We start from the raw sequence: 51,393 nt of genomic DNA on the forward strand, positions 1-51,393 counted from the left end.
CTTTCAGCACCGGTCCGCGCGACATCGTGCCGCCCGCGAGCAGGCCCAGCAGCATGATCGAGAACAGCTCGGCGGGCCCGAACTTGAAGGCGATGCTGACGAGCAGCGGCGACGCGAAGACCATCAGCGCGATGCCGCACGAAGCCGCGAAGAACGACGAGATCATCGCGATGCCAAGCGCCGTGCCGCCCTTGCCCTGGCGCGTGAGCGGATAGCCGTCGAGACAGGTCACCGCGTGCGGCGGGTGGCATGGCAGGTTCAGCAGAATCGCGCCGATCGCGCCGCCGTATTGCGAGCCGTAGAAGATGCCAGCCAGCATCATGATCGCCGGCACGGGGTGCATCGTGTAGGTGAGCGGCAGCAGCATCGAGATGGCGGAGAGCGGACCCATGCCGGGCAGCACGCCGATCAGGTTGCCGACTACCACGCCGAAGAACGACCACGCGAGATTGTGCAGCTCGAGCGCGACGCCAAAGCCGTACCAGAGATCGACGAGAGACTGGGTCATGGTCGTCTAGCCCCATTGAAACAGTGGAAACTGCAGCGACAGCGCCCACCAGAACACCGCCACGCATAGCGCGGTCATCGCCGCCGCGAGCAGCAACGCTCGCCACACGGTGTTCTGGCGATCGCCGAGCGCCGAGATGAACACGACCGCGAAAGTCGCCGGCAGGAGCCCGCCGTAATGGCCGAGCACGATGAACGCGACGAGGCTGCCGAGAATGAAGCACCACGCCTTGCCTTCGGGCGGCAGCTTGCGTTCGCCCTGCTGCACCGGCGTGTATTTGGCCACCACCGCAATCGCGATGCCGGTGCAGGCGAGTGCCGCGCCGACCGCGACGGGGAAGAAGCCCGGCCCCATCTGGGTCAGACTGCCGATGCTGTAGCGCACGCCGCCGTATATCGCACCGAGCCCGATCAGCAGCATCAGCATGCCGCTGTAGTAGTCCCGGCGCCGGGTGTTGACGTATTCGATTGCGCCGCCCTCTTCCGTCTGTGCTGTCTGCGAACTCATCGTGTGTTCTCCTGCTACGCCGCGCCGAGGAAGCGGCGCGTCAGCGCGTCGAACGCGGGCACGCCGGTCGCCTCTTCGAGCAAGGCTTTCGGCGCCTGATCCGGCAGCTCCAGCGACAACGCGCCGGCCCTGACCGCCTGCATGCTGTCGTGAAGTGCCTTGAGCGCCACCGAGAAAGTCTGGTGTCCGGCCGACCACGCCTTGATGCGGCGGGTGGCCAGATAAGCGGGATCGCAGAGCGGCGCGGGCGCCCCCGCCATCAACAGCGGCAGCTTCACGGCCGCGGCGATCGCGTCGATCTCTTCGCGCTTGCGCGGTCCCGGCAGGAACAGCGCGTCGACGCCGGCCGCCTCGAACGCCTTGAAGCGCGCAACCGCATCCTCGATGCCGTTGACCGTGGCCGCGCTCGTGCGACCCATCACCAGCAGGTCCGAATCGCCGCGCGCAGCCACCGCGGCCTCGATCTTCGCGACCGCCTCGTCGAACGGCGACAACTGCACCGCGCCCGAGGGGCCGAACGGGCGCGGCAACAGCGTGTCTTCGATGGTGACCGCCGCCGCGCCCGCGCGATCGAGTTCGTGCACCGTGCGCATCACCGAGAGCGCATTGCCGTAGCCGTGATCGCCGTCGACGACGAGCGGCACGTCGGACACACGCGTGCAGCGATGCACCTGCTCGGCAAGCTCGCTCAACGTGAGCAGGATCAGATCGGGCGCGCCGAGCACCGCGTACGAAGCGAGCGATCCGCCCATCAGCGCCGCCTCGTAGCCGAGCTGGCTGGCAAGACGCGCGGAGATCGGATCGAACACCGTCGCCATTGTCACGCAACGTTCACTGTCCAGAATCGCGCGCAGGCGCTGGCGTTGAGTCAGGGATCCCATCGAAAGCATTCCTCCTTGCGGTTCGGCGCGCGCTACGTTTCGCGGATTGCCTGTCGCTGATGCGGCGCGCGCGTCGGGTTAGACGAGGGTCATGCGGGCTTCGCCGAGCCCCTCGAACACGACCTTCACTTCGTTGCCCGCATGGCCCGGATAGAGCCCCGTGCAGGTGCCGCTGATCACGGTCTGGCCCGCCTGCAGCGGCTCGCGCCGGTGCGGCGCATTGGCCAGCGCGACGAGCGCGTTGAAGGGATCGCCGGCGCTGTTGCCGCCGACGAGATCGGTCACGACACGTCCGTCGATCTCGACGCGCACGCGCAGCGCCGCGAGATCGATCGCCCGCCACGCGCGCGTGCCGCTGCCGCGAATCAACGCGCCGTTGCCCATGTTGTCGGCGATCTTGTGCTCGATCGGTGCTTCCATGAAGTTGCGCAGACGCGGCGCGCCGACTTCGATCGCGGCGCACACTTCGTCGACCGCGGCCGCGATTTCTTCGTCGGAATAGCTTGTGTCGCGCACCGGCAGATCGCGGCCCAGCACGAAGGCGACCTCGCCTTCGACGGCGGGTGCTTCGGCATACGGAAGATGAACCGACGCGTCGTTCGCGAGGCACGCGTCCCGGTAGATCGGTGCATGCGTGAGGCGCACCCCGGGCGCGTAGCCGACCTTCCAGCCGCCGATAGGCGCACCAAGCTGGCGCGTCACCTCGCGTTGCACCGTGAAGGCTTCCTCGAGCGAAGCCGGCGCATAAGGCGGCGCAAGCATCGCCAGCGTGCTGCTCGTGCGCCGGGCGCCGAGCAGCGAGGCGACCGTGTGGGCGATACGGGTTGCGTCTGGAATGCTCACTCTGTCTCCCGGGTTTCCCCTGATTTTTTGTGCGTCCCGCTGCTTCTTCGTGTTTCTTGTGAAGTACCGCCCGCCGTCTCCGGTGCAGCGATGACGGGTCATTCTGATCCAGTGTGCGCAAGCGGGCGTGCCGCCGCAACGTCATTTATGTCACAACGGTCGTGCGAATTTCGAGCGCTTGCGCACTGGCCCATGACTCAACTGAGCGGACGCACCATCGACTGGCTGCGCCAGTAGTCGAACAGCGTCTCCACGCTGTTGACGCCGCCGCCCATGCCGCTCTTGTTCACGCCGGCATACGGCACGCCGAGCGGGAACAGGTTGTGCGCGTTGATCCAGCTATTGCCGGCCACCATGGCCTCGGCGACGCGCGACGCGCGGGTCAGGTCGCGGCTCCACACGCTGTTGGCGAGACCATAGTCGGTGCAGTTGGCGAGCTCGACGGCCTGCGATTCGTCCTTGAACGGCGCCAGGTAGGCGACGGGCCCGAAGATCTCGTCGCGGGCCGCCACGTTGCCGAGCGCCCCCGCGAGCAGCGCCGGCTTCAGGTAGAACCCGCCGCGGCCAGGCACGCTCGCCACGCCCCCTTCGAGGACCGTGTGCGCGCCCTCCTGCCTGCCGCGTTCGAGATAGCCGAGCACGCGCTCGCGCTGTTTCGCGCTGACGACGGGACCCATCTGCGTGCCGGCGTCGAGCTGATAACCGACCTTCGTGCGCTGCAGGGCGGCCACGCTTGCATCGACGAAGCGCTCATAGATCGATTCCTGCACGAGCCAGCGCGTCGCATCGCAGCAGACCTGCCCCGAGTGGAAGGTGATCGCGCGCGCGAGTTTGTTCGCCGTGTCCTCGATATCGACGTCGTCGAACACGACCGCCGCTCCTTTGCCGCCGAGCTCGAGCTTGCACGGCACGAGGTTGCGTCCGCACGCTTCGGCGACGAGCCGGCCGACTTCGGGCGAGCCGGTAAACGACATGCGGCGCAGTCCCGGATGGCCCGCGAGCGCCGCGCCCGCCGTTTCGCCATAGCCGGTGACGACATTGATCACGCCGTCCGGAAAGCCGATCTCGCGAGCGAGCTGGGCGAGATAGATGGCCGACAGCGGCGTGTCCTCGGCGGGCTTGATGACCACGGTATTGCCGGCCGCGAGCGCCGGCGAGATGTTCCAGCCGATCAGCACGAGCGGAAAATTCCACGGCACGATGAAGCCGCATGCGCCCCACGGCTGGCGCGTGGTCCACGCTTCGTAGCCGGACACCGGCACCGCCGAGCGGCGCTGCACGTTCTGCGAGAGGTTGTTGAAATAGCGCATCGTATCGACGAAGACCTGCACGTCGCCCTGCGCCTGCTGCTCGACCTTGCCCGCGTCGAGCGCTTCGATCTGTCCGATGATTGACTTGCGCTTCTCGACTTCGTCGGCGAGCCGGTGCAGCCATACCGCGCGTTCGTTGACGGGCATCGTGGCCCAGCCCGAACGTGCGAACGCCTCGTTGGCCGCGACAACCGCGCGGTCGACGTCCGCGGCGCTCATCGCCGTCACCGTGGCGAGCCGTTCTCCGGTGCCCGGATCGAGGGTATCGAAGCTTGCGCCGTCGGCCGCGGTGACGTCGCGGCCGCCGACCACGCCCCCTAGCAGGGCACTGTCGAGAAAGCGCGAGACCTCGGGCAGCAGTGTGGTGGTCGGGGTAGTCAGGGTTTGCATAGTGCCTCCGTTACGAGTAATGGCGCCCCGCGGCAGCCGTGACCGTCAGGCCGCGATCCTTTCGAACTTCTGCAGGCAGCGCAGCCCCGGCGGCGCGTCGATGCCGGGAAAGAGCGACGGCCACGCCGTGTAGGAGACCTCACCGACATAGATATCGCCGTGCGAATCGACCGCGAGACCATGCGGTCCGAGGAACTGGCCCGGCCCCGTTCCCGCGGCCGGTGTGGTTGTGATGCGCGCGAGCAGTTCGCCCTTGTTCGACAGGATGCTCACGCGCGGACCGAGATTCGGCGCGCCGCGATTGAACGCGTAATAGGGCCCCGTCTCGCCGACATAACACAGCGGACATTTGCCGACCGGCATGTACATGCCGCAGGGGCGATGCAGGTTGTGCCACTGCGTCTCGAAGCGGCCGTTGCCGTCGAACACCTGGATGCGATGGTTCTCGCGGTCGGCGACGTACACCCAGCCCTCTTCGTCGCAAGAAATGTTGTGCGGCAGATTGAACTGTCCTTTGCCCGAGCCGGGTTCGCCCCAGGAGCGCAGCGGTTTGCCGTCCGGCGAATACTGATGGATGCGGCCGTTGCCATAGCCGTCCGAGACATAGATGTCGCCACGCGGCGAGAGCGCCGTATGCGTGCAGCGGTTGAACGGCGTGCCGCTCATGTAGGGCGCCGGTTCTCCGGGAATGCCGATGGTCAGCAGGACCTTGCCGTCGGGCGTGCACTTGCGCACACAGTGATCGTAATCGTCGGTGAGATACACCATGTCATCCGGCCCGATATGGATGCCGTGCGCGTGAACGAACACGTCGTCGCCCCAGGCGCGCAGGAAATTTCCATCGCGATCGAACACGATCACGGGATGCTCGCCGCGATGGAACACGAACACCTGGTCCTTGCTGTCGACGCCCACCGCGGCCACGTCATGAAGCTGCCAGCCATCCGGCAATTTTGCCCAGTCGTCGACGATCCGATAGGTGAATTCTCCGCTGCCTACGACTGCGTCGACGGTGCTCATGGGGTCGATTTCCTGTCTGAACGGTGGGTCGATTCACGCGAAGGAATGCGTGTTCGCGATGCAATGTTTGCATGCGTGCGGAAGTTGCGGCTGCACCTTGCACGGCGTGCCACATTGTTTGCCACGTCCAAGAATCACACGCTGCCGGAACCCGCGGCAAGACACTTTTTGGAACAACCGCTATGAGCATTCTCGACGGAAGACCCTATCCACAACCGCGTCAATGGAAACCCTACCTTGATTATTGTGTGCGTGAGTGCGAGTCTGTTTTTGTCACATGCACGGGCGGGAGCCGCCCGCATGCATGCACAACCGCTGGCGCGCGCCGCTGATCGATGTCGCATTGCTGCTCTCTCACGCGCAAGCACCTGTCCCTGACAGCATGGTGAGGAGACCCCCAATGCCAAAACGCCGCCTACCTTCCCTCAATGCCCTGCGCGCGTTCGAATCGGCTGCGCGCAATCAGAGCATGACCCGCGCCGCCGAAGAACTTTGCGTCACGCACAGCGCCATCAGCCGGCACGTTTCGAAGCTCGAGGATTACCTGAACGCAAAGCTGTTCGAACGCGGTCATCAGCAGGTCGTGCTGACGAAGCCGGGGGCCGCCTACGCATCGCGGCTGCAGATCCTGTTCGACCAGATCCAGGAAGCGACCGCCGAGTATTTCTACGCGCAGCCGGACAACGGATCGCTGCGCATCGGTGTGCTCTCCACCTTCGCGATGCGCTTCCTGATTCCGCGCCTCGCGCGCTTCAAGAAGATGTACCCCGAGATCACGTTGCAGGTGGAGAGCGCGCATGAGCCGGTCTCGCCGAACGATGACGACATCGACGTCGCGATCTGGCTCGGCACGGGCGACTGGCCGGGGCTCGTCTGCGAGCACCTGTTCTACGAGGAGCTGATTCCGGTCGGTAGTCCGGCGCTGCTCGCGGGACACGAACTGAAGACAGCCGACGATCTCGAACCATTCCTGCTGCTGCATGCCGCCGCACGCTACGACGACTGGCAGCGCTGGCTCAAGGCGAACGGCGCGACGCGCGTGGACGGCTACAAGGGACTGCGGCTCGAATATTCGGGGCTCGCGTATCAGGGGGCCATCGACGGTCTCGGGCTCGCGATGGCGCAGACGATCTTCGTGCAGGAGGACATCGGCAACAAGCGCCTGCAGCCCGTATTCCAGCAACGCGTGAAGACGGGACGCTCGTATTACCTCGTGTACACCGAAATGAAATCGGGGCAGCCGGCGATCGTGCGCTTCTCCGACTGGCTGAAGGCGGAAGTGCGCAAGACGGTTGCGAAAGTCGAATCCGGCGAGCATGCCGAAGTCATCTAGCGGCGCGCACCGCTCGCGTCGTACCGCGCGCGCGGTCCCGCGCGCCGCGCCGCCTTGCGCGCACGACAGGCCACCTCACACGCGCTGTTCCTTAATCTCGCTTGTGACGAGCGGCCACAGGCACCTACGATGACATCGATCCTCGCCGCGGGGCCCGCGCACGCGTCGTGTGCGGGAGGTCGCGGACGGAGGACCTCATCCGTCACAAGGAACATCATGAGCCTGACCGTCGAAGCCGCCCATCCGTTCATCGCCGCGCGAATTCATGGCCTGGATCTGTCGCAACCGCTCGGCGAAGAGCGGATCACGGAGATCGAACTCGCCAGCGGCCGCTATCCCGTGCTGATTTTCCCGCGGCAGTACATCAACGATGACCAGTTGCTGGCGTTCGCCGCCAACTTCGGACCGCTGCAGGTCGCCGTGTCTTACACGACACGGCCGGAGGACCATCGTCTCGCGCCGATGATCAACGACATCTCGAACCTGGGCAAAGACAACCAGACCTTCAGGGCCGGCGACCGCCGCCGCATGAACAACCTGACGAGCCGGCGCTGGCATTCGGATGCGTCGTATCTACCGCTGCCCGCGCGCTATTCGATGCTGCTCTCGTATGTCGTGCCGGCGGTCGGCGGCCAGACGCAATTCGCCGATATGCGCGCGGCCTACGACGAACTGCCCGCGCACCTGCGCGCCGTGGTCGAAGACCTGAGCTGCCACTACGACATCATGCAGTCGCGCGCGGCGGCCGGCTTTCACGATTTCCCCGACGAAGAGCGCCGCGCGCTCGCGCCATGCATTCACAAGCTCGTGCGCACGCATCCGATTTCGGGCCGCAAATCGCTGTACCTGTCGAGCCATGCGTCGCACGTCGTAGGCTGGTCCGAACCCGAAGGACGCGACCTGCTGCGCGAACTCACCGAGTTCGCCACGCAGCCGCAGTTCGTCTATTCGCACGACTGGTCGGTGCGCGATCTGGTGATGTGGGACAACCGCGCGCTGATGCATCGCGGCCGTCCGCATATCCCCGAAACGGACGTGCGCGAGATGCATCGCGCGACGACACTCGACGAGCCCACGTGGTCGCGCAAGACGAACGCCGAGGTGGCGAGTACGGTCTGAACGCGGTCGTTTTGCGTGGGCGGACGCCGCGCGGGGCACGGTGCATCAAGCGTGCGAATACAGCGCCGCGCCATGCATCGGCACGCGCGCGCGCAGAATCTGTCCCGAGGCCGCTTCGGTGATGTAAAGCATGCTGTCGTCGCGCGGATCGAAGGCCACGTTGGTCGGCTGCACGCCCGCGCACGACTGCACCCGCGCGATCGGTTCGCCGAGCCGGTCGAACAGCCATACGGTCGCCAAGCCGATATGCGCGACGGCAAGACCGCCGTCGTGCGCCGGCGCGATACCGTCCGGTCCGGTGCCCCCCGATAGCTGGATATAGTTGCCGACGCGCGCGACCGCGCCGTTGCCGGAACCGTCGAGCGGCACGCGCCAGATCGCGTTGGCGCGCGTGACGGCGAGGTACACCGTATGTTCATCGGGGCTCAGCGCAAGCCCGTTCGGGCTCGGGATATGTTCGAGCAGACGTTCGAGCCGCCCGCCCGCATGCAGCCGGTACAGCACCCCATAGGGGCGATCGAGTCCTGACTGGCCCTGGTCGGTAAACAGCAGCTCACCCTGGCGATCGAAAATCAGATCGTTCGGACCGCGAAACGGCTCGTAGCCGTCCCTCTCGACAACCGTTTCGACCACGCCGCGCGCGGGGTCCAGCACGAGGATGCCGCGCAACTGATCGGCAATGAAAATGCGCCCGTCGCGATGAATCGCGAGTCCATTGGGGCGGCCATCGTACCGGCACGCGAGCTCGAAGCGGCCATCGCTCCCGACCCGAAACACGCGTCCATACGGAATGTCGACGCAATAGAGATTGCCGTCGCGATCGAACGCCGGACCTTCGAGAAACGAATCGCGCGCGACGCCGAAGCGCACTTCCGGATGATCGACGACGCGCAAGCTGTCGGGCAATCGCGCGAAGACTTCGGTCTGGATTTTGGGGACGTTGAACATGTTCGTGGTGTGCCTCGCCGGCGCTCGCGATAGAGAAACACGCTCGCACGGCCACCACCCCGCCGCAAGAGACTTTTTTGCACGGCGCGTGTCACCCATACGGCAAGCGTGGCCCACGTCACCTTACACGTGACTTAATCTCGCTTGTCATGAGACCGGCCGACTGCCTAGCATCATCGCAATGGGTACCGTGCCACGACATGGCGCTCGCCGTGCGAAAAGAGCGCGCCGATCCAGCAGGAGACGAACCGCGATGATGAAACGACGTGATTTCCTGGCCGCGCTCGGGGCGCCCGTGCTGCTCGGCGCCGGATGGACGCTCGACGCGCACGCGGCCGACTATCCATCGAGTCCCGTGCGCTTCATCAATCCGTATGCGGCGGGGTCGGACGACGTGCAGGCCCGCATCATCGCGAAGGCGCTCGCGACGTATCTGAAGCAACCCGTGATCGTCGAGGCGCATCCCGGCGCGGGCGGCAATATCGCGGCCCACTACGTCGCGAACTCGGCACCCGATGGCTACACGATGCTGCTCGGCATCAGCGCGATCTTCGAGGCCAATCCCCTGCTCTACCGCGAACCGGGTTTTTCGCCGGACGGCTTCCGCCATGTGAGCCTGCTGTCGGAGCAGCAGTTCGTGCTGGTCGTCAACCCGTCCGTGCCGGCACGCTCGGTGCCCGAGCTGATCGAATACGCGCGCACTCACCCGGGCAAGCTGACGAACGCGACCGCGGGCATCGGCAGCAACCTCTATCTCGCGGCGCTCGAATTTACGTCCAAGGCGAACGTGAAGATCGAGAACGTGCCGTACAAGGGCGGCGCCGAGGACACGGTCGCGGTGCTGGGCGGGTTCGCCGACATGGAATTCGGCGGTGTGCCGAACGTATTGCCGCACATCGGCACAGGGAAGCTGCGGGCGCTTGGCGTGACGGGCCGGAAGCGCGTCGCGGTGCTGCCCGACGTGCCGACCATCGCGGAAGCTGGACTGCCCGGCTATGAGTTCGCGGTGTGGAACTGCATCTCCGTGCCGAAGGCGACGCCCACAGCCGTCGTCGCGACGCTGCATGACGCGGTCGTCAAATCGATCGCCGAGGATGAGGTCAGACACAGCCTCGAAAAGCTCGGCTTCGCGCCGCTCAGCAGTTCGCCCGACGAAATCGGGCGTCGCATTCAGGCCGAAGCGCCGATGTGGCGCGATCTCTTCAAGGTGGCGGGCATCAAGCCGCAATAGCCCCCGTGGCAGCGCGCGATGCGAAGACGCAGCGCGCGCCACGGCTCACGCGCCCACGCTCTCCTCGCGCTGCTCACGCGCCCACGCTCTCCTCGCGCTGCTCGCGCGTCCACGCCGGATCGTCCATCACGGTCGCGCGGTGCATCTCGCGTGGATCGGATTCCGGAATATGGCGCCGGCCGCGATGCATCAGCACGCGGTTGTCCCACATCACCAGATCGCGCACCGACCAGCGATGCGAATAGACGAACTGTGGCTGCGTCGCGTACTCCATCAGCTCGCGCAGCAGATCGCGTCCCTCGGGAAGCGGCCAGTCGACGACATGCGTCGCGTGTCCAGACAGATACAGCGATTTGCGGCCCGAGAGCGGATGACGGCGCACGAGCCGGTGCTGCGACGGCGCGAGCTTTGCGCGCTCGTCGTCGGGGAACTCGGTATAGCCGCTCAGCATGCGCGCCCACAGGATGTTGTACTCGCAGCTTAGATCCTCGACGACCGGGCGCAGATCTTCGGGCATGTCGTCGTAGGCCGCGCGCATGTCGGCGAACTGCGTCTCGCCGCCCTGCTTCGCGACCGTATACGCGAGCAGGAACGAATAGCGCGCCGGGATCGGCTCATACGATGCATCGGTGTGCCAGCGCTTGCTGACGAAGGTGTTCATGCGCCGATTGTCGCCGCGCCGGAAGGTCTGGTTGTCCTTGCCGACGTTCGAGATGTCGGTGATCTTCGGCTGCAGGCGATGCTCGTGCTTGCGCGTCTGATACGACATGGCCGTATGCACGGGTCCGAAATTCTCGCTGAACGCCAGCAGCTGATCGTCGGTGATCTGTTGTTTCGGAAAGATCAGCACCGGGTAGCGCGCGCTCGTCTGCTCGATCGCGAGCACGTCCTCGAGCGAAACGGGATTGCGCAGGTCCAGTCCATGAATGCGTGCGGCAACCAGCGGGTGTACGACTTCGACGGTAAAGCCCATGTGTCCTCCTCGATCCCGTGGGATGGGAACTCGCTGCGGCTATCGTAGAGGGCGGCGCGCCACGCTCACAAGCTAATTTAGGTCACACGGCCTGTGAGAAGGATGGACAGCAGGATTCGAACCTCTGCGGGATCAGCGCGCTCACGACGGCTTGATGCCGGCATGTTCGAACACCTGGCGCCACTGCGCGCTTTCCGTTTCGATGCGGCGGCGCAGCTCGTCGCCCGAACCCGCCAGCGGCACGAAGCCGAGCTTGTCGAGATCGCGCCGCAGGTCCGGGTCCGCCATCGTCTTCGCCACCGCCGTGCGCAAGACCTGCACGACGGGTGCGGGCGTCGCCGCGGGCACGGCCAGCGAACTCCACGCGGTGAAGTCGAAGCCCGGCACACCGGCTTGCGCGACCGTGGGCAGGTCCGGATAGAGCGGCGAGCGTTGCGTGCCGCTGACGGCGAGCGCGCGCAGGCGGCCGTCCTTCACGTACGGCGCGACGTTCGGGATGCCGCCGAACTCCATGTCGACGTCGCCGGCGAGCACGGCCAGCGTATCGTCGGCCCCGCCCTTGTAGGGCACGTTGACCATGCCGATGCCGGCTTTCGTCATGAACAGCATGCCCGCGAGATAGAGCGCGCTGCCGGCGCCGGCGGTCGCGTTGGTCAGCTTGCCCGGGTTCTTCTTTGCGTAGTCGATCAGCTCGCGCACCGAGTTCGCCGGCACGCGCGGATTGACCACGAGCATGAACTGGTGCTCGGCAAGCGGGGCGACCTGCGTAAAGTCGGCGAGCGGGTCGAAGCCCGGATCGCGATACATGAGCGGATTGACTTCGAGCAGGCTGTTGATCGCGAACAGCATCGTGTAGCCGTCGGCGGAAGCGTGCGCGGTGTAATGCGCGGCAATGTTGCCTCCCGCGCCTGCGTGCGCCTCGACCACGATCGGCTGGCCCAGATAATGGCCGAGCGTGCGCGCGACGAGTCGCGCCTGCACGTCGTCAGAACCCGCCGTGTAAGGCAACACGAGACGCACCGGTGCATCGGGGTAGCCGGCCGCCCGCGCGCCCATGCGCCAGCCGAGGCAGCCCGATGCGATCAGCACGCCCAGCACATTGCGTCGCGAGATCATCGCGGGTCTCCTTGGAGCCGGGGCCGCATTCGCGTACGGCCCGTTTGCCTCGTCTGCTGCCGCGCAAACGGGTGTGGGCCATCGTAAGGCGCTGTAAGGACGCGGACAAGCGCGTTTATGTCACGACCGCTGTGCGATGACGGCATGCCCGTTGCCGATGTACCGAAAGCTCAAGAGCGGCGTGCAAAAAAACCTCTTGCCGCCCGGCGAGCCGACATGTGATCGTCAGCGTGGAACCACCAGCCATCCGACGGGGAGCCGCATGACGATCTATCAGAAAGGCGATGTCTTCATCCACTACGAACAGCGCGGCCGTGGCTTTCCGTTGCTGTTGCTGCCACCGGGCGGCATGCGCGCGACGATCGCGGACTGGCAGCGCATGGCGTTCAACCCCACCGAGATTTTCGACGACGCGTTTCGCGTGGTCGCGCTCGACCAGCGCAACGCCGGTGCCTCGCGCGGTCCGCTCACGGACGGCAATCCGTGGGACCAGTACGCGGCCGATCACCTCGGCCTGCTCAACCATCTCGGCATCGAGCGCTGTCATGTGATGGGCTGCTGCATCGGCGCCTCGTATGCGCTGAATCTGGCACGAGTCGCGCCCCACCGCGTCGCGTCGCTGGTGTTGCAACAACCGATCGGCATCGACGAAGCGAACCGGCAGTCCATGCCCAATTCATGGCGAAAATGGGCCGACGATCTGCTCGCGAAACACGCCGGGTTCGAGCCGGCCCAGCTCGAGGACTTCGGCCGGCGCATGTGGAACGGTGAGTTCGTGCTGAGCGTCACACGCGAATTCGTCCGATCGTGCAAGACGCCGATGCTGATCCTGCCCGGCAACGACCTCGAACATCCGGCCGTGATCGCGCGCGAACTCGCCGAGCTGGTCCCGCATGCGCTGACGGTCACCCCCTGGAAGGAGCCCGCAGACGTCGTGCCTTCAGCGGTGGCACGGGTGCGGGCGTTCCTGCGCGAGCATAGCCGCTAGGGCCTGTTCAATGCGCGTAGTAATGCATGCCGCCGTCGACGGGAATCACGTCGCCGGTGATATAGCGCGCGCGCGGCGAAGCGAGAAACGCCGCAAGATAGCCGATATCGATCGGCTCGCCGAAATAGCCGATCGGGACATGGCGCGCGATGAAGGCCTGCTTCGATTCGTCGCTAGGATGCAGGCGCTGCGCGATCTGCTCGCTGTTGATGCGGCCGGGCGGAATCGTGTTGATCGTGATGCCGTCGGCGGCCACTTCGCGTGACAGGCTCTTCGCCCACAGATGCAGCGCCGCCTTGGCCGGCCCGCTCGGATTCATGCCGCGCGGCTCCATCGAGCCGCTGATGTTGATGACACGCCCCCACTTGCGCGCGCGCATGCCCGGCAACGCCGCATGCGTGAGCTTGCGCGCCGCCGTGAAGTTGAGCGCGAACGCCTCGTCCCACACGTCTTCGCCGCAGTCGAGCTCCGCGGGCCGCGAGCCGCCCGCGTTGTTCACGACGATATCGATCTGTCCGAGCGCCGTGCTCGCTTCGGCGAAGATGCGCGCGAGATCGGCTTCGTCCGTCAAGTCGCCGACGATGGGAATCGGCCTCGGCGCGCCGCTCGCGGCGATACTGTCGGCCAGTTCGTCGAGCAGCGGGCGACGGCGCGCGACGATCGCGCAGCGCACGCCTTCCGCGGCCAGTGCGCGCGCGATGCCGGTGCCAATGCCGACGCTCGCGCCGGTGATGAGTGCCGTGCGGCCGCGCAGTTCCAGATCCATGTCATCCCCTATTCAAGTGGCTCGTGACGTGATTGCGTCATCGCGTACAACCGGGACGACGGTCAGGAAACCGATGCCGGTCAGCGCTGCTTTCTGATGCTAGGCGGTGTCCGAAGCGCGGGACAAGCGAGTAAAAGTCACGCCACGCGTGACGGCTATGCGCCCGTCGCGCGCGGCGTGTTCTTCCTGCCTCGCCGGCAGAACGCATGCCTGCATGCGGACACTCTCCATCACATGGGCTGTGACTTTATCTCGCTTGTGGCATCGGGACGCGCACGCCTACGCTAGCGCCATCGTGCAGAGCCGCCGGCGACCCGGACGCGGCGGCCGTGCAATCGAATCAACGCAGCGAATCAACGCAGCGAACAACGCAGCGAACAACGCGGCGGACCACCACAGCAGAGGCACTCATGAACTTCATGATCGAGGAAATCCAACCACCGATCGCGGCGCGTATTCACGGTCTCGATCTGCGCCAACCGCTCAGCGCGGAGCTCGCCGAACAGCTCGACCAGGCGATCGCGCGCTACCCCGTGCTCGTGTTCCCCCGTCAGATGATCGACGACGACCAATTGCTCGCCTTCAGCGAGAACTTCGGTCCCGTACAGGTTTCCGTCCAGTACTCGACGCGCCAGAACGAACACCGCCTGCAGCCGCGCATCAGCGACATCTCGAACGTCGGCAAGGATAACGAAACATTCAAGGCCGGCGACCACCGGCGCATGAACACGTTCGTGAGCCGGCGCTGGCATTCGGATCAGTCGTATCAGCCGATCCCGGCGCGCTACTCGTTCCTGCTCAACTATTCGGTGCCCTCACGCGGCGGCGAATCGCAGTTCGGCGACATGCGTCTCGTGTACGACGCTCTGCCCGACGATCTGCGCGAAACGATCGAGGATCTGTCGGCGGAATTCGACATTCTCCATACCCGCGCGATGTGCGGCTTCACCGACTTCCCCGAAGAAGAACGCGCGGCGTTGAAGCCCTCGATTCACCGGCTCGTGAAGACGCATCCGGTATCGGGACGCAAGGTGCTTTATCTCTCCGTGCACGCGTGCCGTGTCGTCGACTGGCCGTTACCGGAGGGCCGCGACCTGCTGCGCGAGCTGATGGAGTTCGCCACGCAGCCGCAGTTCATCTACACCCATCGCTGGACCGTGCGCGACCTCGTGATGTGGGACAACCGTACGCTGATCCATCGCGGCCTGCGCTATTCGCCGCCGACCGATCGCCGCGAAATGCATCGCGCGACCGTGATGGACGACCCGGCATGGAAGCGCGCGCCGTCGCCGGCCGACGCGGCCGCTTGAGCGCGCACGAGCCGGTTCGTACTCAGGAGACGATCATGCACAGGCTGCGCCGTGTCCTCGCCGTTCTGCTGTGCTGCGCGATCGGAGCCATCGCGCTCGGGCCCATGCCCGCGCTTGCCGGCTATCCCGATCATCCGATCCGCCTGATTCTGCTATTTCCGCCCGGCGGCGAAACCGATCCGCTCGCGCGCGCCGTGGGCCAGGAACTCGGCAAGACACTCAACACGTCCGTCGTGATCGAAAACCGGCCCGGCGCCGCGGGCAATATCGCGGCCGCGCTCGTCGCGCATGCACCGAAAGACGGCTACACGCTGCTGTGGGGGCTCGGCACGCAGCTGACCGTCAATCCGCTGCTCTATCGCGACCTGTCGTTCTCGGTCGAAAAGGACTTCGCGCCAATCTCGCTGATGGCGGAATCGGGCTTCGTGCTGGTCGTCAACCCGAAGGTGCCGGCCAATTCGCTCGCGGAGCTGATCGAGTACGCGAAGCAGCATCCGGGCAAACTGAACGTGTCGACGGCGGGCGTCGGTAGCCCGCTGTATCTCGCGAACATGCTCTTCATGGCACGAACCGGCACGAAGACGGTCAACGTTACTTATCCCGGTAACACGGCGTTGCCGGTGCTGACCGGCGAGGCCGATCTCGTGTTCGGCAGCCTGTCGAGTTCGCTCGGCTTCATCAAGGCGAACACGGTGCGGCCGCTGGCCGTGACAGGACCGCGCCGGCTCGAGCCGATTCCCAACGTGCCGACGATGATCGAATCCGGCGTGCCGGGCTACGTCATGACGACATGGCACGCGCTGCTAGCCCCGGCCGGCACGCCGCAGGACGTGATCGACAAGTTGCACGACGGACTCGTCAAGGCGCTCGCCGCGCCCGAGATCCAGGCATACGCGCGGGCGCGCGGCATTACCGTGGCACCGGGCACGCCCGATCAGTTGCGCGAGCGCATCCGCGTCGAGACGGACATGTGGAGAAAGATCCTGAAGGATGCGGGCGTGGGTACGCTGAATTGATGCTTCGTGCTGCCGGCCAGCATTGCCGATGCGCGTTCAGCTTCCGCTCTGCGCGCGTTGCCGAACCGGCGCCAGCATCTCACGCCAGAGCCGACTTTCAGCCTCGATACGCTTGCTGACCTCGGCGCCCGTGCTCGACATCGGGATGAAACCGAGCTGCTCGAAGCCGGCCCGCAACTGGCTGTCGGCGAGACTGCCGACGAGCGCGGCGTGCAGTTTGTCGATGAGCGGCTGCGGCGTGGACGCGGGTGCAAGGATGCTGTTCCAGACCGAGAAGTCGTAGCCGGGCACCCCTGCTTCGGCGATCGTCGGCACCTCGGGCAACTGCTTGAGCCGCTGCGCACTCGTGACGCCAAGCGGACGCATCTTGCCGGCGCGGATATTCGCGGCCACGTCCGACACGCTGCCGAATTCCATATCGGCGAAACCGCTGAGCACCGCGAGCGCGTCTTCGCCGCCGCCCTTGTAGGGCACGTGGAGAATGTCGATGTTGGCGCGAGACATCAGCTCGCGCCCGGCGAGATCAACGGGACTGCCGACGCCGGCCGTCGCATTGGTCAACTTGTGCGGATTGCGTTGCGCGTACTGGATCAGGTCCTTCAGCGAGTGCAGAGGCAGCGACGGATTGACGACCAGCACGAACGGCAGTTCGGCGAGCAGACTGACCGGCTTGAGGTCGGCCAGGCGATAGCCGACGTCGGCGTACATCACGGGGTTCACTTCGAAGAAGGTGCTGACGCCCCACAGCAGCGTATAGCCGTCGCCGCGCGCTCGCGCCACATAGGCCGAGGCGATGTTGCCGCTCGCCCCCGGCATCGGCTGCACGATGACAGGACCGCCGAGATAGCGCGTGAGGACGCTCGCGAGAATCCGCAGTTGCGCGTCGCCGGAGCCGCCTGGGAAGGCAAGAATGATTCGCACCGGGCCGTCGGGATAGGCGGCTTGCGCGCAGCGCGGCAAGCCGCCCAGTATCGCTGCCGGCAGCGTCAGCAATGCAAGCGATGCGAGTGATGTCTGGAAGCTGCGCCGCGTTGGCATGAAGATAGGTCACGTGATGGCGTCAATGGATCGTGCGGTTCGACATGCGACCGGTGCAAGCGTGATCCAGGCAGCCATGCGAACACGATCAGTGTAGGCATGCGTCAAGCGAGCTTACAAGTTCGTTTATGTCACATCGACTGTCACGCGGACCGAACGGGGGTGCCATGTCAAGGAATATCAACGAAAAGCTCAAACGAAGCGACTCGCTTTGTGATTCGCCATACACCGTCGGTGCGAGCAAATTCGTCATTGAAACGGCCAACGACCTGCCGACCGCGCGCAGGCCTGCCAAACTGGCCGGCCTCGTCGTTCGTGCTACCACTCCATAGCAGCACCTGGGTCGCCGCGACTGCAGTATTAGCCGTGACTTCAATGAAGTTCGTGCCCTGGATCAGATGCCGGCTTATGCGCTCGGCCGGCCGCGCCGCGTAGGACGCGATGATTGCGTCACAACCCGATAGCGTCGTGCCATCTGGACGGACTAGCGTCGCATCGGCGGAAAATGCACTCGGCAGTCTGGTGAACTCACCGCTGTCAATTAGATGCGCAGCAATCACGACGAGCGCACGACAATTGTTTTCGGCGAGCAGTCTTGATAATGGATCCAGCATGTCATCAGGCATTGGCGGTCTCCTTGCTGATCGACCACCTTGCCCAGTCGACCAGCACTTCGTTCACGTGATTAGGGCGCTCCATCGTCGACATATGTCCGCATTGCTCGATCGCGTGAAGGCGTGAACCCTGGATCCGGGTGTGCATCTCCTCGTGACGAGCGAGAGGGCTCCAACGGTCTTCGCGGCCGCAGACGAGTGTCGTAGGGCAGCGGATCTCATCGAGTACCCCCGTCGCGTCCGGACGATCGAGCAACGCGCAAATTTGCGCCTCAAATTTCTCCGGCGTACTGCGCTCGATCATCTCGAGAATGGAGCGGTAGACATCCGAGCCCAGCCGGTCGGGATGCACCATCCCCGGAGACCATTGCTCGCCCATCGCGCGCATACCATTTTCACGTGCGAGGGATAACAGTCCGAATCGCTGCATTCGTTCGTGTTCGCCGGACTCACCCGCGGCGCGTGCCTGGTAACCGGTGTCGAGGAGTGCGAGGCTGGCTATGCGCTCAGGGGCGCGGCGGAACACTTCGAGTGCGACTCGCCCCCCCATGGAATGGCCTGCCACGAGCAGGCGCTTCGCGTGCACGGAAGCCAGCACATGTTCGGCCATCGCGCCGATTGAATTGCGCAACGCGTAATCAGGTATGTAGCACTCCGCGAACTGGCTGAGCGCGGGAAGCTGGTCGGACCAAACCGCTTCGTCGCAGAGCAGACCTGGCAGCAGCACAATTTGAATAGCCATATAAGTTGCCTGTGTGTAAATGCCCAAAAAGGCCGCTTGACGACGAAGCGACCTGATGCAACATGCGATGGCGACATGAACGTCCCAGAGTTTCGTTCGGGATGTCCAGCCGCTTTCGCCTAGCACTTCATCTTCAGACCGATACGTCCGATGACCTGGTTTTGCCCCTTCCGACGTAGCGGCGGACCGGTAGAGTCGTTGCGCAAAAGCTTTCTGGGTCCTAACCGCGAACGCTGCCAACTGAGGTCATCCCATGACGTTCCTTCACTTCGTCGAAGTCGACGGATCGAAGGGCCGACAACCACTCGAGCACGGCGGACCTGTGCCAGGAGCGTGTACATGCGCCACCGGAAAAGACTGTTTGCCGCTGGATCGAGACGGGTAGTTCGCCGGCAATAGTGATGCCCTCCACGTTGACGAGTTCGCTAAGTTGCTGGATTCCAAGTTCAACTTCGCCGCTTGCCACAAGCTTCGCAACCGGCACCCCTGGCGGGGTTTGTACGAGGCGTGGCGCTACTTCGTCGGCAATTCCCCATCGCTTAAGCAGAGCCATCAGATGCGCGCCACTCGGCCCAGTTGAATAGCCGATCGCGCGCGCGTGTTGAATGGCGCGTCGAACCGATTCCTCGCTGCCGACCTCCGGGCATTGGCTCCCGGACGCAACCGCGATTGCGATGCCGGACTGCGCAACATCGACGAGTGTTGATGCGTCCACGTAGCCCGACTGCGCGAGACGCAACATGGTGTCCTTCGCGAGCACGGCGAAATCGAATGACTCTCCCCCCTCCAGCCTTCGCGCAGCCTCCACACCACCGACGGACTCGGTCAATACCTTTTGACCCGTGAGCGTGCGATATCTCAAGGCAAGTTCATTGAGAACGTGCCTCGTCGCCATTGACGAGATTCCAGTAATCTCGATGTCAGGACTTCGCAGTGTTGACATCATGGCCTCCTGTCACCTAGTCGATATACCGAAGACCGAGCTTTGCGAGCGGTTCGCGCATGTTGTACATGTCCAGACCGAGCACACCCGATGCCAGCTTCTGCCGCTTTTCCGCTTCGAGCGACTCCCGCGCAGCGGCTTTTTCCAACGTCTGGAGTGCCATTACCGCCGGCACTACGACTACACCGTCGTCATCTGCGACCACCACATCTCCCGGGTTGACTGCCGCGCCCGCACACACGACTGGGATATTGACCGATCCCAGCGTCGCCTTGATGGTCCCCTTAGCCGAAATTGCCTTGCTCCAGACAGGGAATTCCATTTCTTCCAGCACGCTCACGTCTCGAACCCCACCATCGATGATGAGTGCCCGCGCACCACGCGCCTTGAAGCTCGTCGCGAGAAGGTCGCCGAAATAGCCGTCCGTGCAATCGGCAGTGATCGCCGCGATCACGACATCACCAGGCTGGATCTGTTCGGCGGCAACGTGCATCATCCAGTTGTCGCCGGGGTGCAGCAGTACCGTGACGGCGGCGCCCCCAATCTGTGCCCCTGAGTAGATTGGGCGCATATATGGCTTCATCATGCCGACGCGGCCCATGGCTTCGTGCACGGTCGCGCTGCCAAGCGCGCCCAGGCTCTCTGCAACATGACGGTCCCCGCGAACGATGTTGCGATAGACGACTCCTAGTTCGTACATGTTCAACGTCCTTGTTCTTTAAGTGCCGAATCGAGTCGCGGATACACGCGACGGGCATTGCCTTCGTAGATTTTGTAGCGCTGTTCCGGGTTGATGTCCGCAGCTTCGACGTAGCGCTTCGTGTCGTCGAAATAGCACCCGGTCTGAGGATCGATGCCGCGCACCGCACCGATCATTTCGCTTGCGAAAAGGATGTTGTCGACGGGAATCACCCTGGTCAGCAGATCGATGCCGGGCTGGTGATAGACACAGGTGTCGAAAAAGATGTTATTGAGCAGATGTTCTTCCAGCAGTGGCTTCTTCAATTCCTGCGCGAGTCCGCGGAAGCGTCCCCAGTGATACGGCACTGCACCACCGCCGTGCGGAATAACCAATTTGAGCGTGGGGAAGTCCCTGAAGAGCTCCGAGGTCAGGCACTGCATGAACGCCGTCGTGTCTGCGTTCAGGTAGTGAGCGCCCGTCGTGTGGAAGCACGCGTTGCAGCTTGTGCTGACGTGCACCATCGCCGGGATGTCGTACTCGACCATCTTTTCGTAGATGGGATACCAGTACCGGTCTGAAAGCGGCGGGCTGCTCCAATGCCCGCCCGACGGATCGGGATTCAGGTTGATCGCGACGTTGCCATACTGCTCGACGCACTTCACCAGTTCGGGAATGCAGGTCGCAACATCCACGCCCGGGCTTTGTGGCAGCATCGCCGCCGGGACGAAGTTCTGTGGAAAAAGCTGGCTCACCCGATAGCAAAGCTCATTGCAGATGGCAGCCCAGGTACTCGACGTCTCGAAATCGCCGATATGGTGCGCCATGAAGCTTGCGCGCGGGCTGAATACAGTGAGGTCGAGGCCGCGCTCGCGCATGAGGCGCAGCTGATTCTGCTCGATGGACTCACGCAACTCTTGGTCACTGATCTTCAGTTCCGAAACATAGGGCGCTTCTGACGGGTTTGTGAGACCCGCGATCTGGCGGTTACGCCAGGTCTCGAGCGCCTTAGGCGCAGTCGTGTAGTGACCGTGTATGTCGATGATCATTTTTCCTCCAGTTTTCTCGCTACACGTTAACCTGAGCTATTCATGGGTCCGATACTCCGTTCGACTATTTCAGCCACATAGCCGTGGAGCTGACCCACGAAGGTTTGGCAAGTTGGCGTTAGCTCACGCCCGGTAACGGTGATAAGGCCTGCCGGCCGTTCGGGTGAGCCGATATGAACCGGCACGATACCGAGCGTGCCTCGCGCCAGGTCGCCCGCCATCATGAGCCGTGGCGTGATGGCGATAAGTTCGGTTGCGTGAAGAATCTCACGGATGAAACCATGCGAACTCGAATGCGTCGCCCGCTCGGAGCGAAGCCGCAGTTTCGACACGAGATCGCTGATTTCTTGTCCCATGCGCTGACCAAGCGATGGCAAAATCAGTTCGTACCGCTTCAAATCGTCGATCGTGACCAAGGGGAGCGAAAAAAGCGGATGATCGCTTCGCGCGCAAATCGACAGCGGTTCGTGCCATAAGGTCTCACGCGTAAAATCATCCGGCATCACAGGCTGGTAAAGCCTGCCGACGACGATCTCGATCTCATTGGCGGCGAGCAGCGGCAGCAACTGCTCTGTACTGCCCTGATGCAATCGAATCTTGATGTTTGGATTAGACAGCTTCAGCCGGGTCAGAGCACCTGGCAACACGCCAGAAGCAGCCACGGGCAAGGCGCCAAGCGTGATCGAGCCGAAACTTGGGTTAGCAAGCTCGTCAAGTTCCTCGTCGAGGTGGCGAATATCGGCGAGGATACGCCGGGCAGCACGGGCAAACCGCAAGCCTGCTTCAGTCGGGATCATGCCGCGCGAATGCCGATCAAACAGCCGCACCTGCAGGATGCTTTCCAGCTCCTGGATGCTCTTCGTGAGAGCGGGCTGCGTAACACACAGCACCGCGGACGCTTTGAGTAGACTCCGCTGCGCTTCCACGGCGTCGACCAGACGCAACATTTGCATGCGCAAACGCTGGTCGAGAAAGCGTCGGCTCGTCGCGACGACTGGCTGCGCAGCGGGCAAAGGGTCGCTCATTTGGCCTCTCCTTCGGCTCCGACTTGTGCGGTGCCGGGATTCACCGTGCAGCAAGCCACCAACGCCGCAATCGTCGCCGCGGCCACGCTTCGCGTGATGATGGTGAGGCCTGGACGGAGCGGTGTTTTGGACGCGGTAGGGAATAGAGCCGATACCTCGACCCCTCCCCGCCCTGGGTCGAGCTGGATGCCGTACAAGCCGTCACGCGCCATGACGATGCCTTTGAGACGCAGAAGTGCCGGCCCAAAACGGTGCCCAGCCTGAATTAGCACAGGCGCGATCCGTTCGATGTCGACGATGTCGGGCAAGCCGAGAAACGCGCTGTCGATCGTCGCGGCGTGGTCATGTACGTGATGGTCGTGGTCATGTGCCTCATGCCCACGATGCCTCTGTGGTGATGCTTCCAATGGAACAGCCAAAAGCTCCAGCACCACTTCGATCGGCAGCGAGGCCTTGGCCGACTTCAAGATGGGGACATTCGGCGACAATCTCCGGATCACCGCTTCCGTATCCGCAATCTCTTTGGCAGTCGAGAGATCGGTTTTCGTGACAACCATCAAGGATGCTTGCTCGATCTGGTGGCGGCACTCCTCATGTGTCGCCACCAGCGCCGGCCCGTGGCGCGCGTCGAGCATCGTCACCGTTCCGGCGATGCGATAGCGCTCCGACAGCAACGGATCTCGAGCCAACATGTCCAGGATCGGTCCTGGATCAGCGACCCCGGTCGTCTCGATCAGCACCCAGGACAGCGGTGGAATATCGCGGTTCAATTGCTGCCAGAAGATGCGCTCGAGCGTCGCCGCCAGGTCTTCGCCTGCGGTGCAGCAGGCACAGCCGTTTTCAAGCAACACCGTTTGCTCGCTTGAGCTCTGGAGTAATCGATCGTCGATGCCGACTTCGCCAAATTCATTGACGATTGCCTGGGCCCCCGAGAGGGCCGGCGAACGTAACCATTGGGCCAGCAACGTGGTCTTGCCGCTTCCGAGGAAACCGGTGATCAAAAGGATTGGCGTGATTCGACGCTCGGCCATTGTTAGAGCTCTCCCAATTGGGGACACCAGCTTCGAGAGTGGGCGAACAACGGGACACGCTCGGGCCCCTGAGGTAGGACGTCCTTCGCCATCGTCGTCAGGCAGTCAAAGCCGGGAAATGCGCGATGCAAATAGTCGGCATAGCGGCCAGATCTCGCTTTTGTCGCTCCCACACCGACGCATCGCTCAGAAGGACGGGCAAGAGATAAGGCGTGCGATCAGACATGCGCAATTTCCTCATAGATGACCTGGGCAAAGCCCGTATGGAGCGGTCCGTGATAGTTGCGATGGACGCAGCGAACCAGGGGCGACAGCGCTCCGCGCATCGCCAGCCACATGATGACCTCGGAACCTTCAGCTCCGCCTCGGTCGATGAAGTCCTGCAGCCTGAGCGAGGCCAGTTTCTCCGGATCGGATTCCAGCAGATCGAGGAATTCCATATCCCATTCGTAGTTCTTGTAGCCGAAGCGCTCGCCATGAAGCTGGTGCGAGAGCCCTCCAGTGCCGAGCACAACCACGTCAAAATCACCCGGATAGCTCTCGACCGCGCGGCGCAGTGCCTGTCCCAGGCGCCACAGCCGGCGCGGCGATGGCACGGGGAACTGCAGCACGTTGACCGCGATCGGCAGGATCGGACACGGCCAGGGCTGCGACCGGTCGGGCCAGAGCGCCGAAGCTGGCGTCAACGCACCGTGATCGAGCGGCATGTCGTGGCAGAGCGTGATGTCGAATTCGTCGTCGACCAGGCTATGGGCGACATGCCACGCAAATTCGCTATTGCCTGGGATTGGCGCCAGCGGCCGAGGGCCAAAACCTTCATCCGCGATTCGATGCTCTGCCGCGATCGAGAGCGCGAATGTCGGATAGGTGTCGAAGAAAAAGCTCGTGACGTGGTCGTTGTAGATCAGGATAGCTGCGTCCGGCTTGCGATCTGATAGCCACGCCTGCATCGGCTTATAGCCGTCCATCAGCTTCTTCCAATCGGGAGAATCCCAATCGCCCTTGTCGATCAACGCACCGATCGACGGCGCGTGAGGCGAGCCTAGCCCGCCGATAATGCGTCCCATACGTCAGGTCCCCTTCGTCACCTGGCGCGAGGCCAGATATTGCTCCAAGGTCTCGCCGCGCATTTGCGCGCCGGTCTCGGTCAGATTTTGGCCGCAGAGCTGTGACAAGCGCAGCAGCACGAAAACATTTCCACCACGCCGAACCAACCCAAGCCAGTCACGCTGGCGCACCAGCTCCCGATCTGTCTCGTCCAGTTCATACCTCGCCATCGCCGCTTCGGGATCTGTCTTGAAGGCCTCACGGTTCTCGGGAAAGCGAAAGTCGTAGCAGAAGCGATTAAAGCGCAGCGCCTGCTGAGCACGCCGGCCACAATTGGCGTAGGTTCCCATCGGCATAGCCTCGAGATCGATTTGCCTGTTCATCACGTATTCCCTCCCCACTACTCCCTGATACAGGACGGTGATATCAGCCACCTGATTGAATTCGTCAGATATCCAACGTGCTCGGCGCGAAAACCGAGTCGATATCGACACGCGACAAAGTCAGCCCTTGCTCGTGGAGGTACTGCGCAATTGCCTCCAGAACCGGACGCGCGGCCTTGACGCCATAAGGCATGGGATCAGGCGGCTGACGCAGGTTGTCCGCGGCATTTACATTGCCGGCCTCGATCCACGGCTGCATCGCACCCCACGTCTGGCGGAACACGAGGTCCTTCGCCTTCTGGAAGGCCGTCTGCAGATTGAGCGCAATCCAGGGGTGACGCTCCAGCAACTCGCGCCGCATCACCAAGGTGTGATTGATCGGATAGATGCCGGTCTCCCGAAGATACCGGCGCCTCTCGGCCACGACATCGCGGAACAGCGGCCGAATGACCTTCACCGATGCGAGGTCCATGCGGCTGCGATCGATCAGGTTCGGTTCATTCAGATAAAGCACCGTCGCATCCAGTTCGCCGGATGCCAACATCGAGCCGATGTTCTTTTCCGGCGGGATGCGCTCGAGCTTGATTCCGGCCGGCGGTTGGAAGCCAGTCGCACCGCCGTGGCTCATATCGGGCATCCGTTCCATGTGCCATTCGACATCGCGCGGATCGAGACCGAACGCATGTTGGAAGATGCCCCGCGACCAGACGGCCGACGTCTGCTGGTATTCGGGCACGCCGACGCGCTTGCCCTTGAGATCGGCCGGCCCTTCGATGCCGCGGTCATCGCGGACAAAGGCAAGCGTGTGGAAGAAGCGACGCATGGTGAAAACCGGAATCGCAACCCAGCGGAAGTCGCCCCGCGATGCCGCAATGAACAACGATGCCAACGACATCTCCGAGACGTCGAATTCGGCAAACTTGAGTTGGCGCCAGAACATCTCCGAAGGGTGCAGCACGGTGCTCAGCAACCGGATCCCGTCGACATCGACCAGGCCGTCGATGATCGGACGCGTTCGTTCGTTATCCGAAATGGCAAGGCTGAGATCGAACTTACTGGATGTCATGGGAAAAGCCTTGAATGGTTAAACGCCGAACGATGTCAGCAAGGTGTCGAGATAACTGGACTCGTTTGTTACGACGAGCATATGCATGTGCGGCCGAAGCTGGGTGAAGTTGTCGCGCAGCTCGTCACCGTGCCCCTGCTCCGACAGGATCACCGCCATCATCGAGCGGCGCATCGGCCGGCCTGCGTCCACGATGGCTTGGGCGACGCCGCTATCGACATCATGTGCCGATGCCACCAGAATCACGGCGTCGACGGTCCTGATAAGGTCCTCGGGAGTGATCGGCGCGCCATCAAAATGCGTGAGATGGAGCTCGGGTTGGATGGTCGGCTTTCCCGCCGACAACCCTCGTTCCCGCGCCACGAACAATTTCACCCAAGGCCCCGAACGATCAGCAATCTCCTCGATCGCGCGGCCGCTTAGATGACCGAGAGCGACGACGCCGATGCGGCGTTTCGACGAATTGGGTTCTTGCACGCGAAAGCGCGATTCGTAGGCACTCGTCACGCGTGCGCATTCGCTGAGGCTGTAATCGGAAGAGACGCTCATGCCCACGGGTCCACGCAGCAATGGATGACCGGCTCGGGGCCGAGGGAAGCCTGAGCGCGAATCGCAGCGTCCGTGGCCTCGAGGGGAAAAATTTTCGTGCTCATCTCGCGAACGTTGTGTTCGTTGCGCTGGATCATGCCCAACGCCAGTTCCACCGACTGGTAGCTGTGGCCCCGCATGCCGCGCACGGTCAGGAATTTGTTGACGATCTGGTTGAGGTTGAAAGATTCCATCGGCTTCGACAGATGGCCGCCCAACACGACACGTCCGGTTTTCCGCACGATCTGGAATGCCGAATTCACCGCCGCCTCCGCACCCGTGCACTCGAGGACCAAATCGGCCATACGGCCGTTCGTTATCTCGGCGAGGGTTTCGAGCAGATCGTCCTTGCCAATCTCGATCGTATGATCGGCCCCCAGCATGCGGGCGAACCTGAGGCGCTCACGATCGTTGTCGTTGGACAAGCCTGTCACGATGATCATGGCCACCCCTGCGGCCCTGGCCGCTATCACGCACGCCAGTCCCTGCTGACCAGGCCCCTGCACGACGACGATATCGCCTGGCCCAGCGTTGCCCTGGAGGCGGGTCCACTCGATACCGTTAGCGACGGGGAGCGCCAGGGCCGCGTAGCGCCCTTCCAGATCATCCGGCACCCGATGAAAGACGGTGTTCGGATGAAGGTACTGATATTGAGCGAAGCCGCCCCAAAGGCCCGGCGCACGATTGAGCTCGGTGGCGCCGTAGCGCAGGCCGCCCGAGCGCCATTCCGTCATCTTGCAATGACGGAATTCACCCGCGCGGCAGAATTCGCAGTGGCCACAGGGGATGTACTCCTCCAGCACCAAACGGTCCCCTTCCTTGACGCCCCAGGCCGCCAGCGCATCGCGCCCCGCCTCAGCGATACGGCCAACGGTCTCATGCCCGATCACCAATGGGCCGCGAGCGCGGACATACTGGTCGTAGAAGCCCCAATCGCTGCCACAGACGCCGGTCACCTCGACTTCGAGCAACCCTGAGACCGAGTTGAGCGTCGGCCTTGGCAATTCGCGCAATGCCGTGACGCCCGGTGCCACCGCTACGGCGGCAAGAACAGTTGGATCGCCCATACCAATCAAACCGTAATCAGAGGTGCGCCCAGTTCATGGGGCATGGTGTCCATGACCTTCTCGGCGAAGGACTCGTCGCGCTTCAGGAAGAAGGTCGCCTGGCGCACACGATGGTGAGCCGGATCAACACCGGGCGGCGTCACACCCTTCTCGGCCAGCGCCTTGGCGGCCTTCATGAGGCGGTGACGCGCCATGATGATGCCGTTGTCGGTGCCGGCGAGGTTCTCCTTCGTCCGATCGCAGATCGGCCCCATGCTTTCCTGCAAAGCAGCATCCTGGAAGCCCACGCCCCAGATGCCGCTCATGGTCCGATTGGAACGCTGAGCCTCACGGTCGATGCGGTAGTTGTTGCTCTTGTTCGAAGCCGGGATGTAGGTGCCAGGGACGTAGGTCACGTGGATGCCATTGCCGTCCTTCATCAGTTGGCGCTCGCGGTCGGTGAGGTCACGCTGAGGATGGAAGTCGTAACTCCACGCCCAGCACTGATGGTCGTCGATCGGGATCCAGAAGTGGCCATGGATCGGATGGTCGCCGCGCGGCGGTACGCCAGTGAAGCAAGGCATGACCCAAGGCGTGACACGCCAATAGTATCGATCGTCCTCCGCGTTACGACGCACGCCGATATAGAGACCGCCGGGGGATTCCGCGACCTCGAAGACAGGCTGCAGATCGCTGGTGTTGTACTTGTTGCCCGGAGCACCCGACACCAACGGATCCTCGTTGATATCGGCGCGATGCAACCAGGCAACGTGAGCGGAATCGATGCCGCCCTCCATCGCCTGCAACCAGTTGCACTCCTGAAAGCGCTTGGAAATGAAGCTTTGGCTGAGCGGCACGCTCGCGAATTCATACTCCGGTAGCGGCGGCTGCCTGGCCGGGTCGCCCATATAGGTCCAGAGGACGCCACCCTTCTCGATCAAGGGATAAGAATTGAGCTTGATGCGTTGGGAAAAGCCATTTTCCGCAGGCTCCGACGGCACGTCGACACACTGACCGGACACATCGTATTTCCAGCCATGATAGGGGCACCGGATACCGCCTTCCTCGGTGCGCCCGAACCAGAGCGAAACACCTCGATGGGCGCAGAATTCGTCGATCAAACCAAGCTTGCCTTCGCTATCCCGAAAGGCCAGCAAACGCTCCGACAACAGCTTGACCCTCACGGGCGGACAGTCGGCCTCCGGCAGTTCCTCGGCCATCAGCGCCGGGATCCAATAGCTACGAAACAGATTGCCCATCGGCGTACCGGGGCCGGTCTGCGTCACAAAATCGTTTTGTTCCTTCCTGAGCATTTCTTCTCCTGAGCATGAAAAGAGTGCGTGCCGCCAACGACACACGCCGACGGCTTAGAGCATCCCACTTTCGAATTTCTGATTTCTTGAGTTCCTTTATTTGGAACGCCGTTCTCTATAAAGAAGATTGTCTTCCTACGGCATAGACAAGTCAAGGATGGAATCGACAATGCGGCGAGAAGCGACCCGAAAGCGGCATTAACACGAGGGGGAAGCGCTGGGGCATGTCGAAAGCAACTGCAGATCGCGTGGTCCAGGCGCTGACATCCGAAGGCCTTCTCGGACAGAACGAAGAGACGCAAAAGTACTGTCGTGGAATCGCGCTGTTTGGCCTTGGAACCTTGGTGCGTGCAGGTCTCAACGTCTCTGCTGACGGCCGGCAATCGGTGGTTAATCTGTGTGAGCCGGCGGATGAGGCCGTGAGTCGCGAGGTGACAATCGCTGATCGGCGCTCGTCTTTGACTGCGACGACAGGTGCGCTGAGATCGATAACCAAGTCGCCGAGCGTGTGCTGCGCGGAGTCGCCATCGGCCGCCGGAATTATCTGGTTGCGGGCGCAGACTCCGGCGGTGCAAGGGTCGCTGCCATGGATGGCCTGATCGGTTCGGGCCGTCTGAATGGGCTCGATCCCGAGCCTACCTGTATCACGTACTCGACCGCATTGCCGATCATGCGGTCAATCGAATCGACGTTACTACCGTGGAACGTTGCACCGGCGTTACCGGCTTCCGCTCGCCGCCAGTCCATTAAAAAATGCACTGCAGCCCTGTGGCGTCAACGAACGGCACTCCAAGGCGTTTCGCACAGTGTCCTCCAGACTTCCCACGTCACCAGGCGCCCTTATGCTCAGGGATCCGTCCCACCAGCGCCAAGGCCGCCACAAAGATGAGTGCCGAAAGCACATAGAGCAGCGCCTGCGTATGACTGGGGTTGGAAACACGAGTCAGGATGGCCGTGACCACGGAAACCGTCGTGATCTGCCCAACTTGCAGCGACATCGTCCGGATCGACGCGAGGGTAGACGAGCTTTGAGGTGCAAGCTGCAGGCCGGCATTTCGGGTAGCTGGATTCAACCCGCCGCCGCCGGCGCCGATGAGAAACGCCGCCCCGGCCAGCCACGTGTAGGCAGAGAATCCGCCCATCGGGTGCGCCGCCAGCAACGCCACGCCGATGCCCATGACCGTCCCGCCCACATACACGGGCAACCGGTGCCCAGTTCGCCGCAGAGCCAGCGCGGCAATCAGGGAAAGCGCAATGGTCGCCACGCCTTGCGCAACCAGCAAGGTGCCGGAAGCCAAGGCGCCAATGCCGTAACGACTCGATGCATACAGCGGAAGCAGTGCCACGATGCCCGCACGCATGCCGCCATAAATGACATTCACCCCATTGACGACACCGAAGTTCGGCCCATGAATCAGCATCGGATCGATGAAAGGCGACGCCGTGCGATGGATATGGCGAGCGAAGAGCCACAGTGCCACGGCGGCAACCACCACGCAGGCCACAAACGAAACTGACCATGGGGAGATACCGGATTCACCCAGGATGCTCACTGCCAGCATGGCAGCGAACAGGCCAACGCCCAGTAGCGCCATGCCTGGGCAGTCCAGTCCTGGCCGGCTCGTATCGGGGCGACGCACGATCGGATCGGCGGGAATGAAACGGCGCGCAAGCAAGATCGAAGCGAGCCCGATCGGGACATTCACAAAGAAAATGCCGCGCCAGCTCCAGTAAGTCACGAATAGGCCGCCAAAAATCGGGCCGATCAGCGCACCGATGGGAAAGATGCTACCAAAGAGGCTCACGGCGCGATCACGGACGTCGCCGAAGTAATCAATGATCAGCCCCGTCGCCGAGGGCGTGAACCCCGCTCCCCCTGCTGCCTGCAGCGCACGCAGGAAAACCAGCACGTAGATGTTGTTGGCCAATCCGCACAGCAGCGACGCAATGGTGAACGCTGAAACGGACCAGAGAAAAACCCGGCGCCGGCCATACTGTTCACTCAGCTTACCCGTGACAGGCAGCATGAGCACAAAGCCGAACGAATAGGCGGTCATGGTCCAGGCCGCCCAATTGATCGACGCGTTCAGATCATGCTGGAGGGCATGCAAGGCGGTCGCCACGATGGTGGAATCGATCGCCATCATCATGAGCGCCATCGCGACAATGCAAAAAAACAGTACGCGCCGTATGGGCTGCGGCGCTTCCTTTAAGTTCATTGAGAAGTTTCCAGCGAGAACGGTGTCTATACGCAGTCGAGCGGCGATGATCGAATACTCATCCGTTGCCAATACAATTGCAGAGTCGTCATCTCCTCCTGCTCGTCCACCGTTCCCCAAGGATGGATCTCAAACAACACCGCGTGATGCGTAGCCCGGTTCAGTTCGAGCAGCTTATCGCGGAGGTCATCTCGACATTACCGCCCGATAAGTGGCCGCTTGCGGCCATCGTCGAATAAGCACGCCCCAGCATGATGCTGCCGATTAGACCGATCACGAACGGGAAAGCGGCGACGCCAAAGATAACGTGGATTGGGATATCGAGTCCCACGATCAAACCGCCTACCACCGGACCAACGATGGCACCGACACGTCCCACAGCAAACGCCCAACCCATGGCATACGTGCGGCAATAAGTGGGGTAGACGATCGACGCGATCGCATTGATACCAAACTGGATGCCGAGTGCACAGAAGCCGGCAAGGAACATCCCCGCGAATAGCAACGGCTTCGATCCCGTCAAGAGACCAACACTACCAATGATCGGGACCGCCGCCAGGAACAGTACCGCAATTGCGCCAACGCCTCGCCGGTCGATCAGCCGGCTCAGGCTGAGACCTCCCACTGTGCCGCCGATCTGGAAGATCGAGGTTGCGAGAGCCGCCACCGATGGCGCGACATGTGCCTGTTCGAACAGAATCGGCGTCCAGTTCATGAGGAAATAGTAGCCCATCAGCCCCCCCGCCATACAGATCCACAACGACAATGTCGCGAGGACGAGACCCTTGGAAAAAAGGAATGCGGGCGAGATGATCCGCTTGGCCGGTCCGTCTGCCGCTTCATCGACGAGATAGAACGTCGTGCCTGGGTGAAATCTAGTTTTAGCAAAACGGGAAACCAGGGCAGCGATACGGCGCTGACCACTCCGGTGCGCCGCCAGGAACTTGATCGACTCCGGCATGAACAATGCTACGAGCAGCGCCATGACCAGCGGTCCAGCGCCCCCGATGAAAAACAGCACCTGCCAACCATAGGCGGCAACCAGCCCCGCTGCGATTGCGCCAACCACGGCACCACCAAACGTGATACCCGTGTACATGCAGATAACCATTGTCGCCCTGAACCGCTTGGGAGCATATTCGGCAACCAACGAGATCATATTGGGCGCAAGACCGCCCATCCCGAGGCCTGTCACGAACCGAAGGACGACGAGCTGCCACAGCTCCGTCGACATCGAACAGGCCATGCTTGCGACACCCATGATCAAGCAGGCTGCGGCAACTGCAATCTTTCGTCCAGCGCGGTCGCCAATCCAGCCCAGGATCGTCGCACCGAACATCATGCCGAACAGGCTCGCGCTGAAAATCGGACCTAAGACCGCCTTGTTTGCCAGATGCCAGGTTTTGATAATGCTTGGGCCGGCGAACGCCAGTGAACTCACATCGTAGCCATCGAATAGCATGACGAAAAAACCAAATACCGTGAGACCGATATTGAATTTCGTTAGACCTGTCTCGTCGATGAGCGCACTGATCTCGACGCGATCGTTATTAAACATTTGCTCCTCCTGGGCACAGAATTCTTATCACTTCTGCACCAATATTTAGATCCAAGGGGTCGGCTCCCCTTGCGCCAATTCATTGGCAAGCTAGAGTACGCCGCTCAAGGACTCATGTCTTATGGTCTTTTTCCCGCCTGTCATTACCCACGGTTATAGGAACCGTCGCTGCGTTGCTCAATAGAACTCAGCGCGCGTCTTGTCAGGCCGGTACATCCTCGCGCGCGGCGAAACACCCTTCCGTCATACTTATCTACGCTTCGACTCTCTATCTGGCCGTGACATTGGGTCGATACCACTCAAACCTGGCCCCGGAATCAGAACCTCAGACCGTGCGCCGAAACACAATGGGCTTCCCACCCATTGCCTGCTTTGTCATCCATGCCGCCAGTGCCGAGTCGAGGTAATCCGCGTGCCCTGGAAACCAACTGAACAGATGCAACCCGATATCGCGCACCTCGTCGCTCCCTGCCTGCCCCTGCTCGACTGCTGCCTTTACAGCGCGAACGGACTTCAGTACGGCGGCGTGCTCATCGATATGGCAGTCACGCGGCGGGAAGTTCGTCGTGCGCATCCACTCATCCTCCTCCTCGAAATGGCTGACAGCGTGCTTCTCGAACTCCTCAATTGCGGCCATAGCACTCAATTCGGTGCAGGTCACCAGCCCCAGCGCGACTTTGTAGAATTCCTCGTGAACGTCGTCCATCGGAGTGAAGCCGAGCAGCCGAGCGTCTGACCAGACCATACTGGTGTCGCTTTCCTTCACGGGAGCTTCAGCGTTTCGTACTCGGTCCATCGGATTCGTCTCCTAACTCCGGTTTTGTGTTCAAGCGGGTCGCCGGGCGGCGCCCACGCGAACGCCGCCGCCTGCGCAGGTGTCAATAGAACTGATCGAAATGCACGCGATCAAACGGCACCTGACGTGCGAGCAGCATCTGTTGCACCGCGGTACCCATCGCCGACGGTCCCGCGAAGTAGATCTCCATGTTGCGCAGGCGTTCACCCAACAACACGTCGGCCAACTCGTGAACGAACCCGATGTGATCCACGGCGATGGCCGCCACACCGCGTTGCCCGCCTTCGTACACCTCGGGCGCCGAAACCGCCGCGTAATAGCGAATCCGCTCGCCGAAGCCCGGGAGTGCCTCGACCATGTCCTTGCCGCACAGGTCCTTGTCGCTGCGGCCGCCATAGAGGAAATGCAGATTGACATCGCACAGGGCAGGATCGGCGGCCATGCCGCGCGCAATCGAGATCATCGGCGCAAGACCGGAACCGCCGGCGAGACAAACGATGTCGCGCTTTACTTCGCGACGCAGCCACGCATGGCCGTAAGGACCGTCGATCTCAACGCGCTCGCCGAGTTGCATAGCGTCGAACAGCGCACTGCTGCCCTTGCCGCCAGGCACACGGCGCACCTGAAAGTGCAGCGACGGCGAGGCGGGATCGGCAATATTGCTCATCGAGTATGCACGAACCCCCGTTACTCCAGGCAGCGTCAGCAACGCGTACTGGCCGGGCTCGAATGGCATCGGAGCGTCGATCGCAAAACGAAATTCGCAGATGTCGTGCGTGATATCACGGCGTTCCGCCAAGGTCGCCGACACATGCCGCGGCGAGTGGACCGGCGTGTACTGCACCGACGTCCTGACCTTGATCGTGGAGTCACGAAGAGGCACCGACTGGCAGCCCAGAAAGCGGGCGCGATCGCGATCTTTGTCCGTCCAGCCGGGCGCCTCGGGCCAGTTCTGGCCGAGCTCGCCTTCAATCAACTGAAACTTGCAGTTGCCGCACGAACCGACGTTGCATTCATACGGAAACGCAATACCGGCCCGCAATGCGGAGCGCAGGACGGTATCGTCGGAGTGACAGGAGAACTGGACGTCGGTTCCTTCCAAGGTCAGGTTGTGTGTCAGGGCGCACATCGATTCGCTTTCCTCTTCCGCGTATACAAGTCAGGGTTCAGTGACGCCGGCAACGGAATTTCTGGTCGTGTCGCGCACTGGATTCAGTCCGATGGACTATAGCCCAATTTTACGAAAAGGAACATCGTTCTATATATCGGAACATCATTGTTCCAGTCTGATTTGTCTGGAACGGATGTCCTGTGCATGCAGGAAGAAGCAGTGCTTGCTCAGATCGATTCCGATCAACGCGACGGTGCCCGTGATGACTGCCCCCAAAAGGAGACGGCCCGATCTGCGTAAGCCGATCGGGCCGTTTCGGTCAGGCTAACCATCTCGTTGGCGCCGGAATAATCCTCGACCGGTCTCGATGACCGATTAAACGCTGAGGCTTTCGAGTCTCGCGGGACGAAAGAGGTCTTTCGCTTCCAGCCAGCGTCCCGACAGTCCTTCTGCGTGTTGCTGCGCCACGAACCGGTTTAACGCGTGCTCGTTCGAAGCTAAGCCGTACGAGCACGAATCGTCGCCCATCAATTCGCGATCGCTTTCGATTTGTCGAAGGCTTTCATCACCGACATCGGTAATCACGGATGCCGTGCAACAAGCGTGCGGCGGATGCCGGCTGTGCGCATGATCGGGAACAGCTTCGTCTTGCGATACCAGTTGGCGGCTTCGGTGGGTGGATCGCCGAACAGGTATTTCAGGTTCGGCGAACCGCGATCGAGGCACGACAGTGCATGCAGACCTCACACCTACTGCAATAGGGAGTTGCTAATCAATAAACTGTCTTAGTCGACCGACTTAAGGGTGATAGCCAATAGTTGCGGAAATACCGTTGGCGGCGGCAATCAAGTGTGGCACCGCCGCACGCAGCGCCTTCCGCGTGAGACGCTGTGCAGGTCCGCCGAAACCGATCGCTGCAACGACATTGCCGGTAATGTCACGCACGGGCGCAGCAATGCCACGCATACCTACCTCGGATTCTTCGTCGTCGATCGCATAACCGTCGCGTCGCACTTCTTCAAGCGCTTTCAGAAACAGCTGCGTATCGGTGTTTGTCTTCGGTGTGCGCGCAACGAGCCCTTGCTTGATCACACGGGAAACGACATCCGGCGTGCAGGACGCGAGCAGTACATGCCCTTCCGCGGTACAGCTGGCCGGCTTTCGCACACCGATATACGAGCGCATCCGGATTGCCTGTTCGCTTTCGAGGTTGAACATGTAAACGACGTTCGTATCATCCAGAATCGCAAGATGCACGCTTTCGTCGGTTTGTTGGCGCAATCCCTGCAGGAACGGCGCCGCCTGTTTCGTAACGTCGAAACGTCGGCGCACGAGTCCGCCAAGCGTGAACAATTGGAGGCCGAGCCGATAACGGCCGTTATCCGGATTCTGTTCCAGAAATCCTTCGGCGAGCAACGCAGCGCATAGACGGTGTGCGGTGCTCTTCGCCACGTTCATACGTTTTGATAATGTGCTGATGCCCAGTTCGGGCTCCTGCTCCGAGAATACCTTCAGCACTCGCAATGCCGCCGTTACCGATGACAGCCTGCGCGGCCCATCCTCTTCCGTTTCGTCGTTCTGCGTATTTTTGCCGTTCAATTTAACGATCCTCATAAAATGTAGCGCCCCTCGAGCATGGAACGCAAACCTCTATCTATCTGCACCACGGAGCGAGTTCCGGCGGTTTTCCCCGAGACACATGCGGACCAGCCCTTCAGCTTTTCCGCTTCGCTTCACTTTTGCATCATTTCAGAGGGAAACTCACGTCGGTCCATTCTAACATCCTGCAGTTCTGTATACAGGAACATTTTGAGGCGTGGCAGAGTAATGGTGGCACGACTCGGGCCGGATCGCGAAAGAAACGTAGTGCGCCCAACAGTCGTAGATCGAGGAGACCGGCAGTGAAAGGGGTCAGGATTCAAGATGCCGCGCTGGGCGGACGTTTCATGATGGACTCAGACACAGCGGTCGCGGCAGGTTCGCAGGTCGCTCGTGTGAGTATTGCGGTCGCGAGCAGCCTTGTCGTTTCCTTCATCGCTGAGAAGGAGGAGTTACTTCCGCGCCGATGGCGTCGACGCCAAATTCGTGACGTTCCGAAGCGCTTGAAATGCTATCTTCGGCGCGTCTGCATCGCAGCATCACACGGTTCTCCGAACGGTGGAGGTTCACCCTTAACTGCTCAATTCGTGCAGGGTGACAGATAGGCGAAGGATCCGAGGCGACATCAGGCAATGACAGGCGTGAAAAGCGTCCGGACTCATATCGAGGTGAGAAATTAGCTTCTGCTGATCTTCCAGTGGGGATGGCATCTCGACTTGTTCTGTCTCTTGCCGCCTAACCCGTTCAAATCTGAAAAGAGCCGAAAAGCTACGTTCGCGAGGCGCTTCCCAAAACGCCTAAGCGCGTCAATCTCATTCGCCATCCGTTTCAATCACGATCACGCCATCTTCGACGTGCGTCTTGTAAGTCTTAAGCGGAATCATGCATGGCGGCGCGACAGCCTCGCCGGTCCTAATGTTGAACGAGCCGTTGTGGAAATCGCATTCCACCGTGTCGCCATCGATATAGCCTTCTGACAACGAGCCCGGGCCATGCGTGCAAGTGTCGTTCGTGACGAAATATTCACCTTCGATGTTGAATACGGCCAGCGTAAGGCCGTTCTTTTCGACTTTGATCGCTTTACCTTCAGCTACGTCCCCGGCGTGGCAGAGGTGAGCAAATGCACAAGCGTGACTCATAGAGAATCTCCTTCGATGACATGGTGTGGATCCGATCATACATCCGTTCTGTTATCTTGACCAGTGTTCCTTATAAAGGAACACAAAAAAGTGAATCGCGGACCGGGCGAAACTGCGTGGCGCGACGTGGGAATCTCTTAGATGCACATCATGGCGAGCAAAGAACAAAGCGCTCTCGTCACGTAATCCGGGCCACGTATGCAAATGGCGAACGCTCAGAGGCTTGAGAACTCTTCAGCGATCCGCGGCATGCGGATGCAAAAAAAACAGCTGGATATCTGACGGACCGATGTCCATATCGGATCTGGTGAGAACGACGTGATCGAGCAACCAGAGGGTCAGGATCATAGCCATACCCGGTTGTGTCGTTCGGCATGGAGTGCCTCCAGATCGTCAGGTCTGCGATATATCAATCAAAAGAATCGTTCCATATAGCGCACCGCTATCGCTCATTAACTTCATACCAAAGCGCGCAATGCACGCGATCCAGCGATCAATAAAACTGTCCATCCTAGGGGTAACCCGCCCCTCTCTTACCTTGACAAAAATCAACCAGACGTGCCCAATACGCCTACTCGGCCTCTATATCGAAACGCAGTTCCGTATATAGGAACACACGAAATGAAGATGTGCAAGGAGACAGTTGATGGAACTTCAACTTGATGTCGCCAATACATTGCCTCGGTTCTGGAAGCAGTGCGGGTCAAAATGGTTGTTGGTCGGCGGCGCAATCTGCATCGTCGCGGTGCTGGAATCGATTCCATTTTGCTTCCTGCCATGGCGGAGCTTCATGTCGTCGCAGGATAGAGATACGCGATCGGTATTTCCTCTCGAAAGATATCGGATTGGGTTTGGTAGCGTGAAGACAGCCGGTCGGCTTTCTCGAATTCGGTGTAGTTCTCTTCTTGCTCTGCGAACATTTCGCACTCTGAATCTTCACTCTGTTCAAGATCCAGCACGCGATTGCGGAAAGCAGCATGCAGATCTGCAATCGGCAGCGACACCTCAAACTTATGGAAAGACGACCACGGCAGCATAAGCAATCGCGGTAGAACGATCACAAGCACATAGCAGAGTGCTTTCCGCAGGCTGTAGATGTTGAACGGCGGATAAGAAAGACCAAGCAAGGACATCAGCGCAACGCTTAGTACGTCAATTTTCAGCCTCGCAAACAGAAGCCGTGCAATCGTGAAGTGGATCGTTGTATTTAATGGCGGTCCGACCTTCACGATCGAAAAGACACGCCAACAGCGTGCATTGGCAACCGCGTTAACCAAGGCGAGACCGGAACTGACAACGATCTGTTGATCGCGGCGGTGATTCTGGTGGTTATCGTGAAGGTCCATCCGCGGCAGAAGATGCTGGTGACGTCACTGGCGGACCAGCCAAATTACATCGCTTTGGCGACGCCCGGAAAGCAGATCTAGTTGAAAGAGCAGTTGATAAATCAAAACGGAGTGGAGACTCACAATGAAGAAAGCTTGTATTGGCGTATATCTCGCGGGGGCGTTGGCCTCGACAACGGCTGCGGCGCAATCGTCCGTCACGCTGTATGGCATTGTCGACGTAGCGATGCAATACACGAACCACAATCTTGCGGCCGGCGGTAAGAGCAGCGGTTCAATCTTTTCGCTGGTATCGGGCGGTGCTCAGACGTCCCGCTGGGGCTTGCGCCTCCGCGAGGATCTTGGCAACGGCTATGCGGCCGTCGCCGTACTCGAAAATGGCTTCGACGCGACCAAGGGCACCGCCAACAATTCGGGGCGTCTGTTTGGGCGGTCGTCGTACGTAGGCATATCTTCGCCGTATGGACAACTGACTATGGGACGCCAGACAACGGGTGTGTACGACTTCGGTCTCACGTTCGACGCGGTCGGCCCCGCCCTGTATTCCGCCGTTTCCTTCGACCCCGCATTCGTGGGTCGCGCGGACAATTCTGCTAAATACACCGGCAACTTTGACGTACTGGGCGGAAAGCTGATGGTCGAACAACTCTACAGTTTCGGCTACGACAGCGTGACCGGCGCAGGTCCAGTTGCAGGTGCGTTCCGGGTCGGCAAGCAGGTGAGTTTCTTTTCCACCTACAACTACGGCATCGGGACGCTAGGGCTGTTGTTCGATCAACAGAACGGCAACACGGTCGCATTGCAGGATGTCAAGACGCAGCGCTATGGCGTAGCGGCGTCGCTCGACTTGAACTCACTGCATCTTTATGCAGCGTATCGTTTTTATGCACAGAAGCAACCGGGGCAGAATCTCTACTCATCCCTTTATTGGGTGGCCGCCAGGTATCAGGTCTCGCCGTTCCTCAACATCAGTTCTGACCTGTTTTACCAGGAGGATCGTAATACCGGTCAGGGGAATCCGCTGATGCTTTCCGTCCTCGGTAGTTATCTCCTGTCCAAGCGCACGGACGTCTATGTGCAACTGGGAACGACTTTCAACAAGGCGCACACCAATCTCGGCCTCACCGGATTCGGCACAGTCACTACGGGCGCCATTCAGACTGGCGCTATGGTAGGCCTACGGACGCACTTCTGACGCAAGCAAAGGGCTCGTAAGACGAGATGAGAGTTGTCAGGAGCAAATGAACGATTCGTAAGTGGATAAGTGGCGATGTGGATGGCGTGATAATGGGGTGCCGAAATCAAACTTTTTTGTCTCCATTATCATTCGTTCTCCTACACACGCTAACACGTACAATCTCTGGCCGCTCTCGGGTTTATTTGGTCGCCAACATCCGTGTCCAGGGCGCACCGGGCACGGCCTGGCAGATCGGCCCAGACTACGGCCAGAATTTCGACGGAACCATGCGCGGCCCGGGCGGATTCGTCCGGTATCAGCTCTATCTGGACGCAAACAACACCAAGGTTTGGGGCAGCGACGATACCAGCATGGCGGTCGCAACGACCGATACTGCCTACGACGTCGGCAACTGTCGATACGATCGTCGTCACGCCGTTTTACCAAGGAGTCTTGCTCAACGGGGACGGCACGCGCCCGTCCCCGTCACGCCGCCCTGCTGACACGCCGCCAGGATGCCCCGCAGAAGATCAACGGGCGAAGGTGGGCATCCGGGGATCATCACGTCAACCGGCAGGATGGACGAAAGGGGTCCGCATACAGCGTAACTGTCACGGAAGAGGCCGCCTGTGCATGCGCATTCTCCTGCCGCCACAACGAGCTTCGGATGTGGCGTTGCCTCGTAGGCTGCCAACAGCGCCGCCCGCATGTTGAGCGTCACGGGCCCCGTCACTAGCAGCAGATCAGCGTGCCGCGGGCTTGCGACAAATTTGATCCCGAGCCCTTCGATGTTGTAGTACGGATTGTTCAACGCATGGATCTCCAGCTCGCAACCATTGCAGGAGCCCGCGTCAATCTGCCTGATGCACAGTGCCCGTCCCATCAGGTCGAGGACGCTTTGCTGAATCCGCTGTGCCTCCCGACGCCACGCTAATTCCGCCTGCGGGACCGCTTCGTCAGGAAAAGGGGTGCTCGCGAAGCGTCGAATGAGCTGCCACATTACAGGTCGTGTCCCGCGTAGTTGAGATTGAACGATTTATTGATCAGCGGAAAATCGGGCACGATATTGCCGATGATCGCGTGCTCGAGTGCCGGCCAGTTCTGCCACGACGGATCATGGCAATGACAGCGCGCAATCGCGCCGTGTGCATCGAGCTCGAGCGCGACGAACACGTCTCCGCGCCAGCCCTCGACCCAACCCACACCACGTGCCGCCGAATCGCCGGGCGCCACGGCGATCGACAACGGGCCATTCGCCGGCGCGGCGAGCCAGGCCTGAATCAGCCGCAGCGATTCCTCGATCTCGGCAAAGCGCACGGCAACACGTGCCGCGACGTCACCGCGCGTGTCACTTGCCGGCTCGATCTGCACAGCATCGTAGGGTTGAACGCCCAATGCCGCACGTACATCGAACGACTGTCCGCTCGCGCGAGCCGCCATCCCGCGCACGCCGAAATGCGCGGCGACCTCCGCGCCCAGGTGCCCCGTTCCGGAGAACCGATCCTGCAGGCCGGATTGCTCGTCGTAGATCCGGCGCAATCCGGCCACGTCGCGAGATATCTGCCCGCACTGAGCGCCCATCGCGTCGACGTGCTCGGGCGCGATACCCACCGCCACCCCGCCCGGCACAATCCGGTCCATCAGATTGCGATGTCCGAAGACGCGCTCGTTCATGCGAATCCAGTCCTCCTTGAGCCGCGAGAACTGGGCGAGGCCAAAGGCGAAACCGGCGTCATTGCCAAGCGCACCAAGATCGCCGAGATGATTCGCGACACGCTCCCGCTCGAGCAGCAGCGCACGCATGCGCAGCGCACAGGCAGGCACCGCCACCCGCCACGCCTGTTCGAGCGCCATGCAGTACGCCCACGCGAATGCAACGGTCGAGTCGCCGGCAATCCGTCCGGCGAGACGGTGGCCTGCGAGCGCGGGCGTACGCTCGAACAGCAGCTCGACGCCACGATGGACATATCCGAGACGCTCTTCGAGGCGCAGCACCTTCTCGCCGACTACCGAGAACCGGAAATGTCCGGGTTCGATCACGCCGGCATGAATTGGCCCGACCGCGATCTCGTGCACGCCATCGCCCGCCACCTGCACGAACGGATAGTTCATCTCGCACGATTCAAACCGCTCGACTCCCGCCCCTTCCTTGAGCAACGGAAAGTAGTCGCCGGGCCAGTTGCCATGATTCAGCCACGGACGCCAGTCCGATGCGCCATGCGCCCGCAGGCCGGTCAGATCGTGAATCGCGCGCTGCATGCGGCTCGCACAAGGAAACAGCGTAGACAGATCCGGATAGCCGCCGTCCGCCACGAACTGCACCCACAGCACGCCGTCGACGCATTCGTACGCGGCACTGACGGAGCGCATCGACCCTGAGGTCGCGGCGCCCCACATCGCGATCAGCCGGCCGCCTTGCGCGTGTGCCACGCGCGCGATGTCGAGCCATGCCGACGCATCGACGTTCGCGAACGCAACCGGAATCTGTTGTGCCGTATTCGCGATACGGTCGCCTCGTACGCTATCGAGCCGCATCGTTCACCCCGTCAGCATCGTTGCGGCCTGGCGGTACCACATCGCCAGGTAAGGCGGGACGTAAAGGCCGAGCATCAGGCCGAGGCCCAGATGGACGAATACCGGCAGCAACGCCGGCCGGTGTTCGAGCGGCCTCGCTGTCGTCTCGCCGAAGACCATTGTCTGCACGCGCAGGAAGATCGCTGCAAACGCGACGGCGAGCCCCAGCAGCAGCAACGGCGCCGTCCACGGCAGCACATTGATCGCCGTTGTCAGGATCAGGAATTCGCTTGCGAATACACCGAACGGCGGCAAACCGAGAATCGCGAGCGCACCGAGCGTCATGCCCCATCCGACCGTCGGGCTGACCTGCAACAGCCCCCGGATGTCGTCGATGACCTGGGTGCCCGCCTTCTGTGCCGCGTGCCCGACCGCGAAGAAGATCGCCGACTTGACGAGCGAATGTACGGTCATGTGCAGCAGCCCGGCGAACGTCGCCACCGGACCGCCCAGCCCGAACGCGAACGTCATCAGCCCCATGTGCTCGATCGACGAATACGAGAACAATCGTTTGACGTCCTTCTGTCGAAACAGCGAAAACGATGCGACCAGCACCGAAACGAGTCCGAATCCGACCAGCAGGCGTCCGGGCAGACCGTTGCCGAGTGCGCCATCAGCCAGTACCTTGCAGCGCAATACCGCGTACAGCGCAACGTTGAGCAGCAATCCGGACAGCACGGCCGAAATCGGCGTCGGGCCTTCGGCATGCGCATCCGGCAGCCAGTTGTGCATCGGCACAAGTCCGACCTTCGTGCCGTAGCCGACGAACAGGAACACGAAGGCGATCGACACGATCGCCGGATCGAGCTGGGTCCTGACCGCGGCGAGATCCGTCCACAGCAGCGCGTCGCCGCCGGCAAGGTGCCGGCTCGCCGCGAGATACAGCAGGATCGTTCCGAAGAGTGCCTGGGCGATGCCGACTCCGCACAGGATGAAATACTTCCATGCCGCCTCGAGACTGGCGGCCGTCCGGTAGACGCTCACCAGCAGTACGGTCGCAAGTGTTGCAGTTTCCATCGCGACCCACAGCACACCGACGTTGTTGGTGAGGAGCGCGAGCAGCATCGCGAACATAAAGAACTGATACATGCTGTGATAGAGACGCATGCGACGCGCGGTCATCCTGCCGCGCGCCTCTTCGATCTGCATGTACGGCCGCGAGAACATCGACGTCGTCCAGCCGACGAACGCCGTGAGGGCCACCAGATAGACGTTGAAGGGATCGACGAAGAACATACGTCCGAGCGCGAACGACGGACCACGCTCGACCGTGCGCAATGCGAGAAGCACGGTGGCGACGAACGTCATCAGGCTGAACCCGACGTTCAGGCTGCGCGCGACATGGCCCGGCCACGTCCATGCGAGCGTCGCGCCCGCGACGAGCGGAATGCCGAGCACCACCAGCACGATGCGGGCGTCATTCATCCTTGAGTCTCTCGAGATGGTGGATGTCGAGGCTGTCGAACTGTTCCCGGATCTGGAACATGAACACCCCCAGTATCAGGATCCCGACCAGCACGTCGAGCCCGACGCCCAGTTCGACGATCATCGGCATCCCGTTGGTTGCGGCCGTTGCCGCAAAGAACAGACCGTTCTCCATCGACAGGAAACCGATCACCTGCGGAATCGCTTTCGCGCGCGTGATCATCATCATGAAGGACAGCAGCACACAGGCAAGCGCAATGCCGAGCGTCCCGCGTGCCACCGAGGTCGCGCCCTGGCTGATCGGCGACGCGACATTGAACGCGACGATCACGAGCACGATGCCGATCAGCAGGGTCGTCGGAATGTTGATGAGCGGCTCGACGTCGGCACGAACGTCGAGCTCGCGAACGAGCCGATAGAGGATCCACGGAATCAGGCCGACCTTCAGGACGAGCGTGAGCGCGGCGGAAATGTAGAGATGCAGGTCACCCGTCACCAAGCCGAGGATCAGGTTCGCTGACACGAGCGCCATGCCCTGCAGGGTATAGAGATGAATCAACGACAGGATCCGACGCTGGCCCAGCATCGCGAACGACAGCAGCAGCAGCACCGCTGCGAGGAAATTGATCAGCTGCGTCGCATAGCCGTGCATTCAGGCCTCCAGCAGGATATGCACGAGCATGCCGATGACCGCGAGCAGGAATGCGCTCGCCAGGAACTCCGGAATCCGGAAGATGCGCATCTTCGCGTTCGCGGTCTCGACTGCGGCAAGCGCGGCGCCCCCCACCATCAGCTTGACGAACAACGCCGGTATCGCCAGCAGCAGCGCAAGCGGATTGCCCGCCCCGGCGATGCCCCACGGCAGGAATAGCGCAAGGCCAATGCACGAGTACGCGAACAGCTTCAGACTCGCCGCCCACTCCATCAGCGCGAGGTGCCGCCCCGAGTATTCGAGGATCAGCGCTTCGTGGATCATCGTCAGCTCCAGATGGGTCGCGGGATTGTCGACGGGCAGCCGGGCGTTCTCGGCGAGCGCGACCAGCGTGAACGCGATCCCGGCAAACGCGAGACTCGGATAGATCGTCAATTCCCGGCTGGCGAGCGTCGTGACGATACTGGTCAGGAGCGTCGATTGCGTGATCAGCGACGCCGAGAACAGCACCATTAGTAACGCGGGTTCCGCGAGAAAGCCGATCAGCATTTCCCGGCGCGCGCCGAGCGTGCCGAACGCGGTGCCGACATCCATCGCCGCGAGCGACAGGACCACGCGCGCGAGCGCGAACAGGCCGACCAGCGCGATCGCGTCCGCGGCGGGCGAAAGCGGCAGTTCGGTCGACAGCGTCGGGACAATCGCGCATGCGAGCGTCATGGCCGCCCATACGACGTACGGCGTGCCGCGAAACAGCGCACTGGCGTTGACGGCGACGACAGACTCCTTGTTGAACAGCTTGTGCAGCATCCGGTACGGCTGCCAGATGCTGGGCGCGCGCCGGTTCTGCAGCCAGGCGCGGCATTGATTGATCCAGCCCGTCAACAAGGGGGCCGCGGCAAGCGCCAGGACGATCTCGAGAAGCTGCGATACGACGCCGGATACGGTCACCATCGTCTCACCAGTATCAGAAGTGCGATCAGCACGACAAAGCTGTAGGTCAGATAGACGGCGATCCTGCCGGTCTGCAACCGGCCGGTCCATTCGGACAGGCGTTGCGTAAGCCTCCCGATGCGCTCATAGAGAACGGACCAGGTGGCGTCCGTGGCCGACATCCGGTAGACCGGATGCGCATCGGACGGCGACGGCAGTTGGCGCTCGATACGCATCAGCGGCGAGAAAATCTCGCGGATGGGTTGTCCGAATCCTTCGGCCGTATCCTGCATCCGCGCCGTCGTGAACGGGAAACCGCAGCTCCACGGCGCGGCCCGCCGCAGCCGTCCGTGGTAGAAGCGTCGCACCAGCACCCACGCGAGCGCGCAGCAGGCCGCGAAAAACAGCATGAACACGGCGGGCATGTAGCTCGCGCGGGCGGTCGAGACGGGCGCAAATAGCAGCCAGCTATGATTTTCGGCAGCGACACCGGCGCCGACGAGCGAACGGGTCACCCGGTCCAGCACCTTGACGAACTGTACAGGGAGCAATCCGAGCAACACGCCGACGCCCGCGAACCAGCAGAACGCCAGACGTTCCCATCCGTTCGCGTCACGCGCGCGGTTCAGCTTCGCCTCCCTGGGCTGCCCGAGAAAGACGATGCCGAAAAACTTGACCATCGCGTAGCCGGCGAGTGCGGCAGTCATCGCAACCAGCGCGGCCACGATCGGCACCGTCATGCCAAGCACCGGATCGGGCAACCGAGGCGTAAAGAGAAAGCTCTGCAGCAACAGCCACTCTGCGACGAAGCCGCTGAGCGGCGGCAGGCCCGTGCTCGCGGCAACGCCCGCGAGCACGGCCCACGCGGTCCAGGGCATGAAGCGAATCAACCCTCCCAGCTTGCCGAGATTACGCTCGCCGGTTGCGTGCAGGACCGCCCCGGTGCCGAGGAACAGCAGACTCTTGAAGGCGGCATGCGCAACGATCTGATAGAGCAGCGCTGTCAGCGCGAGCGCCGACAGCGCCGTCATGCCATAGGCACGGAACAGCACGGTCAGTCCCATGCTGACTATCATCAGGCCGACGTTGTCGATTGACGAATACGCGAGCAGCCGCTTCATGTCAGTCTGGATCGTGCTGAACACCACTCCGAGCAGCGCCGAGGCGATGCCGAGAACAAGCAGCAGCACGCCCCACCACGCGATCTGCACGTGCAGCAGATCGAAGACGATACGCAGCAGGCCATACAGACCGAGCTTCAGCACGAATCCGCTCAGGAGCGCCGACACCGGCGACGGCGCGGCCGGATGGGCATCGGGCAGCCAGACGTGCAGCGGGAACACGCCCGCCTTCGCGCCGAACCCGACCAATGCGAACACGAAAGCGATCGATGCCCAGAATCCGTCCAGATGCTGCGCACGTAGGTTGGCGAACGTATAGTCGCCGGTTCGCGCCTGCAGGAGGCCAAAGCACAGCAGCAGCGCGAGCGCGCCGACATGCGAGATCAGGAAATACAGGTAAGCGGCCTGGCGGATTTGGGCAATCCGGTGGTTGGTCATGACGAGAAACGTGGCGGAGAGCGTCAGCGTTTCCCACGCCACCATGAAGACGTACGCGTCGTCGGCGATCAGCACCAGTGCAATGCTCGCGATGCAGACGTGGTATTCGAAGCAGATCAGCCCGGGAGCGGCGCCTTCGCCCTTGCGGAAATAACCCGCAGAGAACGCACCGATACCCGCACTGACGATGCCGAGAACGAACAGGAAATAGCCCGACAGGCCGTCGAGCCGCAGATGGAACGGCAGGTTTGGCAAGCCAAGCGGCAGCGTCCACGCCGACGGTTCCGAGAACACCCCCACCAGCCCCGCACCGCCCAGCGCCAGTCCGAACAGCGCGCCCAGCGGATACAGCCCGTGCGCTACCAGACGCGTGCGATGCAACACCCCTAGCCCCAGCGCACCTATCGCCAGCCAGGCGAGCACGACCAGCACGACGATATGGACGACAGGCCCAGTCACCATCCGGAATGTCTCCTGCGCGGTCGGGATTGAGTGAGGTACATCCCGCAGCAATGACCGCTTGCCTGTCTATTATTGCACTGAAACTTCACTCAGGTTAACAGAGTATGATAATGACATTATCATAAAAGCCACATGAGCCGGACGCGCTACCTTCTGAGCACTCCGGACCAGGTAATTGACCGAACGACACCGATGCCTGCGCGTTACTTTCGAACTCTGGCGGGAAAAGACCGCAGCGCTAGCGCGAACCGTCAACTTGGCTTCTCGCTCGCATTCGTTGCCGGTGCGATCAATGCCGGCGGCTTTCTGGCAGTCAGGCAGTACACGTCCCACATGAGTGGCATCGTGTCGGCCATCGCGGATCATGCAGCACTTGGCGACATCCCGCTCGCGCTGGGCGGGATCGGCTCGTTGGTCTCATTTCTGCTGGGAGCCGGCTGCTCGGCCGTGCTGGTCAACTGGGGCCGACGGCGCGGTCTGCACAGTCAGAACGTGCTCCCGCTCCTGCTCGAGGCCGCGCTGCTCCTGCTGTTCGGAATGCTCGGCAGCCATCTGGCGTTATGGGAAGCGTGCTTCATTCCCGTCACCGTGGTCCTGCTCTGCTTCATCATGGGCTTGCAGAACGCGATGATCACGAAACTCTCTCATGCCGAGATCCGCACCACCCACATGACGGGGATCGTGACCGACATCGGCATCGAGCTGGGCAAGCTGTTCTACTGGAATTCGCCCAGGGCCGCCGCGGACGCCGCTGCGGTGATCGCCAACCGCGAGAAGCTGCGGATACATTGCACGATGCTGGCATCGTTCCTTGTCGGGGGCGTGATCGGCGCAGTCGGGTTCAAGCACGTCGGCTACGTATCGACCATGCCGCTCGCGGCGCTCCTCGTTACATTGGCGACGGTACCCGTAGTCGATGACATGCTCGACTGCTTCTACGGTTCCACCCGTTAGACGGGAACGCGAGAACGCGAGAACGCGAGAACCCGAACCGGCACCGTGACCCAGGGGATGGCGACCGGGCCGCGCTGACGCTTAGCCGCGTCATATCACACATCGACCCATCGCCTCTCGTGAAGGAGATGCATTATAATTCGATTATCATATCGCCCGATCCGTCCCCGCAATGGAAAGCAAGACCGCACGCCTTACCGTCCTGATCGATCCCGCCAAGAAAGAGGCATTTGAAAACCTCTGTGCGGCGCAGGATCTCACGCCATCGCAGGTCGTTCGCCAGTTGATTCGCGAGTATCTCGCGCAGCACGGCGTGACGTACAAGACAAAAAACCAGATCGGCACCCGCGGAAAACGCAGCGGCGGTTGATCCGAGTCAGACGCCGATTTTCCAGTAGCCCTGTTCCTGGTCGCGCCAGATGAACCGCTGCCAGTCGAGACACTCGCCGTCCTTCAGGCCGCGGGCAGTCGAGAGTAATTCTGGCGCGCCGTCCCAGACCGGGGCGCGAGCGCGCTCGTACAATTCCCGCCTGGCAGGCAATCGCCGCGCGCCCTTCCAGGCAAACGCGACGTAGTTGCCCACATCACGACACCGGACGACTGAATACGAGGTGCCGAAGGCTGACGCCAGCCGCTCCACATGGCTTGGCAACACGGGATCATCGGCCATGAGGTTGACTACCAGCACGCCTGAATCGGTCAGCCGCGCGCGGCACGCAGCAAAAAAATCCGCGCTCGTGCACTGGTCCGGCATTCCCTTCTCCTGGTAGGCATCGAGCAGAATCACGTCCGTCAACATACCCGCCCGATGGATATACTCCGCTCCGTCCGCACAAATCACTTCAAAGCGTGTGTCGTCAGCCGGAATCCTGAACACGTCGCGCAGCGCAATCACCTGGGGATTGATCTCGACCGCGGTGGTCCGGGCTTGCGGCAGGTGCCGGTAGCAGTACTTCGCGAGTGACCCTCCCCCCAGACCGATCATGCAGATGTGCCGGGGATCGGACTGCAACAGCAGGAATCCCATCATCGTGCGCGTATAGGGGAGCGCGAGCCTGTCGGGCGCCGTGAGCGACATGAAGCTCTGAGTAGAGAAATGGTCGAAGTGCAGCGACAGGCCGTGCTGCGTTTCCAGCACGAACGGTCGCTCCTCACTTGGGGTCGTCGACAGAAATTCCCGGAATGCGTCCAAGGACGTTCGATCGCCATCCATGCGCGCTACCCGCCCCGGGTGGCCGGACCAACACTCAACCAGGCCATATCGCACGGTGCGCCGAGCGGTGTCGTTCCGCTCCGTTTCCGGGCCCGCGCACTCATGCCTTCCTCAGATAGCAGGCCTTCAGCATGAAGCTGCCCGCATCCGTCCTGCAGTCGATCTCGTGATCTCCTCCGACAACGCGGATGCCCTTCACCCGGGTGCCCATCTTCAACGTGATCGACGAGCCCTTGACGCGCAGATCCTTGATCAGCACCACCGAATCGCCGTCCGAGAGAATGTTGCCGTTTGCGTCCTTGACGGCGCTTCCCGTGGTCGCTTCATCGGTCGCCTCCACAGCGGCCGACCATTCGTGGCCGCAATCCGCGCATACATACAGCGCCCCGTCCGGATAGGTGTTTTCCATCGCGCATTGCGGACATGCCGGGACGGTGTTCATTGCACTTTGCATTCGATTACTTCCAATTCAATTCGGAGAAGTCACGGCTAGCGGGAGGCTCGCTGATGCTGCCGCGGCCTCCGTGCTGCCTGACATCTGGTTCAGTTGCATTGTATTATAATGCAACACACATATTATGAACGCCGCGCTATACTTTCTGACGGCCCACCTTTCCTGGCGGACCGAAGACGCGTTTTCCCCGGGAGCCGGAATGTTCGATCTGGACGTTGCGCTACTGTCGCCTGACCAGCAGGTCATTTCGCTGCGTGATATTGCAGGTACCGCGGGACTTGTCATTGCAGGTCTCGGGCGTGGGGCCGAACGCGGCTTCCAGATGGCCCACCGTTTTCACGATGCAGGCGATCAGCTCGCGACAGCAGGCGTGAATCTCGCCTTTGTCTACCCGCATGATTCAAGGCGACATGTGCTGGACCCGATTTCGGTGGCCTGTGCGCGACTGCGGCGTCATCCGTATCTGCTCCTTGATCCGGAAGGCCGCTTCTTCAGGCGAACGGTACCCCCGCGGTCCCTGTCCGCCCTGTCTGTCAGTAGGAGGATGGAGCGATTCGACTGCCTCAGTGCCGACCTGAATGACGCGGCTTGGGAACGCACATTCCGCGCGTTTCTGGTCGCCCGGATACCTGGTGGGTTACACGAACTGCGATAGCCGATCGCAGGGACCTGCGGAAAGCTAACGCGGCGCGAATTCGTCGCGCAACCGCGCCTCATGCCGCTCCTAAATCCGACGGTGGGCTTCGTGCGGAAACAGCGCCTCACGAAACTCAAGTCGAAATCATTCTCACTCGATCGTCAACTGCTGACTGGAATCCTTGTGAGACGGCCATGACGCCTGGTCGGATAGCGAAGATACTGTCGGCGATACCGAGAAATCCAGCCAGCAGTTATCAGCCCTGGCGGGTCTGCATCGGAGCATCAACGTGCGCTCCCGCTAGAACCTTCTCGAACATCGAGCATCTGGATACGGCTTCTGCACGGATACCGTCATCGATATCGTGCGGACTCGTGACGCCGTGGATGACAGCGTCCGGAATGCAACTGACTCTCGCCCTGCCAAGTCGGTGGGCAAGTAATCGGCCATAGGAGACGCTCGAAGATAGGAGCAGTGCGGCGGCTCCAGGTTGGTTAGCTGTCGTTCGCGACCCGTCGTCGGCGAATGGCACTTCTCACGTCAATGAACGAGCCTTCCCGTTTAGGCTTATTCGATGCCTGCCCGCCGGAGCAATGTGAATGGGGCAGGCATCGAATACAAATAACCCTAAACGGGAAGGCTCGTTCATTCACGCTCGTCCCGCGACGGCGCAGATCTATTCTTTACCCGCCCCCTCATCCAGATCACTCTTAAACTCTCCCTTCCGATCCGACCCGTCGCAAAACGGCTCTTGCTCAGAGGTCC

The 51,393-nt window shown here is 61.9% G+C and carries 50 protein-coding genes and 1 pseudogene (1 of these 51 running past the window's edge); 12 read left to right on the forward strand and 39 right to left on the reverse strand.

Annotation, left to right across the window (positions count from 1 at the left end; translation table 11 throughout):
* The 6 genes from CI15_RS20510 to CI15_RS20535 form a co-directional block, all read right to left on the reverse strand.
* Positions 1–508, reverse strand: partial view of a tripartite tricarboxylate transporter permease gene (locus tag CI15_RS20510; protein ID WP_062130306.1) — the beginning only. It extends 1,052 nt beyond the left edge of the window; the window shows 508 of its 1,560 coding nt (coding positions 1–508); it begins with the start codon at positions 506–508; its stop codon lies off the left edge, out of view.
* A gap of 6 nt (positions 509–514) precedes the next feature.
* Positions 515–1,015 (reverse strand): tripartite tricarboxylate transporter TctB family protein, encoded by a 501-nt coding sequence (locus CI15_RS20515; protein WP_062130308.1) that lies wholly within the window; start codon positions 1,013–1,015, stop codon positions 515–517.
* A gap of 14 nt (positions 1,016–1,029) precedes the next feature.
* A complete protein-coding gene (locus CI15_RS20520; protein WP_063910552.1) occupies positions 1,030–1,896 on the reverse strand; it encodes an isocitrate lyase/PEP mutase family protein in 867 nt (288 codons plus the stop codon).
* A 78-nt stretch (positions 1,897–1,974) separates the two neighbouring features.
* Positions 1,975–2,739: a 2-keto-4-pentenoate hydratase gene (locus tag CI15_RS20525; RefSeq protein WP_062130311.1), complete on the reverse strand. Its 765-nt coding sequence runs from the start codon at positions 2,737–2,739 to the stop codon at positions 1,975–1,977.
* Between the two features lie 197 nt (positions 2,740–2,936).
* On the reverse strand, positions 2,937–4,439 hold the full coding sequence (locus CI15_RS20530) for an aldehyde dehydrogenase family protein (RefSeq protein WP_062130313.1): 1,503 nt from the start codon (positions 4,437–4,439) through the stop codon (positions 2,937–2,939).
* Between the two features lie 45 nt (positions 4,440–4,484).
* Positions 4,485–5,459, reverse strand: a complete 975-nt coding sequence (locus CI15_RS20535) for a peptidyl-alpha-hydroxyglycine alpha-amidating lyase family protein (RefSeq protein WP_062130314.1) — start codon at positions 5,457–5,459, stop codon at positions 4,485–4,487.
* Positions 5,460–5,859: 400 nt separating this feature from the next.
* Between CI15_RS20535 and gcvA the strand changes: the two genes are divergently transcribed.
* Together gcvA and CI15_RS20545 are read left to right on the forward strand one after the other, a co-directional pair.
* Complete coding sequence (gene gcvA / locus CI15_RS20540; protein WP_062130315.1) at positions 5,860–6,792, forward strand: transcriptional regulator GcvA; 933 nt, start codon at positions 5,860–5,862, stop codon at positions 6,790–6,792.
* A gap of 216 nt (positions 6,793–7,008) precedes the next feature.
* Positions 7,009–7,911, forward strand: a complete 903-nt coding sequence (locus tag CI15_RS20545; protein ID WP_062130317.1) for a TauD/TfdA dioxygenase family protein — start codon at positions 7,009–7,011, stop codon at positions 7,909–7,911.
* 45 nt (positions 7,912–7,956) lie between these two features.
* Here CI15_RS20545 and CI15_RS20550 read toward each other — a convergent pair whose 3' ends face one another.
* Entirely contained in the window at positions 7,957–8,859 is a 903-nt protein-coding gene (locus tag CI15_RS20550; RefSeq protein WP_062130319.1) for an SMP-30/gluconolactonase/LRE family protein, read from the reverse strand.
* Between the two features lie 253 nt (positions 8,860–9,112).
* On the opposite strand from CI15_RS20550, the gene CI15_RS20555 reads away from it, so the two are divergent.
* Positions 9,113–10,090: a Bug family tripartite tricarboxylate transporter substrate binding protein gene (locus CI15_RS20555; protein WP_062130321.1), complete on the forward strand. Its 978-nt coding sequence runs from the start codon at positions 9,113–9,115 to the stop codon at positions 10,088–10,090.
* A gap of 73 nt (positions 10,091–10,163) precedes the next feature.
* Here the strand turns inward: CI15_RS20555 and CI15_RS20560 are convergent, their stop codons facing one another.
* Entirely contained in the window at positions 10,164–11,063 is a 900-nt protein-coding gene (locus tag CI15_RS20560; protein ID WP_062130323.1) for a TauD/TfdA dioxygenase family protein, read from the reverse strand.
* A 141-nt stretch (positions 11,064–11,204) separates the two neighbouring features.
* Positions 11,205–12,179 carry a Bug family tripartite tricarboxylate transporter substrate binding protein gene (locus CI15_RS20565; protein WP_062130324.1) on the reverse strand — a complete coding sequence of 325 codons (975 nt, stop codon included), beginning with the start codon at positions 12,177–12,179 and terminating at the stop codon, positions 11,205–11,207.
* Positions 12,180–12,441: 262 nt separating this feature from the next.
* On the opposite strand from CI15_RS20565, the gene CI15_RS20570 reads away from it, so the two are divergent.
* Entirely contained in the window at positions 12,442–13,167 is a 726-nt protein-coding gene (locus tag CI15_RS20570; protein ID WP_062130326.1) for an alpha/beta fold hydrolase, read from the forward strand.
* A 7-nt stretch (positions 13,168–13,174) separates the two neighbouring features.
* On the opposite strand, the gene CI15_RS20575 is transcribed toward CI15_RS20570, so the two are convergent.
* Entirely contained in the window at positions 13,175–13,933 is a 759-nt protein-coding gene (locus CI15_RS20575) for an SDR family NAD(P)-dependent oxidoreductase (RefSeq protein WP_062130328.1), read from the reverse strand.
* 410 nt (positions 13,934–14,343) lie between these two features.
* On the opposite strand from CI15_RS20575, the gene CI15_RS20580 reads away from it, so the two are divergent.
* Complete coding sequence (locus CI15_RS20580) at positions 14,344–15,243, forward strand: TauD/TfdA dioxygenase family protein (RefSeq protein ID WP_062130330.1); 900 nt, start codon at positions 14,344–14,346, stop codon at positions 15,241–15,243.
* Positions 15,244–15,278: 35 nt separating this feature from the next.
* Complete coding sequence (locus tag CI15_RS20585) at positions 15,279–16,259, forward strand: Bug family tripartite tricarboxylate transporter substrate binding protein (protein ID WP_062130427.1); 981 nt, start codon at positions 15,279–15,281, stop codon at positions 16,257–16,259.
* Positions 16,260–16,295: 36 nt separating this feature from the next.
* Here CI15_RS20585 and CI15_RS20590 read toward each other — a convergent pair whose 3' ends face one another.
* From CI15_RS20590 to CI15_RS20655, 14 genes are all read right to left on the reverse strand, one after another.
* Positions 16,296–17,297 carry a Bug family tripartite tricarboxylate transporter substrate binding protein gene (locus tag CI15_RS20590; protein WP_062130332.1) on the reverse strand — a complete coding sequence of 334 codons (1,002 nt, stop codon included), beginning with the start codon at positions 17,295–17,297 and terminating at the stop codon, positions 16,296–16,298.
* A gap of 170 nt (positions 17,298–17,467) precedes the next feature.
* On the reverse strand, positions 17,468–17,923 hold the full coding sequence (locus tag CI15_RS20595; protein WP_062130334.1) for a nuclear transport factor 2 family protein: 456 nt from the start codon (positions 17,921–17,923) through the stop codon (positions 17,468–17,470).
* Positions 17,916–18,653 (reverse strand): alpha/beta fold hydrolase, encoded by a 738-nt coding sequence (locus tag CI15_RS20600; RefSeq protein ID WP_062130336.1) that lies wholly within the window; start codon positions 18,651–18,653, stop codon positions 17,916–17,918. Before CI15_RS20600 ends, CI15_RS20595 begins: the two co-directional genes overlap by 8 nt.
* Before the next feature lie 220 nt (positions 18,654–18,873).
* A complete protein-coding gene (locus CI15_RS20605) occupies positions 18,874–19,599 on the reverse strand; it encodes a substrate-binding domain-containing protein (RefSeq protein WP_062130338.1) in 726 nt (241 codons plus the stop codon).
* A 13-nt stretch (positions 19,600–19,612) separates the two neighbouring features.
* Complete coding sequence (ligK, locus tag CI15_RS20610; RefSeq protein ID WP_062130340.1) at positions 19,613–20,296, reverse strand: 4-carboxy-4-hydroxy-2-oxoadipate aldolase/oxaloacetate decarboxylase; 684 nt, start codon at positions 20,294–20,296, stop codon at positions 19,613–19,615.
* A 2-nt stretch (positions 20,297–20,298) separates the two neighbouring features.
* Positions 20,299–21,324, reverse strand: a complete 1,026-nt coding sequence (locus CI15_RS20615) for an amidohydrolase family protein (RefSeq protein WP_062130341.1) — start codon at positions 21,322–21,324, stop codon at positions 20,299–20,301.
* 26 nt (positions 21,325–21,350) lie between these two features.
* Entirely contained in the window at positions 21,351–22,349 is a 999-nt protein-coding gene (locus CI15_RS20620) for a LysR family transcriptional regulator (RefSeq protein ID WP_062130343.1), read from the reverse strand.
* Complete coding sequence (locus tag CI15_RS20625; protein WP_062130345.1) at positions 22,346–23,380, reverse strand: CobW family GTP-binding protein; 1,035 nt, start codon at positions 23,378–23,380, stop codon at positions 22,346–22,348. The genes CI15_RS20620 and CI15_RS20625 overlap by 4 nt, the downstream gene beginning before the upstream one ends.
* Positions 23,381–23,598: 218 nt before the next feature.
* Positions 23,599–24,447 carry a class III extradiol dioxygenase family protein gene (locus CI15_RS20630; protein WP_062130347.1) on the reverse strand — a complete coding sequence of 283 codons (849 nt, stop codon included), beginning with the start codon at positions 24,445–24,447 and terminating at the stop codon, positions 23,599–23,601.
* Between the two features lie 3 nt (positions 24,448–24,450).
* Positions 24,451–24,810 (reverse strand): hypothetical protein, encoded by a 360-nt coding sequence (locus tag CI15_RS20635; protein ID WP_063910558.1) that lies wholly within the window; start codon positions 24,808–24,810, stop codon positions 24,451–24,453.
* A gap of 64 nt (positions 24,811–24,874) precedes the next feature.
* Positions 24,875–25,876, reverse strand: coding sequence for a substrate-binding domain-containing protein (locus tag CI15_RS20640; protein ID WP_062130351.1), 1,002 nt, complete (start codon positions 25,874–25,876; stop codon positions 24,875–24,877).
* A gap of 18 nt (positions 25,877–25,894) precedes the next feature.
* Complete coding sequence (locus CI15_RS20645; protein WP_062130353.1) at positions 25,895–26,425, reverse strand: hypothetical protein; 531 nt, start codon at positions 26,423–26,425, stop codon at positions 25,895–25,897.
* Entirely contained in the window at positions 26,422–27,531 is a 1,110-nt protein-coding gene (locus tag CI15_RS20650; RefSeq protein WP_062130355.1) for a zinc-dependent alcohol dehydrogenase, read from the reverse strand. The genes CI15_RS20645 and CI15_RS20650 overlap by 4 nt, the downstream gene beginning before the upstream one ends.
* Positions 27,532–27,536: 5 nt before the next feature.
* Entirely contained in the window at positions 27,537–28,823 is a 1,287-nt protein-coding gene (locus tag CI15_RS20655; protein WP_062130357.1) for an aromatic ring-hydroxylating dioxygenase subunit alpha, read from the reverse strand.
* A 448-nt stretch (positions 28,824–29,271) separates the two neighbouring features.
* On the opposite strand from CI15_RS20655, the pseudogene CI15_RS36610 reads away from it, so the two are divergent.
* Positions 29,272–29,574: pseudogene (locus tag CI15_RS36610) on the forward strand (transposase domain-containing protein); the annotation flags it as partial.
* A gap of 76 nt (positions 29,575–29,650) precedes the next feature.
* On the opposite strand, the gene CI15_RS20660 reads toward CI15_RS36610, so the two are convergent.
* The 7 genes from CI15_RS20660 to CI15_RS36615 all read right to left on the reverse strand — a co-directional run bounded on the left by CI15_RS20660 (position 29,651) and on the right by CI15_RS36615 (position 38,591).
* Positions 29,651–31,042 carry an MFS transporter gene (locus tag CI15_RS20660; RefSeq protein WP_062130359.1) on the reverse strand — a complete coding sequence of 464 codons (1,392 nt, stop codon included), beginning with the start codon at positions 31,040–31,042 and terminating at the stop codon, positions 29,651–29,653.
* Between the two features lie 160 nt (positions 31,043–31,202).
* Positions 31,203–32,600: an MFS transporter gene (locus CI15_RS20665; protein WP_062130361.1), complete on the reverse strand. Its 1,398-nt coding sequence runs from the start codon at positions 32,598–32,600 to the stop codon at positions 31,203–31,205.
* Between the two features lie 325 nt (positions 32,601–32,925).
* The gene (locus CI15_RS20670) at positions 32,926–33,396 is read right to left on the reverse strand and encodes a bacteriohemerythrin (RefSeq protein WP_062130363.1); all 471 of its coding nucleotides are present in this window, start codon (positions 33,394–33,396) and stop codon (positions 32,926–32,928) included.
* Positions 33,397–33,478: 82 nt separating this feature from the next.
* Positions 33,479–34,525, reverse strand: coding sequence for a 2Fe-2S iron-sulfur cluster-binding protein (locus tag CI15_RS20675; RefSeq protein WP_062130365.1), 1,047 nt, complete (start codon positions 34,523–34,525; stop codon positions 33,479–33,481).
* 780 nt (positions 34,526–35,305) lie between these two features.
* Complete coding sequence (locus tag CI15_RS20685; RefSeq protein WP_241495878.1) at positions 35,306–36,106, reverse strand: IclR family transcriptional regulator; 801 nt, start codon at positions 36,104–36,106, stop codon at positions 35,306–35,308.
* A gap of 812 nt (positions 36,107–36,918) precedes the next feature.
* Positions 36,919–37,245 (reverse strand): non-heme iron oxygenase ferredoxin subunit, encoded by a 327-nt coding sequence (locus CI15_RS20690; protein ID WP_062130372.1) that lies wholly within the window; start codon positions 37,243–37,245, stop codon positions 36,919–36,921.
* Positions 37,246–38,033: 788 nt separating this feature from the next.
* Positions 38,034–38,591: a hypothetical protein gene (locus tag CI15_RS36615; protein ID WP_153041158.1), complete on the reverse strand. Its 558-nt coding sequence runs from the start codon at positions 38,589–38,591 to the stop codon at positions 38,034–38,036.
* Between the two features lie 124 nt (positions 38,592–38,715).
* On the opposite strand from CI15_RS36615, the gene CI15_RS20700 reads away from it, so the two are divergent.
* Complete coding sequence (locus CI15_RS20700) at positions 38,716–39,786, forward strand: porin (RefSeq protein ID WP_063910553.1); 1,071 nt, start codon at positions 38,716–38,718, stop codon at positions 39,784–39,786.
* Between the two features lie 92 nt (positions 39,787–39,878).
* Positions 39,879–40,271: a spore coat protein U domain-containing protein gene (locus CI15_RS35575; RefSeq protein WP_241495882.1), complete on the forward strand. Its 393-nt coding sequence runs from the start codon at positions 39,879–39,881 to the stop codon at positions 40,269–40,271.
* Here CI15_RS35575 and CI15_RS20705 read toward each other — a convergent pair.
* From CI15_RS20705 to hyfB, 6 genes are read right to left on the reverse strand one after another with little or no spacing between them, the layout of a single operon-like run.
* Positions 40,226–40,768 carry an NADH-quinone oxidoreductase subunit B family protein gene (locus CI15_RS20705; RefSeq protein ID WP_062130378.1) on the reverse strand — a complete coding sequence of 181 codons (543 nt, stop codon included), beginning with the start codon at positions 40,766–40,768 and terminating at the stop codon, positions 40,226–40,228. The two genes, CI15_RS35575 and CI15_RS20705, sit on opposite strands and share 46 nt — an antisense overlap.
* A complete protein-coding gene (locus CI15_RS20710; protein WP_062130380.1) occupies positions 40,768–42,303 on the reverse strand; it encodes a hydrogenase large subunit in 1,536 nt (511 codons plus the stop codon). The genes CI15_RS20705 and CI15_RS20710 overlap by 1 nt, the downstream gene beginning before the upstream one ends.
* A 3-nt stretch (positions 42,304–42,306) precedes the next feature.
* Complete coding sequence (locus CI15_RS20715) at positions 42,307–43,767, reverse strand: hydrogenase 4 subunit F (RefSeq protein WP_062130382.1); 1,461 nt, start codon at positions 43,765–43,767, stop codon at positions 42,307–42,309.
* Complete coding sequence (locus tag CI15_RS20720; protein WP_062130384.1) at positions 43,760–44,419, reverse strand: hypothetical protein; 660 nt, start codon at positions 44,417–44,419, stop codon at positions 43,760–43,762. Before CI15_RS20720 ends, CI15_RS20715 begins: the two co-directional genes overlap by 8 nt.
* The gene (locus CI15_RS20725) at positions 44,420–45,370 is read right to left on the reverse strand and encodes a respiratory chain complex I subunit 1 family protein (RefSeq protein WP_062130386.1); all 951 of its coding nucleotides are present in this window, start codon (positions 45,368–45,370) and stop codon (positions 44,420–44,422) included.
* Positions 45,364–47,370: a hydrogenase 4 subunit B gene (hyfB, locus tag CI15_RS20730; RefSeq protein WP_062130388.1), complete on the reverse strand. Its 2,007-nt coding sequence runs from the start codon at positions 47,368–47,370 to the stop codon at positions 45,364–45,366. The genes CI15_RS20725 and hyfB overlap by 7 nt, the downstream gene beginning before the upstream one ends.
* A 192-nt stretch (positions 47,371–47,562) precedes the next feature.
* Here hyfB and CI15_RS20735 point away from each other — a divergent pair, with 192 nt between their 5' ends.
* Both CI15_RS20735 and CI15_RS20740 read left to right on the forward strand, forming a co-directional pair.
* On the forward strand, positions 47,563–48,324 hold the full coding sequence (locus CI15_RS20735) for a YoaK family protein (protein ID WP_062130390.1): 762 nt from the start codon (positions 47,563–47,565) through the stop codon (positions 48,322–48,324).
* Positions 48,325–48,496: 172 nt separating this feature from the next.
* A complete protein-coding gene (locus CI15_RS20740) occupies positions 48,497–48,694 on the forward strand; it encodes a ribbon-helix-helix protein, CopG family (protein ID WP_062130393.1) in 198 nt (65 codons plus the stop codon).
* 6 nt (positions 48,695–48,700) lie between these two features.
* Here CI15_RS20740 and CI15_RS20745 read toward each other — a convergent pair whose 3' ends face one another.
* The gene (locus CI15_RS20745) at positions 48,701–49,537 is read right to left on the reverse strand and encodes a fused MFS/spermidine synthase (RefSeq protein ID WP_062130395.1); all 837 of its coding nucleotides are present in this window, start codon (positions 49,535–49,537) and stop codon (positions 48,701–48,703) included.
* Between the two features lie 100 nt (positions 49,538–49,637).
* Positions 49,638–49,979, reverse strand: a complete 342-nt coding sequence (locus CI15_RS20750; protein ID WP_062130397.1) for a zinc ribbon domain-containing protein YjdM — start codon at positions 49,977–49,979, stop codon at positions 49,638–49,640.
* Positions 49,980–50,190: 211 nt separating this feature from the next.
* Here CI15_RS20750 and CI15_RS20755 point away from each other — a divergent pair, with 211 nt between their 5' ends.
* Positions 50,191–50,646 carry a hypothetical protein gene (locus CI15_RS20755; RefSeq protein WP_062130429.1) on the forward strand — a complete coding sequence of 152 codons (456 nt, stop codon included), beginning with the start codon at positions 50,191–50,193 and terminating at the stop codon, positions 50,644–50,646.
* Positions 50,647–51,393 lie beyond the last annotated feature (747 nt).

The sequence above is a fragment of the Paraburkholderia monticola genome (assembly GCF_001580545.1).
Taxonomy (GTDB): domain Bacteria; phylum Pseudomonadota; class Gammaproteobacteria; order Burkholderiales; family Burkholderiaceae; genus Paraburkholderia; species Paraburkholderia monticola.

Coding starts and splice junctions, on each gene's coding strand:
- CI15_RS20555 (WP_062130321.1), top strand. CDS start 9,113: ATGATGAAACGACGTGATTTCCTGGCCGCGCTCGGGGCGCCCGTGCTG.
- ligK (WP_062130340.1), bottom strand. CDS start 20,296: ATGTACGAACTAGGAGTCGTCTATCGCAACATCGTTCGCGGGGACCGT.
- CI15_RS20735 (WP_062130390.1), top strand. CDS start 47,563: ATGCCTGCGCGTTACTTTCGAACTCTGGCGGGAAAAGACCGCAGCGCT.
- CI15_RS20750 (WP_062130397.1), bottom strand. CDS start 49,979: ATGAACACCGTCCCGGCATGTCCGCAATGCGCGATGGAAAACACCTAT.
- CI15_RS20720 (WP_062130384.1), bottom strand. CDS start 44,419: ATGCACGGCTATGCGACGCAGCTGATCAATTTCCTCGCAGCGGTGCTG.
- CI15_RS20615 (WP_062130341.1), bottom strand. CDS start 21,324: ATGATCATCGACATACACGGTCACTACACGACTGCGCCTAAGGCGCTC.
- hyfB (WP_062130388.1), bottom strand. CDS start 47,370: ATGGTGACTGGGCCTGTCGTCCATATCGTCGTGCTGGTCGTGCTCGCC.
- CI15_RS20675 (WP_062130365.1), bottom strand. CDS start 34,525: ATGTGCGCCCTGACACACAACCTGACCTTGGAAGGAACCGACGTCCAG.
- CI15_RS35575 (WP_241495882.1), top strand. CDS start 39,879: ATGGGGTGCCGAAATCAAACTTTTTTGTCTCCATTATCATTCGTTCTC.
- CI15_RS20620 (WP_062130343.1), bottom strand. CDS start 22,349: ATGAGCGACCCTTTGCCCGCTGCGCAGCCAGTCGTCGCGACGAGCCGA.
- CI15_RS20590 (WP_062130332.1), bottom strand. CDS start 17,297: ATGCCAACGCGGCGCAGCTTCCAGACATCACTCGCATCGCTTGCATTG.
- CI15_RS20670 (WP_062130363.1), bottom strand. CDS start 33,396: ATGGACCGAGTACGAAACGCTGAAGCTCCCGTGAAGGAAAGCGACACC.
- CI15_RS20545 (WP_062130317.1), top strand. CDS start 7,009: ATGAGCCTGACCGTCGAAGCCGCCCATCCGTTCATCGCCGCGCGAATT.
- CI15_RS20725 (WP_062130386.1), bottom strand. CDS start 45,370: ATGGTGACCGTATCCGGCGTCGTATCGCAGCTTCTCGAGATCGTCCTG.
- CI15_RS20535 (WP_062130314.1), bottom strand. CDS start 5,459: ATGAGCACCGTCGACGCAGTCGTAGGCAGCGGAGAATTCACCTATCGG.
- CI15_RS20515 (WP_062130308.1), bottom strand. CDS start 1,015: ATGAGTTCGCAGACAGCACAGACGGAAGAGGGCGGCGCAATCGAATAC.
- CI15_RS36615 (WP_153041158.1), bottom strand. CDS start 38,591: ATGGACCTTCACGATAACCACCAGAATCACCGCCGCGATCAACAGATC.
- CI15_RS20625 (WP_062130345.1), bottom strand. CDS start 23,380: ATGGCCGAGCGTCGAATCACGCCAATCCTTTTGATCACCGGTTTCCTC.
- gcvA (WP_062130315.1), top strand. CDS start 5,860: ATGCCAAAACGCCGCCTACCTTCCCTCAATGCCCTGCGCGCGTTCGAA.
- CI15_RS20705 (WP_062130378.1), bottom strand. CDS start 40,768: ATGTGGCAGCTCATTCGACGCTTCGCGAGCACCCCTTTTCCTGACGAA.
- CI15_RS20645 (WP_062130353.1), bottom strand. CDS start 26,425: ATGAGCGTCTCTTCCGATTACAGCCTCAGCGAATGCGCACGCGTGACG.
- CI15_RS20530 (WP_062130313.1), bottom strand. CDS start 4,439: ATGCAAACCCTGACTACCCCGACCACCACACTGCTGCCCGAGGTCTCG.
- CI15_RS20580 (WP_062130330.1), top strand. CDS start 14,344: ATGAACTTCATGATCGAGGAAATCCAACCACCGATCGCGGCGCGTATT.
- CI15_RS20715 (WP_062130382.1), bottom strand. CDS start 43,767: ATGAATGACGCCCGCATCGTGCTGGTGGTGCTCGGCATTCCGCTCGTC.
- CI15_RS20745 (WP_062130395.1), bottom strand. CDS start 49,537: ATGGATGGCGATCGAACGTCCTTGGACGCATTCCGGGAATTTCTGTCG.
- CI15_RS20550 (WP_062130319.1), bottom strand. CDS start 8,859: ATGTTCAACGTCCCCAAAATCCAGACCGAAGTCTTCGCGCGATTGCCC.
- CI15_RS20755 (WP_062130429.1), top strand. CDS start 50,191: ATGTTCGATCTGGACGTTGCGCTACTGTCGCCTGACCAGCAGGTCATT.
- CI15_RS20660 (WP_062130359.1), bottom strand. CDS start 31,042: ATGAACTTAAAGGAAGCGCCGCAGCCCATACGGCGCGTACTGTTTTTT.
- CI15_RS20575 (WP_062130328.1), bottom strand. CDS start 13,933: ATGGATCTGGAACTGCGCGGCCGCACGGCACTCATCACCGGCGCGAGC.
- CI15_RS20655 (WP_062130357.1), bottom strand. CDS start 28,823: ATGCTCAGGAAGGAACAAAACGATTTTGTGACGCAGACCGGCCCCGGT.
- CI15_RS20640 (WP_062130351.1), bottom strand. CDS start 25,876: ATGACATCCAGTAAGTTCGATCTCAGCCTTGCCATTTCGGATAACGAA.
- CI15_RS20710 (WP_062130380.1), bottom strand. CDS start 42,303: ATGCGGCTCGATAGCGTACGAGGCGACCGTATCGCGAATACGGCACAA.
- CI15_RS20585 (WP_062130427.1), top strand. CDS start 15,279: ATGCACAGGCTGCGCCGTGTCCTCGCCGTTCTGCTGTGCTGCGCGATC.
- CI15_RS20605 (WP_062130338.1), bottom strand. CDS start 19,599: ATGATGTCAACACTGCGAAGTCCTGACATCGAGATTACTGGAATCTCG.
- CI15_RS20635 (WP_063910558.1), bottom strand. CDS start 24,810: ATGAACAGGCAAATCGATCTCGAGGCTATGCCGATGGGAACCTACGCC.
- CI15_RS20690 (WP_062130372.1), bottom strand. CDS start 37,245: ATGAGTCACGCTTGTGCATTTGCTCACCTCTGCCACGCCGGGGACGTA.
- CI15_RS20650 (WP_062130355.1), bottom strand. CDS start 27,531: ATGGGCGATCCAACTGTTCTTGCCGCCGTAGCGGTGGCACCGGGCGTC.
- CI15_RS20630 (WP_062130347.1), bottom strand. CDS start 24,447: ATGGGACGCATTATCGGCGGGCTAGGCTCGCCTCACGCGCCGTCGATC.
- CI15_RS20700 (WP_063910553.1), top strand. CDS start 38,716: ATGAAGAAAGCTTGTATTGGCGTATATCTCGCGGGGGCGTTGGCCTCG.
- CI15_RS20740 (WP_062130393.1), top strand. CDS start 48,497: ATGGAAAGCAAGACCGCACGCCTTACCGTCCTGATCGATCCCGCCAAG.
- CI15_RS20665 (WP_062130361.1), bottom strand. CDS start 32,600: ATGTTTAATAACGATCGCGTCGAGATCAGTGCGCTCATCGACGAGACA.
- CI15_RS20570 (WP_062130326.1), top strand. CDS start 12,442: ATGACGATCTATCAGAAAGGCGATGTCTTCATCCACTACGAACAGCGC.
- CI15_RS20600 (WP_062130336.1), bottom strand. CDS start 18,653: ATGGCTATTCAAATTGTGCTGCTGCCAGGTCTGCTCTGCGACGAAGCG.
- CI15_RS20520 (WP_063910552.1), bottom strand. CDS start 1,896: ATGGGATCCCTGACTCAACGCCAGCGCCTGCGCGCGATTCTGGACAGT.
- CI15_RS20595 (WP_062130334.1), bottom strand. CDS start 17,923: ATGCCTGATGACATGCTGGATCCATTATCAAGACTGCTCGCCGAAAAC.
- CI15_RS20560 (WP_062130323.1), bottom strand. CDS start 11,063: ATGGGCTTTACCGTCGAAGTCGTACACCCGCTGGTTGCCGCACGCATT.
- CI15_RS20565 (WP_062130324.1), bottom strand. CDS start 12,179: ATGATCTCGCGACGCAATGTGCTGGGCGTGCTGATCGCATCGGGCTGC.